General features: G+C 73.5%; 51 protein-coding genes (2 of these 51 running past the window's edge). 20 read left to right on the forward strand and 31 right to left on the reverse strand.

Annotated features, from left to right (window positions below; genetic code table 11):
* From sufD to OG989_RS28750, 3 genes are all read right to left on the reverse strand, one after another.
* Positions 1-265, reverse strand: the start of a protein-coding gene (gene sufD / locus OG989_RS28740) for a Fe-S cluster assembly protein SufD (protein ID WP_151453358.1). The gene continues 878 nt to the left of window position 1, outside the view; the window shows 265 of its 1143 coding nt (coding positions 1-265); it begins with the start codon at positions 263-265; its stop codon lies off the left edge, out of view.
* A 142-nt stretch (positions 266-407) separates the two neighbouring features.
* Positions 408-1838 (reverse strand): Fe-S cluster assembly protein SufB, encoded by a 1431-nt coding sequence (gene sufB / locus OG989_RS28745; RefSeq protein WP_151453357.1) that lies wholly within the window; start codon positions 1836-1838, stop codon positions 408-410.
* Entirely contained in the window at positions 1835-2593 is a 759-nt protein-coding gene (locus OG989_RS28750; RefSeq protein ID WP_327029051.1) for a helix-turn-helix transcriptional regulator, read from the reverse strand. Before OG989_RS28750 ends, sufB begins: the two co-directional genes overlap by 4 nt.
* 98 nt (positions 2594-2691) lie before the next feature.
* Here OG989_RS28750 and OG989_RS28755 point away from each other — a divergent pair, with 98 nt between their 5' ends.
* Positions 2692-3654, forward strand: a complete 963-nt coding sequence (locus OG989_RS28755; protein WP_327029052.1) for a COX15/CtaA family protein — start codon at positions 2692-2694, stop codon at positions 3652-3654.
* 55 nt (positions 3655-3709) lie between these two features.
* Here the strand turns inward: OG989_RS28755 and OG989_RS28760 are convergent, their stop codons facing one another.
* The 3 genes from OG989_RS28760 to OG989_RS28770 form a co-directional block, all read right to left on the reverse strand.
* On the reverse strand, positions 3710-4633 hold the full coding sequence (locus OG989_RS28760; RefSeq protein WP_151453354.1) for an ATP-grasp domain-containing protein: 924 nt from the start codon (positions 4631-4633) through the stop codon (positions 3710-3712).
* 10 nt (positions 4634-4643) lie between these two features.
* A complete protein-coding gene (locus OG989_RS28765) occupies positions 4644-4976 on the reverse strand; it encodes a hypothetical protein (RefSeq protein ID WP_132240329.1) in 333 nt (110 codons plus the stop codon).
* Positions 4977-5314: 338 nt separating this feature from the next.
* Positions 5315-6274, reverse strand: coding sequence for a heme o synthase (locus OG989_RS28770; RefSeq protein ID WP_151453353.1), 960 nt, complete (start codon positions 6272-6274; stop codon positions 5315-5317).
* 265 nt (positions 6275-6539) lie between these two features.
* Here OG989_RS28770 and tkt point away from each other — a divergent pair, with 265 nt between their 5' ends.
* The 6 genes from tkt to pgl all read left to right on the forward strand — a co-directional run bounded on the left by tkt (position 6540) and on the right by pgl (position 15098).
* Complete coding sequence (gene tkt, locus OG989_RS28775; protein WP_327029053.1) at positions 6540-8678, forward strand: transketolase; 2139 nt, start codon at positions 6540-6542, stop codon at positions 8676-8678.
* A gap of 16 nt (positions 8679-8694) precedes the next feature.
* The gene (gene tal / locus OG989_RS28780) at positions 8695-9873 is read left to right on the forward strand and encodes a transaldolase (protein WP_327029054.1); all 1179 of its coding nucleotides are present in this window, start codon (positions 8695-8697) and stop codon (positions 9871-9873) included.
* A gap of 76 nt (positions 9874-9949) precedes the next feature.
* Entirely contained in the window at positions 9950-11599 is a 1650-nt protein-coding gene (locus OG989_RS28785; protein WP_151453350.1) for a glucose-6-phosphate isomerase, read from the forward strand.
* 2 nt (positions 11600-11601) lie between these two features.
* The gene (gene zwf, locus OG989_RS28790) at positions 11602-13152 is read left to right on the forward strand and encodes a glucose-6-phosphate dehydrogenase (RefSeq protein WP_151453349.1); all 1551 of its coding nucleotides are present in this window, start codon (positions 11602-11604) and stop codon (positions 13150-13152) included.
* Positions 13153-13243: 91 nt separating this feature from the next.
* Positions 13244-14260 carry a glucose-6-phosphate dehydrogenase assembly protein OpcA gene (locus OG989_RS28795; RefSeq protein ID WP_151453348.1) on the forward strand — a complete coding sequence of 339 codons (1017 nt, stop codon included), beginning with the start codon at positions 13244-13246 and terminating at the stop codon, positions 14258-14260.
* Positions 14261-14327: 67 nt separating this feature from the next.
* Positions 14328-15098 (forward strand): 6-phosphogluconolactonase, encoded by a 771-nt coding sequence (gene pgl, locus OG989_RS28800; protein WP_151453347.1) that lies wholly within the window; start codon positions 14328-14330, stop codon positions 15096-15098.
* A gap of 75 nt (positions 15099-15173) precedes the next feature.
* Here pgl and OG989_RS28805 read toward each other — a convergent pair whose 3' ends face one another.
* The 8 genes from OG989_RS28805 to rapZ all read right to left on the reverse strand — a co-directional run bounded on the left by OG989_RS28805 (position 15174) and on the right by rapZ (position 22326).
* Positions 15174-15512: an RNA polymerase-binding protein RbpA gene (locus OG989_RS28805; RefSeq protein WP_151453346.1), complete on the reverse strand. Its 339-nt coding sequence runs from the start codon at positions 15510-15512 to the stop codon at positions 15174-15176.
* A gap of 131 nt (positions 15513-15643) precedes the next feature.
* Positions 15644-15907: a preprotein translocase subunit SecG gene (secG, locus tag OG989_RS28810; RefSeq protein WP_088999360.1), complete on the reverse strand. Its 264-nt coding sequence runs from the start codon at positions 15905-15907 to the stop codon at positions 15644-15646.
* 95 nt (positions 15908-16002) lie between these two features.
* Positions 16003-16794, reverse strand: a complete 792-nt coding sequence (tpiA, locus tag OG989_RS28815; protein WP_151453345.1) for a triose-phosphate isomerase — start codon at positions 16792-16794, stop codon at positions 16003-16005.
* On the reverse strand, positions 16794-17993 hold the full coding sequence (locus OG989_RS28820; RefSeq protein ID WP_151453344.1) for a phosphoglycerate kinase: 1200 nt from the start codon (positions 17991-17993) through the stop codon (positions 16794-16796). Before OG989_RS28820 ends, tpiA begins: the two co-directional genes overlap by 1 nt.
* A gap of 35 nt (positions 17994-18028) precedes the next feature.
* Positions 18029-19033 (reverse strand): type I glyceraldehyde-3-phosphate dehydrogenase, encoded by a 1005-nt coding sequence (gap, locus tag OG989_RS28825; RefSeq protein WP_151453343.1) that lies wholly within the window; start codon positions 19031-19033, stop codon positions 18029-18031.
* 264 nt (positions 19034-19297) lie between these two features.
* Positions 19298-20278, reverse strand: a complete 981-nt coding sequence (gene whiA, locus OG989_RS28830; RefSeq protein WP_088999356.1) for a DNA-binding protein WhiA — start codon at positions 20276-20278, stop codon at positions 19298-19300.
* A gap of 54 nt (positions 20279-20332) precedes the next feature.
* Entirely contained in the window at positions 20333-21442 is a 1110-nt protein-coding gene (locus tag OG989_RS28835) for a gluconeogenesis factor YvcK family protein (protein WP_327029055.1), read from the reverse strand.
* Complete coding sequence (gene rapZ, locus OG989_RS28840) at positions 21439-22326, reverse strand: RNase adapter RapZ (RefSeq protein WP_151453375.1); 888 nt, start codon at positions 22324-22326, stop codon at positions 21439-21441. Before rapZ ends, OG989_RS28835 begins: the two co-directional genes overlap by 4 nt.
* A 292-nt stretch (positions 22327-22618) precedes the next feature.
* On the opposite strand from rapZ, the gene OG989_RS28845 reads away from it, so the two are divergent.
* Both OG989_RS28845 and recQ read left to right on the forward strand, forming a co-directional pair.
* Positions 22619-22963, forward strand: coding sequence for a hypothetical protein (locus OG989_RS28845; protein WP_151453341.1), 345 nt, complete (start codon positions 22619-22621; stop codon positions 22961-22963).
* Positions 22964-23074: 111 nt separating this feature from the next.
* A complete protein-coding gene (gene recQ, locus OG989_RS28850) occupies positions 23075-24913 on the forward strand; it encodes a DNA helicase RecQ (RefSeq protein WP_327029056.1) in 1839 nt (612 codons plus the stop codon).
* A gap of 39 nt (positions 24914-24952) precedes the next feature.
* Here recQ and uvrC read toward each other — a convergent pair whose 3' ends face one another.
* Positions 24953-27031, reverse strand: coding sequence for an excinuclease ABC subunit UvrC (uvrC, locus tag OG989_RS28855; RefSeq protein ID WP_327029057.1), 2079 nt, complete (start codon positions 27029-27031; stop codon positions 24953-24955).
* Positions 27032-27238: 207 nt separating this feature from the next.
* Here uvrC and OG989_RS28860 point away from each other — a divergent pair, with 207 nt between their 5' ends.
* Positions 27239-28555 (forward strand): MFS transporter, encoded by a 1317-nt coding sequence (locus OG989_RS28860; protein ID WP_327029058.1) that lies wholly within the window; start codon positions 27239-27241, stop codon positions 28553-28555.
* Positions 28556-28600: 45 nt separating this feature from the next.
* On the opposite strand, the gene OG989_RS28865 is transcribed toward OG989_RS28860, so the two are convergent.
* The 3 genes from OG989_RS28865 to rsgA form a co-directional block, all read right to left on the reverse strand.
* Positions 28601-29083, reverse strand: coding sequence for a Rieske (2Fe-2S) protein (locus OG989_RS28865; protein ID WP_327029059.1), 483 nt, complete (start codon positions 29081-29083; stop codon positions 28601-28603).
* A 270-nt stretch (positions 29084-29353) separates the two neighbouring features.
* A complete protein-coding gene (uvrA, locus tag OG989_RS28870) occupies positions 29354-32296 on the reverse strand; it encodes an excinuclease ABC subunit UvrA (RefSeq protein WP_327029060.1) in 2943 nt (980 codons plus the stop codon).
* Between the two features lie 335 nt (positions 32297-32631).
* Positions 32632-33684 (reverse strand): ribosome small subunit-dependent GTPase A, encoded by a 1053-nt coding sequence (gene rsgA / locus OG989_RS28875; RefSeq protein ID WP_327029061.1) that lies wholly within the window; start codon positions 33682-33684, stop codon positions 32632-32634.
* A gap of 169 nt (positions 33685-33853) precedes the next feature.
* Between rsgA and OG989_RS28880 the strand changes: the two genes are divergently transcribed.
* Together OG989_RS28880 and OG989_RS28885 are read left to right on the forward strand one after the other, a co-directional pair.
* A complete protein-coding gene (locus OG989_RS28880) occupies positions 33854-34570 on the forward strand; it encodes a maleylpyruvate isomerase family mycothiol-dependent enzyme (RefSeq protein WP_327029062.1) in 717 nt (238 codons plus the stop codon).
* Between the two features lie 8 nt (positions 34571-34578).
* Complete coding sequence (locus tag OG989_RS28885; protein WP_327029063.1) at positions 34579-35232, forward strand: MBL fold metallo-hydrolase; 654 nt, start codon at positions 34579-34581, stop codon at positions 35230-35232.
* 107 nt (positions 35233-35339) lie between these two features.
* Here the strand turns inward: OG989_RS28885 and OG989_RS28890 are convergent, their stop codons facing one another.
* A complete protein-coding gene (locus tag OG989_RS28890; RefSeq protein WP_151457700.1) occupies positions 35340-35951 on the reverse strand; it encodes a DedA family protein in 612 nt (203 codons plus the stop codon).
* Positions 35952-36048: 97 nt separating this feature from the next.
* Positions 36049-36732: a class I SAM-dependent methyltransferase gene (locus OG989_RS28895; RefSeq protein ID WP_370519022.1), complete on the reverse strand. Its 684-nt coding sequence runs from the start codon at positions 36730-36732 to the stop codon at positions 36049-36051.
* A gap of 163 nt (positions 36733-36895) precedes the next feature.
* On the opposite strand from OG989_RS28895, the gene OG989_RS28900 reads away from it, so the two are divergent.
* A complete protein-coding gene (locus OG989_RS28900) occupies positions 36896-37099 on the forward strand; it encodes a cold-shock protein (protein WP_088961229.1) in 204 nt (67 codons plus the stop codon).
* Between the two features lie 51 nt (positions 37100-37150).
* Here the strand turns inward: OG989_RS28900 and OG989_RS28905 are convergent, their stop codons facing one another.
* From OG989_RS28905 to OG989_RS28925, 5 genes are all read right to left on the reverse strand, one after another.
* Positions 37151-38527 carry an MFS transporter gene (locus tag OG989_RS28905; RefSeq protein ID WP_327029064.1) on the reverse strand — a complete coding sequence of 459 codons (1377 nt, stop codon included), beginning with the start codon at positions 38525-38527 and terminating at the stop codon, positions 37151-37153.
* Complete coding sequence (locus OG989_RS28910; protein WP_151455658.1) at positions 38524-39096, reverse strand: ArsR/SmtB family transcription factor; 573 nt, start codon at positions 39094-39096, stop codon at positions 38524-38526. Before OG989_RS28910 ends, OG989_RS28905 begins: the two co-directional genes overlap by 4 nt.
* 145 nt (positions 39097-39241) lie before the next feature.
* Positions 39242-40150: a hypothetical protein gene (locus OG989_RS28915; RefSeq protein ID WP_151455657.1), complete on the reverse strand. Its 909-nt coding sequence runs from the start codon at positions 40148-40150 to the stop codon at positions 39242-39244.
* 157 nt (positions 40151-40307) lie between these two features.
* Positions 40308-41981 (reverse strand): CocE/NonD family hydrolase, encoded by a 1674-nt coding sequence (locus tag OG989_RS28920; protein ID WP_327029065.1) that lies wholly within the window; start codon positions 41979-41981, stop codon positions 40308-40310.
* Positions 41982-41985: 4 nt separating this feature from the next.
* A complete protein-coding gene (locus OG989_RS28925) occupies positions 41986-42501 on the reverse strand; it encodes a MarR family winged helix-turn-helix transcriptional regulator (protein WP_151455655.1) in 516 nt (171 codons plus the stop codon).
* A 170-nt stretch (positions 42502-42671) separates the two neighbouring features.
* On the opposite strand from OG989_RS28925, the gene OG989_RS28930 reads away from it, so the two are divergent.
* Positions 42672-44807 (forward strand): MMPL family transporter, encoded by a 2136-nt coding sequence (locus OG989_RS28930; protein WP_151455654.1) that lies wholly within the window; start codon positions 42672-42674, stop codon positions 44805-44807.
* Positions 44808-44935: 128 nt separating this feature from the next.
* Here OG989_RS28930 and OG989_RS28935 read toward each other — a convergent pair whose 3' ends face one another.
* On the reverse strand, positions 44936-46333 hold the full coding sequence (locus OG989_RS28935) for a DedA family protein (RefSeq protein ID WP_327029066.1): 1398 nt from the start codon (positions 46331-46333) through the stop codon (positions 44936-44938).
* A gap of 137 nt (positions 46334-46470) precedes the next feature.
* Between OG989_RS28935 and typA the strand changes: the two genes are divergently transcribed.
* Positions 46471-48339, forward strand: a complete 1869-nt coding sequence (gene typA / locus OG989_RS28940) for a translational GTPase TypA (protein ID WP_151455652.1) — start codon at positions 46471-46473, stop codon at positions 48337-48339.
* A gap of 272 nt (positions 48340-48611) precedes the next feature.
* Here the strand turns inward: typA and OG989_RS28945 are convergent, their stop codons facing one another.
* Entirely contained in the window at positions 48612-49277 is a 666-nt protein-coding gene (locus OG989_RS28945) for a class I SAM-dependent methyltransferase (protein ID WP_151455651.1), read from the reverse strand.
* 65 nt (positions 49278-49342) lie between these two features.
* Here OG989_RS28945 and OG989_RS28950 point away from each other — a divergent pair, with 65 nt between their 5' ends.
* A complete protein-coding gene (locus OG989_RS28950) occupies positions 49343-50203 on the forward strand; it encodes a serine hydrolase (protein WP_151455650.1) in 861 nt (286 codons plus the stop codon).
* A 4-nt stretch (positions 50204-50207) separates the two neighbouring features.
* On the opposite strand, the gene OG989_RS28955 is transcribed toward OG989_RS28950, so the two are convergent.
* Complete coding sequence (locus OG989_RS28955) at positions 50208-51005, reverse strand: tyrosine-protein phosphatase (protein ID WP_327029067.1); 798 nt, start codon at positions 51003-51005, stop codon at positions 50208-50210.
* Positions 51006-51130: 125 nt separating this feature from the next.
* Here OG989_RS28955 and OG989_RS28960 point away from each other — a divergent pair, with 125 nt between their 5' ends.
* Positions 51131-52228 carry a mandelate racemase/muconate lactonizing enzyme family protein gene (locus OG989_RS28960; RefSeq protein WP_327029068.1) on the forward strand — a complete coding sequence of 366 codons (1098 nt, stop codon included), beginning with the start codon at positions 51131-51133 and terminating at the stop codon, positions 52226-52228.
* 58 nt (positions 52229-52286) lie between these two features.
* On the forward strand, positions 52287-53204 hold the full coding sequence (locus tag OG989_RS28965; protein ID WP_151455647.1) for a C40 family peptidase: 918 nt from the start codon (positions 52287-52289) through the stop codon (positions 53202-53204).
* Between the two features lie 62 nt (positions 53205-53266).
* On the opposite strand, the gene OG989_RS28970 is transcribed toward OG989_RS28965, so the two are convergent.
* From OG989_RS28970 to pnuC, 3 genes are all read right to left on the reverse strand, one after another.
* Positions 53267-54268: a TerC family protein gene (locus tag OG989_RS28970; protein WP_151455646.1), complete on the reverse strand. Its 1002-nt coding sequence runs from the start codon at positions 54266-54268 to the stop codon at positions 53267-53269.
* Between the two features lie 343 nt (positions 54269-54611).
* A complete protein-coding gene (locus tag OG989_RS28975; RefSeq protein ID WP_327029069.1) occupies positions 54612-55709 on the reverse strand; it encodes an AAA family ATPase in 1098 nt (365 codons plus the stop codon).
* Positions 55710-55732: 23 nt separating this feature from the next.
* A complete protein-coding gene (gene pnuC, locus OG989_RS28980; RefSeq protein ID WP_327029070.1) occupies positions 55733-56386 on the reverse strand; it encodes a nicotinamide riboside transporter PnuC in 654 nt (217 codons plus the stop codon).
* A 100-nt stretch (positions 56387-56486) separates the two neighbouring features.
* Here pnuC and OG989_RS28985 point away from each other — a divergent pair, with 100 nt between their 5' ends.
* Together OG989_RS28985 and OG989_RS28990 are read left to right on the forward strand one after the other, a co-directional pair.
* On the forward strand, positions 56487-56780 hold the full coding sequence (locus tag OG989_RS28985; RefSeq protein ID WP_151457366.1) for an antibiotic biosynthesis monooxygenase family protein: 294 nt from the start codon (positions 56487-56489) through the stop codon (positions 56778-56780).
* Positions 56781-56916: 136 nt separating this feature from the next.
* Positions 56917-57671 carry the 5' portion of an SDR family oxidoreductase gene (locus OG989_RS28990; RefSeq protein WP_327029071.1) on the forward strand. It continues 4 nt past the right edge of the window, so 755 of the gene's 759 nt are visible here — the first part of the coding sequence; its start codon is at positions 56917-56919; the stop codon falls past the right edge of the window.

Raw genomic sequence — 57671 nt, forward strand, 5'->3', positions numbered from 1 at the left:
CCCGGTCGACCGGGGTGAGCACGCTGCCCACCCGCGGGTCGTCGGAGCCGATCCGCCCGACGGTGACACCCTCGGGCAGGTCGCCGTGCTCGTGGCGGACCGCGCCGGTGGCGGCCGGCGACGCGCCGACCAGCCCGCGCAGCCGCTTGAGCGGGGTGAAGCGCCACTCCTCCTCCAGGCCGGTCAGGGCCGGGAAGTCGGCGACGTCGTACGAGCGGAGCGCCTGCGACTTGGTGCTGGGCGGCGCGGAAGCCTGGGTAGTCATCTCTTCCTTGGTCTGTTCTACGACGACGGTGTCATTGGTCGGAGGTCGGCCGGTGTTCGCGCGGCCCGGTCGGACGGGTCGGCGTCCACCGGCCCCCGCAGCGGGCCGGCGTTCGCGCGGCCCGCAGCGGGTCGGGGCGGCGTCAGCCGACCGCGCCCTCCATCTGGAGCTCGATCAGGCGGTTGAGTTCCAGGGCGTACTCCATCGGGAGCTCCTTGGCGATCGGCTCGATGAACCCACGAACGATCATCGCCATCGCCTCGTCCTCGCTCAGGCCCCGGCTCATCAGGTAGAAGAGCTGGTCGTCGCTGATCTTGGAGACGGTCGCCTCGTGCCCCATCGACACGTCGTCCTCGCGGATGTCGACGTACGGGTAGGTGTCCGAGCGGGAGATGGTGTCGACCAGCAGCGCGTCGCACTTGACCGTGCTCCGGCTGCTGTGCGAGCCCTCCAGCACCTGGACCAGGCCCCGGTAGGACGTCCGGCCGCCGCCCCGGGCGATCGACTTGGAGACGATCGTGGAGGAGGTGTGCGGCGCGGCGTGCACCATCTTGGCGCCCGCGTCCTGGTGCTGCCCCTCGCCGGCCATGGCCACCGAGAGCACCTCGCCCTTGGCGTGCTCGCCGGTCATGTAGACCGCCGGGTACTTCATGGTGACCTTGGAGCCGATGTTGCCGTCGACCCACTCCATGGTCGCGCCCTCGTGGCAGACGGCACGCTTGGTGACCAGGTTGTAGACGTTGTTCGACCAGTTCTGGATGGTCGTGTAGCGGCACCGGGCGTTCTTCTTGACGATGATCTCCACGACCGCACTGTGCAGCGAGTCGGAGGAGTAGAGCGGCGCGGTGCAGCCCTCGACGTAGTGCACGTACGCGCCCTCGTCGACGATGATCAGCGTCCGCTCGAACTGGCCCATGTTCTCCGTGTTGATCCGGAAGTAGGCCTGCAGCGGGATCTCCACGTGCACGCCCTTCGGCACGTAGATGAACGAGCCGCCGGACCACACGGAGGTGTTCAGTGCGGCGAACTTGTTGTCGCCGACCGGGATCACCGTGCCGAAGTACTCCTTGAAGACGTCCTCGTGCTCGCGCAGGGCGGTGTCGGTGTCCAGGAAGACGACACCCTGCTCCTCGAGGTCCTCGCGGATCTTGTGGTAGACGACCTCGGACTCGTACTGCGCCGCGACGCCGGCGACCAGCCGCTGCTTCTCCGCCTCGGGGATGCCCAGCCGGTCGTAGGTGTTCTTGATGTCCTCGGGCAGGTCCTCCCAGCTGGTGGCCTGCTTCTCCGTGGACCGCACGAAGTACTTGATGTTGTCGAAGTCGATCCCGGTGAGGTCGGCGCCCCAGGCCGGCATCGGCTTGCGGCCAAACAGCCGCAGGCCCTTGAGCCGCAGGTCGAGCATCCAGGCCGGCTCGTTCTTCTTGGCCGAGATGTCCCGCACCACCGCCTCGTTGAGGCCGCGCTGGGCGACCGCCCCGGCGACGTCGGGGTCGGCCCAGCCGTACTCGTAGCGCCCCAGGGCGGCGAGCTGCTCTTCCTGCGTCAATGGCTGGACGATCTGCTCGGTCATCTATCTGTCCTCACAGTGGTGACGGTCTTACCGGAACGGGCACGCCCCGGCTGGGCGGGAATGTGCGTGGTGCACACTCCGTCGCCGTGCGCGATGGTGGCCAGGCGCTGCACGTGGGTGCCGACCAGGCGGGAGATCACCGCGGTCTCGGCCTCGCACAGCTGGGGAAACTCGGCGGCCACGTGCGCCACCGGGCAGTGGTGCTGACAGAGCTGGCCGCCGGTGGCGATCGTGGACGCGTTCGCAGCGTAACCCTCGGCGGTCAACGCTCCGGCGAGTGCCTCGGCCCGCGCGAGCGGGTCGTCGCCGGCGTCCTCCATGGCGGCCCGGCAGCGGGTCTCCAGCGCGGCGACCTGGTCGGTCGCGAACGCCTCGACCGCCGCGGCGCCGCCGTTGCGGGCGATCCAGCGCAGCGCGGCGGTGGCCATGTTGTCGTAGTGGTGGGTGCCGCAGCGGACCCGGGCCGCGTCGGTCAGCACGAACACCTTCGCCGGCCGGCCCCGGCCGCGGTGGCCCCGGACGGTCTGCTCGCGGGCGAGCACGTCGCCGTCGGCGAGCATCGCGTCGAGGTGCCGGCGGATCGCGGCCGGGCTGAGCCCGAGCGCCGAGCCGAGCTGCGCGGCGGTGGTCGCGCCCCGCTCCAGCAGCAGCTGGGTGACCCGGTCACGGGTGGAGAGATCCGCGACGGACGCGGACTGACCGGCGGCCGGGGCGGCCGCCGGCTGGTGCCCGGAGAGCGCCGCCGCGTTTTTCACAACGCCAACGTTACGTAATTCGTCCGGGGCCTGCAAACCCGGGTCCCGGTGATCCGAACCACCGCACGGACGGAGTCACCCGATCGGGCTCCACTACGGTGCGTAGGATTTGCGCCGTGAAGCAATCCGTCCGGTTCCCGGTCTCCACCGCCCTGCTGCGCCGTCTCGCGCTCGCCTCGATCATCGCGAACGTGGGCATCGTCGTCACCGGCGGGGCCGTCCGGCTCACCGGGTCCGGCCTCGGCTGCCCCACCTGGCCCCGGTGCACCGACGAGTCGTACGTGACGACACCGGAGATGGGCATCTACGGAGTGATCGAGTTCGGCAACCGCCTGCTCACCTTCGCCGTCGGCTTCATCGCGCTGGCGGTCCTGCTGGCCGTGCTGCTGCACCTCCCCCGGCGCCGGGACCTGGTCCCGCTCGCGGTCGCCGTGCTCCTCGGCATCCCCGCACAGGCGGTCATCGGCGGGATCACCGTGCTCACCGACCTCAACCCGTGGGTGGTCGGCCTGCACTTCCTCGCCTCGATGCTGGTGATCGCGGCCGCGTACGCGCTGTGGCGGCGGATCAAGGACCCGGTGGGCCCGGCGGAGGCCGTCGTGCCCGCCCCGCTGCGGACCCTCACCGCGATCACCACCGTGGTCAGCGCGGCGGTGCTGGTGATCGGCACCTGGGTGACCGGCAGCGGCCCGCACGCGGGCGACCACGGCGCCGCCCGCAACGGGCTCGACCCGGAGACGATCTCCCAGGTGCACGCCGACAGCGTCTTCCTGCTGATCGGCCTGTCCGTGGCGCTGGTCTTCGCCTTCCGCGCGGTCGGCGCGCAGCGGGCCGCGCGGGCCGCGCTGGTGCTCGTCGCAGTCGAGCTGGGCCAGGGCCTCATCGGGTTCGTGCAGTACTTCACCAACCTGCCGGCGCTGCTGGTGGGCGCGCACATGCTGGGTTCCTGCCTGGTGCTGCTGGCCACCCTCTCGGTGCAGTGGTCCACCCGCGAGCGCCGCCCGGTCGGGCCGGCCCCGGCCCCGGACGACGCCGACTGGGCCGTCCCCGTCGCCGCCTGACCGCGCCCGGCCCAGCCGGCTGTGCACCTGAGCGCTCCCCCACCCGCCCCGACGGTCAGCCGGCGGCGCGGCCCAGGTGGGTGAGGATCGCGTCGGCCAGGCGGTCGGCGGCGCCGTCGGCGTGGCCGAGGAACAGCGACGGCTCGGTGAGTTCCAGCTCCACCAGGACCGGCACGCCGTCCGGGCCCGGGATGAGGTCCACCCGGGCGTAGAGCAGCCGTCCCGGCCCGCCGGGCACCGCCGCGAGGGCCCGCTCCGCCACCGCCGACTGCTCCGGGGTGGCGGTGCGGGCGGTGATCTCCTCGGGCCGGTACAGCGCGTCGGCGCCGAGGTCCGGGCCGGTCAGCATCGGGCCCTTGCGGATGGCGTGGCTGAACGTCGGGCCGTCCGGCCCGGCCAGGAAGAGCAGCGCCGTCTCGCCGGCCGTGTCGACCGCGTCGAGGTACGGCTGCACCATGGTCAGCCGCCCGGCGTCCGACAGCCGCCGCACGTGCGCCACGGCCAGTTCCCGGTGGTGCGGATCGGCCAGGTCGTAGCGGCCGGTGTCCTGGCTGCCCGCGCTGACGGCCGGCTTGACGACGTACTCGCCGTGGGCGGCGGGTGGTCGCCAGTCCTCCCCCGGCGCGACCCAGGACGTCGGCACGGTGCGCACCCCGGCCGCCGACAGCTCGGCCAGGTACCGCTTGTCGGTGTTCCATCGCACCACGTCGGCCGGGTTGGCCAGGGCGGGCACCCGCGACGCCCAGGCGACGAACTCGTCGCGGCGCAGCGCGTAGTCCCACGGCGACCGGAGCACCGCCAGGTCGTACGCGGTCCAGTCGGCGGCCGGTTCGGCCCAGTCCACCGCCTCGGCGGTCACGCCGCGGCGCGCCAGCGGGTCTAGCAGCAGCCGGTCGTCGGGGTCGAGGTCGGGCAGGTCGGCACAGGTGACGAGAGCGACCCGGGGTTTCCCCCGGGTCGGCTGGTGTTGATCGGTCAAGTTGTTTATGTCAACGGGCCATCGTGCGCCGGGCCATCGACCGCCAGAGGTCGTTGCTCGGACGCATCTGGTCCATCAGTTCACGCTCCCAGGCGTTCTCGACGGTGACTCCCGCCTTCGCGCAGGCCTGCCGCGCCACGACGGTGTCGTCGGCGAACTGGTCGCCCCACACCCCGTCCTCGCCCACGAGGACGATGCGCGCGCCACGCTTGCCGACGTACTCGATGACCGCCTTCGCCCCGCCGTGACCGGCGGCGAACGACTTGATGCCCGCGACCAGGCCCTGCGGGGCCTGCCCGGGGGTCTGCTCGGCCGTCAGCGTCGTATCGGAACCATCTGCCATGTCGGGAAGCGTAAGCAGACTTGCACCCGGGCGGGCGAGAACCATGAACCTTTTGTGATGCCAATTACCCGCAGGTTTAAGGAGAACCACAGGCGGAATGCCCGGTCTTGTCCGGACTTATCCCGCCAAAAGGGCGGCCCGAACCGGGCCGGCCCAGGGCATCCGAGCGGTTCTGGAACCATACCGACGGCGTCACCGATGTGACAAGAAACCCGGACAAGCCATGCACGATGATGATTTGCCGGTACGGCCTCCGGCCGCCGGGGACCGAGCCGCACGACCCCCGGCCGGGACCCGGTTCGGCGCGGCGACCCGCCGGAGCGGCGGGCGCAGCCGGGTCAGATCAGCGCGTCGAGCGCGACGGCGGCGAAGAGGATGGTCAGGTATGTCGTCGACCAGTGGAACAGCCGCATCGGCTTGACGGCCTGCCCCCGCGCCACCCGGCGGGCGAGCTTGTGCGCCTCCACCACGAAGATGGCGCCGACCACCACGGCGGGCACGCCGTAGATGAGGCTCATCCCCAGCGGCCACACGGCCAGCGAGGACGCCACGGTCAGCCAGGCGAAGCCGATGATCTCGGCGTTGACCCGCCGCGTGGAGGCCACCACCGGCAGCATCGGGATGCCGGCCCGGGCGTAGTCGTCCTTGTACTTCATCGCCAGCGGGTAGAAGTGCGGCATCTGCCAGAAGAAGACCACCGCGAAGAGCGCCCACGCGGCCGGGGAGAGCGTCCCGGTGACCGCCGCCCAGCCGATCAGCACCGGCGCCGCCCCGCAGGCCCCGCCCCAGAACGTGTTCGCCGTCGTGGTGCGCTTGAGCCAGAGGGTGTAGACGACGTCGTAGTAGACGATCGCGGCGAGCGTGAGCCCGGCGGCCAGCAGGTTGGTGAACGCCGCCATCATCGCGACCGACACCGCCGCCAGCACCAGCCCGAAGATCAACGCGTTGCGCGGTGTCACGGTGTGCGTCGGCAGCGGGCGGCGCTTGGTGCGCCGCATCAACTGGTCGATGTCCCGGTCGATGTAGCAGTTGATGACGCTGGCCGCGCCCGCGGCGAGCGAGCCGCCGACCAGCACCACGGCCACCAGCCAGAGCGACGGCATCCCGCCGTCCGCGAGCATCATCGCCGGCACCGTGGTGACGAGGAGCAGCTCGACGATCCGCGGCTTGGTCAGCGTCACGTAGGCCGCGACCACCGCGCGGACGTCCCGGCGGGCCACCGCCGACGCCTCCGCCGCAGTCCGCACCGGCGGCTGCCCGGCAGAGTTGCTGACGGGGCGCTCGGTGATCATGCTCACGGATTGCCACCTTCCGGCGTCGGCAGGGGAGGTCGGATCGGCCGGACCCGACTGGGGCCACACGCCGGACCACAGACTACGCGTCGTCGTTTTGGCTGCCCGGGCGACCCGACAACGGTGCGGGCCGTCACACCGTCGGGGCACCACCGCGCACCGGCGCGGACCAGTACAGACCGGCATGCAGAGATCCCTGGGCGGACGTTTAGGACCGCTCGATAGGGTCATCACTGAGGGTTCCGCCCATCTGCCGAGGAGCACAACCATCGTGGCTGCCAACCGACCCGAGCACCCCGCACTCAACTGGTCCGACCTCGACCGCCGGGCCGTCGACACCGTCCGCGTGCTGGCCATGGACGCCGTGGAGAAATCCGGCAACGGCCACCCGGGCACCGCGATGAGCCTCGCGCCCGCGGCGTACCTGCTCTTCAACCGGGTCATGCGGCACAACCCGGCCGACCCGAACTGGCCCGGCCGGGACCGCTTCGTGCTCTCCGCGGGTCACTCCAGCCTCACCCTCTACATCCAGCTCTTCCTCTCCGGCTACCCGCTGGCCCTGGAGGACCTCAAGTCGCTGCGGCAGTGGGGCTCGCTGACCCCGGGCCACCCGGAGCACGGGCACACCCCAGGCGTGGAGACCACCACCGGGCCGCTCGGGCAGGGCCTCGGCAACGCGGTCGGCATGGCGATGGCGGCCCGCCGTGAGCGCGGCCTGTTCGACCCGGAGGCGGAGCCGGGCCGGTCGGTCTTCGACCACGACATCTGGTGCATCGTTTCGGACGGTGACATCGAGGAGGGCATCAGCCACGAGGCCAGCGCGCTCGCCGGGCACCAGCAGCTCGGCAACCTCACGGTGATCTACGACGACAACGAGATCTCGATCGAGGACGACACCCGCATCGCCAAGAGCGAGGACGTCGCGGCCCGCTACGAGGCGTACGGCTGGCACGTGCAGACCGTCGACTGGCGTGCCGGCGACGCCGACCAGGGCGACTACCACGAGGACGTGGAGGCCCTGCACCGGGCGCTGCTGGCGGCAAAGGCCGAGACCAGCCGTCCCTCGTTCATCGCGCTGCGCACCATCATCGGCTGGCCCGCGCCCAACAAGAAGAACACCGGCAAGATCCACGGTTCGGCGCTGGGCGCCGACGAGGTGGCGGCCACCAAGCAGCTGCTCGGCTTCGACCCGGCCCGCACCTTCGAGGTCGACGAGGAGGTGCTCGGGCACGCCCGCACGGTGATGGAGCGCGGCGCCCGGGCCCAGCAGGAGTGGACCACGGCGTTCGACGGCTGGGCCAAGGCCAACGCGGAGCGCCGCGCACTCTACGACCGGATGGCCGGGCGGGTCCTGCCGACCGGCTGGACCGAGTCGCTGCCGGAGTTCCCGGCCGACGCCAAGGGCGTCGCCACCCGGGCCGCCTCCGGCAAGGTCCTGGAGGCGCTCGCCGGAGTGCTGCCGGAGCTGTGGGGCGGCTCGGCCGACCTGGCGGAGAGCAACAACACCACCATGAAGGGCGAACCGTCCTTCGTCCCCGCCGTCCACGCCACCAAGGACTTCCCCGGCCACGAGTACGGCCGCACGCTGCACTTCGGCATCCGCGAACACGCCATGGGCGCCATCCTCAACGGCATCGCCCTGCACGGCGGCACCCGCCCGTACGGCGGCACCTTCCTGGTCTTCAGCGACTACATGCGCCCGGCGGTACGGCTCGCCGCGCTGATGAAGCTGCCGGTGGTCTACGTCTGGACGCACGACTCGATCGGCCTCGGCGAGGACGGCCCGACGCACCAGCCGGTGGAACACCTGACCGCGCTGCGCGCCATCCCCGGCCTGGACGTGGTCCGGCCGGCCGACGCCAACGAGACCGTGTGGGCCTGGCGGCAGGCCCTGGAGCACACCGACCGGCCGACCGCGCTGGCGCTGAGCCGGCAGCCGCTGCCGACGCTGGACCGGTCGACCCTGGCCGGCGCCGAGGGCGTGGCCAGGGGCGGTTACGTGCTGGCCGAGGCGTCCAACGGCAAGCCGCAGGTCATCCTCGTCGGCACCGGCTCCGAGGTGCAGCTCTGCCTGACCGCCCGCGAGCGGCTGGAGGCCGACGGCACCCCGACCCGGGTCGTCTCGATGCCCTGCCAGGAGTGGTTCTTCGAGCAGGACGAGGCGTACCGGGAGTCGGTGCTGCCGCGCGGGGTAAAGGCACGGGTGAGCGTGGAGGCGGGCATCGGCATGTCGTGGCGCGGCATCGTGGGTGACTGCGGCGAGAGCGTGAGCCTGGAGCACTACGGCGCGAGTGCCCCGCACTCCGTGCTCTTCGAGCAGTTCGGATTCACCCCCGACCGGATCGTGGCCGCCGCGCACGCGGCACTGACCCGGATGGGCGACATCACCGGTTTCACCACCGGCAACTGAGGGGAGCGTGGACGGCATGACGGACAGGCTGAGTGAACTCACCGCCGCAGGCGTGGCGGTCTGGCTCGACGACCTTTCCCGGGTACGGCTGTCCTCCGGCGGGCTGGACCAGCTCCGCCGGGAGAAGCACGTGGCCGGGGTGACCACCAACCCGACGATCTTCGCCAAGGCGCTGAGCGACGCCGACGAGTACGACTGGCAGCTGCGCGACCTCGCCTCCCGTGGGGTGGAGGTCGAGGAGGCCGTACGGATGCTCACCACGTACGACGTGCGGTGGGCGTGCGACGTGATGCGCCCGTCGTACGAGGGCAGCGGCGGGGTCGACGGCCGGGTCTCCATCGAGGTGGACCCGCGGCTGGCCCACGAGACCGACAGGACCGTCGCCGAGGCCAAGGCGCTGTGGTGGCTGGTCGACCGGCCGAACCTCTTCATCAAGATCCCGGCCACCGAGGCCGGCCTGCCGGCGATCACCGCCACCCTGGCGGAGGGGATCAGCGTCAACGTCACGCTGATCTTCGGGCTGGACCGCTACTCGCAGGTGATGGAGGCCTTCCTGGCCGGCCTGGAGCAGGCGAAGGCGAACGGGCACGACCTGTCGAAGATCGGGTCGGTCGCGTCGTTCTTCGTCTCCCGCGTCGACAGCGAGGTCGACAAGCGGCTGGAGAAGCTCGGCTCCGACGAGGCCAAGGCGCTGCGCGGCAAGGCCGCCGTCGCCAACGCCAAGCTCGCGTACGAGCGCTATGGCGAGGTGTTCTCCTCCGACCGGTGGCAGGCGCTCGCCGACGCCGGCGCCCACCCGCAGCGGCCGCTGTGGGCCTCCACCTCGACCAAGAACCCGGACTACCGGGACGTCATCTACGTCGAGGAGCTGATCGCCCCCGGCACGGTCAACACCATGCCGGAGCCGGTCGTGCACGCGTACGCCGACCACGGCGAGACCCGCGGCGACACCATCACCGGTTCGTACGACGAGGCCCGCAAGGCCTTCGCGGACCTGGAGTCGGTCGGGATCGACATGGCCGACGTCATCGAGACCCTGGAGCGCGAGGGCGTGGAGAAGTTCGAGGCGAGCTGGCAGGAACTGCTCGACGGCGTCCGCAAGTCGCTGGCGGCCGCGGGCCGCGGCGCCGGCAACCCGAGCGACGCCGCGAAGGACAACGCGCAGGCCGCGCAGCAGTCGGGAGGAAACGCGTGAGCGAGCGTAGCGAGCGAACCATCAGGCTCAGCAGTGCGGCGCCTCGCGCCGCCGCCGAGCGGAGCGAGGTGGCGGCGTGAGTGATCTGCTCAACGGCGCGGTCGAGGCCGCCGCCGGGCTCTCCGTGCACGGGGCCGACGCCGTCGACAAGTCGGCCCCCGCCTCCACCCGGGACGCGCTGGTGAACGCCGGCACGCCGGGCAAGCTGGCCGCGAAGGACCCGACCCTGTGGGGTCCGGACGCCGAGGCGGAGGCGAAGATCCGCCTCGGCTGGGTGGACACCCACCTGCGCAGCCGGGAACTGCTGCCCCAGCTCGCCGAGCTGAAGGCGGAGCTGGCCGACCTGGACCACGTGGTGCTCGCCGGGATGGGCGGCTCGTCGCTGGCCCCCGAGGTCATCGCCCGCACCCTGGGCAAGCAGCTGACGGTGCTCGACACCACCGACCCGGGGCAGATCCGGGCGGCGCTGGCCGATCGGCTGGAGCGCACCGTGGTCGTGGTGGCCAGCAAGTCCGGTTCGACGGTCGAGACCGACAGCCACCGCCGGGCGTACTGGCAGGCGTTCCTCGACGCGGGGATGACCGAGGCGGAGGCCGGCCGGCACTTCGTCGTCGTCACCGACCCCGGCTCGCCGCTGGAGGCCACCGCCGCCGAGATGGGTGCCTTCACCGTACTCGCCGACCCGAACGTGGGCGGCCGGTATGCGGCGCTGACCGCGTTCGGGCTGGTCCCGTCGGCGCTGGCCGGCGTCGAGGTGGCCGAGCTGCTCGACGAGGCCGACGCGCTGGCGCGGTCGCTGGGCGGGGACCGCGACAACCCGGCCCTGGCGCTCGGCGCGGCCCTCGGGGCGGCGGCCACCATGGGCCGGGACAAGGTCGCCCTGATCTCCGACGGCACCGGCATCGAGGGCCTCGGCGACTGGGCCGAGCAGCTGATCGCCGAGTCCACCGGCAAGGCCGGGGTCGGCATCCTGCCGGTCGTCGTGGAGTCGCCGCAGAGTCCCGGCGCCGCCGGCGACGACGTGCTCACCGTGACCTACGGCGGCGCGCTGCCCGCCGGCGCCGTCCCCGGCGGGGGCGCCGACGCCGACGTGGCCGTCAACGGCCCGCTCGGCGCGCACTTCCTCGCCTGGGAGTACGCCACCGCGATCGCCGGCGTGGTGCTCGGCATCGACCCGTTCAACCAGCCCAACGTCACCGAGTCCAAGGAGAACACGAACCGGATCCTCGACTCCGGTCCGCCGGCCGAGACGCCGTCGTTCACCGAGGGCGCGATCGAGGTGTACGCGCCGCAGGGCGCCCCCGGCGACCTGGCCGGCGTGCTCCGCCAGCTCGTCGACGCGACGGGCGACGACGGCTACCTCGCGGTGATGGCGTACCTCGACCGGTTCGCCGACGCCGACGCGGCCCGGCTGCGGCCGCTGCTGGCCGGTGCCGCCGGCCGGCCGGTCACCTTCGGGTGGGGCCCGCGCTTCCTGCACTCCACCGGCCAGTACCACAAGGGCGGTCCGCAGGTCGGCAGCTACCTCCAGCTCACCGGCGCGGTCGTCGACGACCTGCCGGTGCCGGGCAGGCCCTACACCTTCGGGCAGTTGCAGGCGGCGCAGGCCACCGGCGACCGGCAGGCCCTGGCCGAGCGGAAGCGCCCGGTGGTCCGGCTGCACCTGACCGACCGGTCGGCGGGCGTGGCCCAGCTGCTCGATGCCGTCGGGGCGTTGCGGGCGTGACGATGAGGACCGTGGATGACGCGGAGCGAGGAGGCGGCGTGAACCCGCTGCGCGACCCGCAGGACCGCCGGCTGCCGAGGATCCCGGAGCCGTGCGCTCTGGTGATCTTCGGCGTCACCGGTGACCTGGCCCGCAAGAAGCTCCTGCCGGCCGTGTACGACCTGGCGAACCGAGGGCTGCTGCCCCCGGGCTTCGCCGTGCTCGGCTTCGCCCGCCGGGACTGGGGCGACGGGGACTTCGAGTCGCTCGCCCACGAGGCCGCCAAGAAGCACGCCCGCACCCCCTGGCGGGAGGAGGTGTGGGCGCGGCTGGTGGGCAACATCAAGTTCGTCGGCGGCTCGTTCGACGACGACGCCGCGTTCGACCACCTCTCCGAGATGCTGGACGAGCTGCGCCAGACGCACGGGATCCCGGGCAACGCCGCCTTCTACTTCTCCATCCCCCCGGCGGCGTTCCCCGTGGTCCTCAAGCAGCTGGCCCGCACCGGGATGGCTGACAACGCCAAGTCCGGCGGCTGGCGCCGGGTGGTGGTGGAGAAGCCGTTCGGGCACGACCTGCCCTCGGCGAAGGCGCTCAACGACCTGGTCGACGACGTCTTCACCCGCGAGGACGTCTTCCGCATCGACCACTACCTGGGCAAGGAGACCGTCCAGAACATCCTCGCCCTGCGGTTCGCCAACAACCTGTTCGAGCCGCTGTGGAACTCCAAGTACGTCGACTCCGTGCAGATCACCATGGCCGAGGACGTCGGCATCGGCACCCGCGCCGGCTTCTACGACTCGGCCGGCGCGGCCCGCGACGTGTTCCAGAACCACCTGCTCCAACTGCTGGCGCTGGTGGCGATGGAGGAGCCGACGAGCTTCGACGCCGACGAGATCCGCACGGAGAAGCTCAAGGTGCTCCGGGCGATCACCCTGCCGAAGGACGTCGCCGAGGGCACCGTGCGCGGCCAGTACCTGCCCGGCTGGGTGGGGGGCGAGCGTGCCGTCGGGTACCTGGAGGAGGAGGGCGTCCCGGAGGACTCGACCACGGAGACCTACGTGGCCGTCCGGCTCGGCATCCAGAACCGCCGCTGGGCGGAGGTGCCCTTCTACATCCGGGCCGGCAAGCGGCTGCCGCGCCGCGTCACCGAGGTCGCCATCATGTTCAAGAGGGCGCCGCACCTGCCGTTCAACGAAGCCGACATGGAGTCGCTCGGCAACAACCAGCTCGTGATCCGGGTGCAGCCGGACGAGGGCGTCGTGCTCAAGTTCGGTTCCAAGGTGCCCGGCACGACGATGGAGGTCCGCGACATCGCGATGGACTTCCAGTACGGCGAGGCGTTCACCGAGGCCAGCCCCGAGGCGTACGAGCGGCTCGTGCTGGACGTGCTGATCGGCGACCGTACCCTCTTCCCGGACGCCGCCGAGGTCGAGCAGAGCTGGCAGGTGGTGGACCCGCTGGAGCACGCGTGGGCGGGCACGAAGCCGGAGCCGTACCGGGCCGGCGAGTGGGGTCCCCGGGCCGCCGACGAGATGCTGGCCCGCGAGGGCCGGGCGTGGCGGCGGGCGTGAGCGCGAGGAGTGAGCCGGTTCTGCGAGCCCCGCAGTCGCGAACGAAGGCACGTGCCGTGAGCAGCCGCAGCGAGCAGACCAGGAGGCTCCATTGATCGGCCTGTGGGACACCACCGGGAACGAGGTGGTCAAGGCGCTGGCCGCCGAGCGGCGCAGCGCGGGCGGGGTGGCCAGCGGCATGGCGCTCACCCTGATCGTGGTGGTGGACGAGAAGCGGGTCCGCGAGGCGGAGGCGGCGGCGACGATAGCGGCCGCCGCCCACCCCTGCCGGCTGCTGGTGGTGGTCCGCACCGACGTGGAGCGCGAGCGCAACCGGCTGGACGCGGAGATCGTCGTCGGCGGCCGGCTCGGTCCGTGCGAGGCGGTGGTCACCCGGATGTACGGGCGGCTCGCCCTGCACGCGGAGTCGGTGGTGATGCCGCTGCTGGTGCCGGACGTGCCGGTGGTGACGTGGTGGCACGGCGAGCCGCCGGCCGAGATCGCCACGGACTTCCTCGGCGTGGTGGCCGACCGGCGGATCACCGACTGCGCGCAGGCCGCCGACCCGATCGAGGCGATGCGCCAGCGGGCCCGGGACTACGCGCCCGGCGACACCGACCTGGCGTGGACCCGGATCACCCCGTGGCGCACGCTCGTGGCGGGCGCGTTCGACACCACCCAGGCCAGGGTGACCGAGGCGACCGTGGTGGCCCCGCCCACCGACCCGACCGCCGCGCTGATGCAGGGCTGGCTGGCCGCGCGGCTCGGCATCGAGCCGGTGTGGGAGCACACCGACGCGTCGCCGCGGATGCGGGAGGTGCAGCTGCGCTGCGCCAACGGCGACACGCTGACGCTGAGCCGCGACGACAGCGTGGCGACGTTCCGGCGTACCGGCCAGGAGGACCGGCAGCTGCCGCTCGTCCGCCGACCCCTCGGCGACGAGCTGGCCGAGGAACTGCGCCGGCTCGACGCCGACCAGGTGTACGCGGAGGCGCTGGGCACGGCGGCCGGGCTGGCCGACCTCGACCAGCGCCCGCCGCAGCGGGTGCACGTCTGGAAGGACCCGGCCACGGCCCAGCGGGCCGAGGCGGGGGTCACCGCGCACGTGGGAACGAGCGCCGAGCACTGAGCGCCCGACTGCTCGGGGCACCACGAATGACCGGCCGCGCGGCGGCCGGAGAAACGAAGGCACACAGATGAGTGAGGCGAGTGTCGCCGTCCACGCCGACGCAGACCTGCTGGCCCAGGCGGTGGCCGCCCGGTTGGTGGTCAAGCTGCTCGACGCGCAGGCCGAGCGGGGCCAGGCGTCGGTGGTGCTGACCGGCGGGCGGATAGCCGCGGCGGTGCACCGGGCGGTGGCGGCGCTGCCGGCCCGCGACGCCGTGGACTGGTCCCGGGTGGACGTCTGGTGGGGCGACGAGCGGTTCCTGCCCGCCGGCGACCCCGAGCGCAACGAGACCCAGGCCCGCGCCACGCTGCTGGACGCGGTGCCGCTGGACCCGGCCCGGGTCCACGCGATGCCGGCCTCCGACGGTCCGGCCGGGCCCGACCCGGAGGAGGCGGCGGCCCGCTACGCCGAGGAACTGGCCCGCGCGGCGCGGCCGGGACACGCCGAGCTCCCCCACTTCGACGTGCTGATGCTGGGCGTCGGTGAGGACGGGCACGTCGCCTCGGTCTTCCCCGAGCATCCGGTGCACCACGACAGCCGGCCGGTCAGCGCGGTACGGGGCAGCCCGAAGCCCCCGCCGGTGCGGACCACGCTGACCCTTCCGGCGATCAACACGGCCGAGGAGGTCTGGCTGGTGGCCAGCGGGGCCGACAAGGCACGGGCGGTCGGCATGGCACTGGCCGGGGCGGGGCCGGTGCAACTGCCGGCGGCCGGCGTGCAGGGCACGGGCCGGACCCTCTGGCTGCTGGACCGGGCGGCGGCGGCCGACGTCCCGGCCCGCTTCCGCAGCTTGCGCTGAGGTGTGAGGAAGGGCCCCCTGTTGACGCACAGCGTCAGCAGGGGGCCCTTCCTCACACCGGAGTGGGGTCGCCGCCTAGCCGGCGGGACGGCCCCGCCGGCGGCGCAGGGCGGCGAGGGCCTCGGCCAGGATGGCCTCGCCCTCCTCGGCGGTGCGCCGCTCCTTCACGTACGCCAGGTGGGTCTTGTAGGGCTCGGGCCGGACGCGGCCCGGCGGGTTCTGCGCGTCCTGGCCGGCGGGGAGGCCGCAACGCGGGCAGTCCCACACCTCCGGCACCTCGACCTCGGCGGCGAGCCGGATCGCGGTGTGGTGGTCGTTGCGGCACCAGTAGGTCACCGTCCGGCACGGGGCCGGCTGGTGGCGTTCGGGCGCGGATCCGACCCGGGTGCCCGGGATGACGTTGCCGATGGGCACGGCTGCTCGCTCCTGTCGTCGGAGGGGAACCGCCGCGGAGAGGGCGGCGGGCGACGCGGTGCAGCGGGTGGAACGGACTGCGCGCGGCCCGTCGTCGACGGACCGCGCGCAGATTGTACGACTTGGCGGGCTCAGACCGTGCCGCTGGCCATCTGGAGGCGGAGCCAGAGCCCCAGCCCGACGATGCAGGCGAACCAGACGATGCCCACCAGGACGGTGTAGCGGTCGAGGTTCTTCTCCGCCACCGAGGAACCGGCGAGGCTGGAGCTGACGCCACCGCCGAACATGCTCGACAACCCGCCGCCCTTACCGCGGTGCAGCAGGATCAGCATGGTCAACAGAACGCTCGTGATGACCAGCAACACGATCAACGTGTATGCGAACCAGATCGGCATGGCTGGGGTCAGTCCTCTCGTTACGATCCTCGCCCGGGCAGATCGGGCACGGTGGCACCGACCGACGGACGGGCGGAGTCAAGGATAGCGAGCGATCAGCGGGAGATGTGCTCCGGGAACCGGCAGATCTTCGCGAACTCCTCGGCGTCCAGGCTCGCGCCGCCCACGAGCGCCCCGTCGACGTCCGGCTGAGCCATGATCGCCGCGACGTTCGACGACTTGACCGACCCGCCGTAGAGGACCCGGACCTTGTCGGCGGTGTCCTGGCCGAAGGACTCCGCCAGGCGCTGACGCACCGCGCCGCACACCTCCTGGGCGTCCTCCGGGGTGGCCGTCTTGCCCGTGCCGATCGCCCAGACCGGCTCGTACGCCACCACGACCTTCTCCACCTGCTCGGCGGTGAGCCCCTTCAGGGCGCCGTCGAGCTGCTCGCTGCAGTGCGCCACGTGGGTGCCCTGCTCGCGGACGTCCAGCCCCTCCCCCACGCAGAGGATCGGGGTGAGCCCGTGGGTCAGCGCCGCCTGCACCTTGGCGTTGACGAGCGCGTCGTCCTCGTGGTGGTAGGCCCGCCGCTCCGAGTGCCCGATCGCCACGTAGGTGCAGCCCAGCTTCGCCAGCATCGGGCCGGAGATCTCCCCGGTGTAGGCCCCCGACGCGTACGGCGAGAGGTCCTGCGCGCCGTAGCCGATGAGCAGCTTGTCGCCGTCGACGGCGGTCTGCACCGTACGCAGGTCGGTGAACGGCGGCAGGACCACCGTCTCGACGTCGGTGAGCTGCTTCTCGGTGAGGCTGGCCGCCAGCTTCTGCACCAGCAGGTTGGCCTCGAGGTGGTTGCAGTTCATCTTCCAGTTGCCGGCCATCAGGGGCCGGCGGGTGACGCTCGCCATCAGTTCTCCAGGGCCGCGATGCCGGGGAGGGTCTTGCCCTCCAGGTATTCCAGGGAGGCGCCACCGCCGGTGGAGATGTGCCCGAAGGACGACTCGTCCAGCCCGAGCGCCCGCACCGCGGCGGCGGAGTCACCGCCACCGACGACGGTGAACGCCTCGCTCTTGGCGATGGTCTCGGCGATCCCGCGGGTGCCGTGGGCGAACGCCGGCATCTCGAACACGCCCATGGGGCCGTTCCAGAAGATCGTCCGCGCGCCCTTGAGGGCGGCGGCGAAGCCGGCGACCGTCTCCGGCCCGATGTCGAGCCCGACCCGCTTGCTGGGGATACCGTCGGCCGGCACGGTGTCGTGCGCGGCGTCCGGGGCGAACGCGTCCGCGGCCACCACGTCGACCGGGAGCATGATCTTGCCCTCGGAGCGCTCCAGCAGGCTGCGGCAGGTCTCGACCATCTCCTCCTCCAGCAGCGAGGAGCCCACCTCGTGACCCTGCGCCTTGAGGAAGGTGAAGCACATCCCGCCGCCGATGAGCAGCCGGTCGACCGACGGCAGCAGCGCCTCGATCACCGCCAGCTTGTCGGAGACCTTCGAACCGCCGAGCACCACGACGTACGGGCGCTCCGGCTCACCGGTCAGCCGGGACAGGACCTCCACCTCGCGCAGCACCAGCCGGCCCGCGACGTGCGGCAGCCGGGCCGGCACGTCGTGGACGCTGGCGTGCTTGCGGTGCACCGCGCCGAACGCGTCGTCGACGTACGCGTCGCCGAAGGCGGCGAGCTCGTCGGCGAAGGCGCCCCGCTCGGTGTCGTCCTTGCTGGTCTCACCCTTGTTGAAACGCAGGTTCTCCAGCAGCGCGACCTCGCCGTCGGCGAGCGCGTCCACGGTGGAGCGGGCGGACTCGCCGACGGTGTCGGTGGCGAAGTGCACCCGCGCGCCGAGCAGCTCCCCGAGCCGCCCGGCGACGGGGCGCAGGCTGAACTGCGGGTCCGGCGCGCCCTTCGGGCGGCCCAGGTGCGAGCAGACGACCACCTTGGCGCCGGCGCCGGTGAGGGCGCTCAGCGTCGGCAGCACGGCGCGGATCCGGCCGTCGTCGGTGATGTCACCGGTCTGCTTGTCGAGCGGGACGTTCAGGTCGGCGCGCACCAGCACGCGCCGACCCGACACCCCCTCGGCGAGCAGGTCGTCGAGGGTACGGATGCTCACTTAGGCCAGGCCTCCGTTCGTGACCGTCGGCTTCGTCACAGGGACTGGCCGACCAGCTTGACCAGGTCGACCAGGCGGTTCGAGTAGCCCCACTCGTTGTCGTACCAGCCGACGACCTTGACCTGGTTGCCGACGACCTTGGTCAGCGGCGCGTCGAAGATGCACGACGCCGGGTCGGTGACGATGTCCGAGGAGACGATCGGGTCCTCGTTGTAGACCAGGATGCCCTTGAGCGGGCCCTCGGCGGCGGCCTTCAGCGCGGCGTTGACCTCGTCCACCGTGGTCTCCCGGGCGACGTCGACGGTGAGGTCGGTGGCCGAGCCGGTCGGGATCGGCACGCGCAGCGCGTAGCCGTCCAGCTTGCCCTTCAGCTCCGGCAGCACCAGGCCGATCGCCTTCGCCGCGCCGGTCGAGGTCGGCACGATGTTCAGGGCGGCGGCGCGGGCCCGACGCAGGTCGGAGTGCGGCGCGTCCTGGAGGTTCTGGTCCTGGGTGTACGCGTGGATCGTCGTCATCAGGCCGTGCTGGATGCCGAACGTGTCGTGCAGGACCTTCGCCATCGGCGCCAGGCAGTTGGTGGTGCAGGAGGCGTTCGAGATGATGGTGTGCTTGGCCGGGTCGTACTGGTCGTGGTTGACGCCCATGACGACCGTGACGTCCTCGTTCTTCGCCGGGGCGGAGATGATGACCTTCTTGGCCCCGCCGTCGACGTGCGCCTTCGCCTTGGTGGCGTCGGTGAAGAAGCCGGTGGACTCGATGACCACGTCCACGCCGGCGTCGCCCCACGGCAGCTTCGACGGGTCCTTCTCGGCGTACGCCTTGATGGTCTTGCCGCCCACGGTGATCTCGTCGGCGGTGGCCTTCACCTCGTGCGGCAGGCGACCCAGGATGCTGTCGTACTTGAGCAGGTGGGCGAGCGTCGCGTTGTCGGTCAGGTCGTTGACCGCCACGACCTCGATGTCAGCGCCGGACGCCAGCACTGCCCGGAAGAAGTTGCGGCCGATCCGGCCGAAGCCGTTGATGCCAACCCGGATGGTCACAGGTCCCATCTCCTTGCGTTCTGGTCCGCCGGCGTAAGACCCGGGCCGGCGGAGGTGTGTGCGCCGACCGTTCGAGCCGGCCGTTGACGGTTCATCTCGGCCACCCCGCCGCGGTCTCGAAGGACCTGACCGCCGGAGGCGGTGTGCACGGCGAGGAGTGCCTGTGCCGGCCCCCTTGCCGTACGCAGCGACCTTATCCGAGCGTGCGGCGCAGTGCAGCGCCGGGTGGTGACCCCACCGGCGCCGCCGACCCGCACTGTCCTATCAGACCACGAGCATGTCGGGTGTGACTGCCGCTTCCGTATCCGGGATGCCCAGGTCCCGGGCCCGCTTGTCGGCCAGCGCCAACAGCCGGCGGATCCGGCCGGCGATCGCGTCCTTGGTCAGCGGCGGATCGGCCAGCGCGCCCAGCTCCTCCAACGAGGCCTGCCGGTGCTCCAGGCGCAGCCGGCCGGCGGAGGTGAGGTGGTTGGGCGCGTCCTCGGCGAGGATCTCCAGCGCCCGGGTCACCCGGGCGGCGGCGGCGACCGCGGCCCGCGCCGAGCGGCGCAGGTTGGCGTCGTCGAAGTTGGCCAGCCGGTTGGCGGTGGCCCGCACCTCGCGGCGCACCCGGCGCTCCTCCCAGGCCAGCACGCTGGAGTGGGCACCGATGCGGGTGAGCAGCGCGGCGATCGCGTCACCGTCCTTGACCACCACCCGGTCCACGCCGCGCACCTCGCGGTTCTTGGCGGTGATGCCGATCCGCCGGGCCGCGCCCACCAGGGCCAGCGCGGACTCCGGGCCTGGGCAGGTGATCTCCAGCGCGCTGGAGCGGCCCGGCTCGGTCAGCGAGCCGTGCGCCATGAACGCGCCGCGCCAGGCCGACACCGCGCAGCAGACGTTCGCGGCGACGACGTGCGGCGGCAGCCCCCGCACGGGACGTCCGCGCACGTCGAGCAGCCCGGTCTGCCGCGCGAGGGCCTCACCGTCCTTGACCACCCGCACGATGAAGTGGCTGCCCTTGCGCAGGCCACCGGACGCGAGCACGTGGATCTCACTCGGATAGCCGTAGACCTCCGCGATCTCCCGTCGCAGCCGCCGGGCCACCGCCCCCGTGTCGAGTTCGGCCTCCACCACGACCCGACCGGAGACGATGTGCAGCCCGCCGGCGAAGCGCAGCAGCGCCGCCATCTCCGCCCGCCGGCAGCAGGGCTTGGGCACGTCGACCCGACTCAGCTCGTCCTTGACCGCAGCCGTCATCGCCATTGTGCGTCCCCTCACGGACCTGTTCCGGCGTGTCGCCGGAGATTACGTACGTGTCTAACGATCGGCGCCCAGGACAGGCACCAGTGCGGCGCCCAGGGCGGCCGGATCATGACGGGGAGTGCCGTCGGTGACCGCGACGGGAGCGAGGACCAGGCGGGCACCCAGCGATTCTGCCGCACGTTCGACCGGTTCGGGGTCACCCGCCGCCTTGGAATCGGCGACCACACGGTCGACCCTCAGCTCCGGCAGGTACGAGCGCAGCGCGGCCAGATGGTCAGCCTGGGAGAGCCCGGAGGTCTCCTTCTCGGCGGCGAGGTTCAGCGTGACGAGCCGCCGCGCCGGGCTGGCGACGATCGCGGCGGCGAGCTGCGGCACCAGCAGGTGCGGCAGCACGCTCGTGTACCAGCTGCCCGGCCCGAAGATCAGCCAGTCGGCCGTGCCGATCGCGGCGACCGCCTGCGGGCAGGCCTCCGGCGCGGCCGGGGTGAGCCGCAACGACTCCACCCGGCCGGTGGTCACCGCGACCTGGTGCTGGCCCGTGATCGTGCGCACCTCGTCCGGCCGGCTCGGGTCGGCGCCGCGTACCCGCGCCTCGATCCCCACCGGCTCGCACGACATCGGCAGCACCCGGCCGACCGCGCCGAGCATCGCGCCGGCGTGCTCCAGGGCGGCCACCGGGTCGCCGAGCAGCTCCATCAGCCCGCAGAGCACCAGGTTGCCCACCGCGTGCCCGGCCAGCCCGCCAGCCTCGGGGCCCGCCCGCCCGGCCGCACCGGCACCCGCGCGTCCTCCGGCGACCCCGGCCGGCTCCGGGCCGGAAGGGGCCCGCCCGGTACCGGAGACCCGGGGGCGCCCCGCCGGTCCGCCCCCGGCGGGAGCCGGGCCGCCGGGGGGCGGCACCTCAGCGTAGCGGTGTTGGAAGAGCTTGGCGCTGCGCCGGGTGGCCGGATGGTCGCCGGCCAACGCGACCAGCGCCTGCCGCAGGTCGCCCGGGGGCAGGCCGCCCCGCTCGGCCCGCAGCCGGCCGCTCGAGCCACCGTCGTCGCCGACGGTGACCACCGCCGTGATGTCGAGGTCCAGCTCGGGGGCGCAGCGGCGCAGGGCGCGTAGCGAGGCGGACAGGCCGTGCCCGCCGCCGAAGGCGACCACACGCGTCGCCGTCACTCGCGCCCCAGGTCGCGGTGCTGCGCGTTCGCGGCCAGACCGGAGTGGCGCAGCCGGGCGGCCAACTCCTCGGCGATGGCCACGCTGCGGTGCTTGCCGCCGGTGCAGCCGACCGCCACCGTCAGGTAGCGCTTGCCCTCCCGCTCGAAGCCGACGGTGGTCGCGTTGACCAGGTCGGCGTACGACCCGACGAAGGCGTCCGCGCCCTCCTGCCCCAGCACGTACGAGCTGACCGCCTCCTCCCGGCCGGTGTGCTCGCGCAGTTCCGGCACCCAGTACGGGTTCGGCAGGAAGCGGGCGTCGAGCACGAAGTCGGCGTCCGGCGGCAGGCCGTACTTGAAGCCGAAGGAGAGCACGGTGACCCGCAGCCGGCGGGCGTCCTCGCCGCCGAAGAGCTCCTCGACGCGGCGACGCAGCTGGTTGACGTTCAGGTGGCTGGTGTCGATGATCACGTCGGCCTGGTCGCGGGCCTCCTCCAGCAGGCCGCGCTCGACCGCGATGCCGTCGGCGAGCCGCCCGTCGCCCTGCAACGGGTGCGAACGCCGGACGCTCTCGAACCGCCGGATCAGCACCTCGTCGTCGGCGTCGACGAAGACCACCCGGGGCGAGAAGCCGCGCTCCTTCAGCTCCCGGATCGCCCCCGCCAGGTCGGTGGAGAAGGCGCGCGAGCGCACGTCCAGCACCATCGCCGTACGCCGGGCCGCCCCGCCCGCCTTGAACGCCAGCTCGGCCATGTCGAGCATGAGTGCCTGCGGCAGGTTGTCCACCACGTAGAACCCGACGTTCTCCAACGCCCTCGCCACCGTGCTGCGGCCGCCGCCGGAGAGCCCGGTGACCACCACCAGGGTGGTGTCCGACTCCGCCGGTGTCTGCTGCCCGGTCACCGTCTCGCCCCGTTCCTCGGCCGTACGCGCCTCGCTCACCCACTACCCCCAAGCCGTGGCGCCGCGGCCGGCACCCCCGGCCGCGCGTGGTCAATCAGCGACTCTATCCCGCACCACTCGCGCGTTGCCGGCACGTCCCTGGCCGCCGCCGTGGTGGCGTCCGCCCCGGCGGAGGGTCGGACCCGGGCGCGAGGGTCGTGCTCCCGACAGGCGGACCCCTTGATGACGATCAGTCAACGTCCATACGCTGCACGTGATCGCCGCAGGTGGCGACTGGTTTCTGGGAGGCGGGATGCACGATCTGGCGGAGAAGAACAAATACGTCGGCTTCCTGTTCATGAGGATCAACCCGGAGTACTTCGCCCTGGGCCGGGAGGGCATCCACGAGGTCTCCGCCGAGCACGCCCGCGACCTGGGCCGCTTCGCCAAGCAGCTCACCCACGTGGTCTGCACCGGGGTCAACGGTCGCTACGACCAGGTGACCATGGTCGAGGCGGACACCCTGGAGGAGATCAACGCGGCGGCCACGGCGTTCCGGATGGGCAACAAGGCCCGCTACATCGAGATCGTCGACATCGTGGTCGGGATGAAGGCCCCGCCGCGCGGGCTGGCCAAGCGTTCCGCCCAGCCCGACTGAGCGACCCGGAGGACCGCCGGGCCGCGACGCTCCGGTCCGGCGGTCCGCCCTGATCCGCGACCCGCCCGCTCGGGTCCGCCGGCTGTCGGGGGAGGTTCGTAGAATCCCCGGATGGCTTCCCCCACCGACCTGCGCTCCGCCGACGCCCTGGAGGTGTTGCGCCGGGTCTTCGGCTACGACGCCTTCCGCGGCTTCCAGCAGGAGGTGATCGACCACGTGGTGGCCGGCGGCGACGCGCTGGTGCTGATGCCCACCGGCGGCGGCAAGTCGCTGTGCTACCAGATCCCCGCGCTGGTCCGCGACGGCGTGGCGGTGGTGGTCTCCCCGCTGATCGCGCTCATGCAGGACCAGGTCGACGCGCTGACGGCGGTCGGCGTCCGGGCCGGCTTCCTCAACTCGACCCAGGATCTCGACGCCCGCCGGGTGGTGGAACGGGCCTTCGTCGGCGGCGAGCTGGACCTGCTCTACCTCGCCCCGGAGGCGTTGGGCACCCGAGGGGTGCAGCAGCTGCTCGACCGGGGCAGGATCGCCCTGTTCGCCATCGACGAGGCGCACTGCGTGTCGCAGTGGGGGCACGACTTCCGCCCCGACTACCTCGCCCTGTCGATGCTGCACGAGCGCTGGCCCGACGTGCCCCGCATCGCGCTCACCGCCACCGCGACCAGCGCGACCCGCGACGAGATCGCGACCCGGCTCAAGCTCACCGACGCCCGGCACTTCGTGGCCAGCTTCGACCGGCCCAACATCCAGTACCGGATCGTGCCCAAGCGCGAGCCGCGCAAGCAGCTGCTGAGCCTGCTGCGCGACGAGCACCCCGGCGACGCGGGCATCGTCTACTGCCTGTCGCGCGCCTCGGTGGACAAGACGGCGGAGTTCCTCACCGCCAACGGCGTCGCCGCGCTGCCCTACCACGCCGGCCTGGACGCGGCGACCCGCGCGCGCAACCAGCAGCGCTTCCTGCGCGAGGACGGCCTGGTGATGGTGGCGACCATCGCGTTCGGCATGGGCATCGACAAGCCCGACGTCCGGTTCGTCGCCCACCTCGACCTGCCGAAGTCGGTCGAGGGCTACTACCAGGAGACCGGTCGCGCCGGGCGCGACGGGCTGCCGTCGACCGCCTGGCTGGCGTACGGGCTCCAGGACGTGGTGCAGCAGCGCAAGATGATCGAGACCTCCGACGGGGACCTCGCCCACCGGCGCAACCTCGCCGCCCACCTCGACGCGATGCTCGCCCTCTGCGAGACGGTCCGCTGCCGGCGCGGCCAACTGCTCGACTACTTCGGCGAGAAGGCGACCGCCGCCTGCGGCAACTGCGACACCTGCCTCAGCCCGCCGGAGTCCTGGGACGGCACCGTCGCGGCCCAGAAGCTGCTCTCCACCATCTTCCGGCTCGACCGGGAACGCAACCAGCGCTTCGGTGCGGGGCACTGCGTCGACATCCTGCTCGGCCGCACCACCGACAAGGTCACCCAGTACGGCCACGACTCCCTGACCGTCTTCGGCATCGGCGGCGAGCTGCGCGAGGCCGAGTGGCGCGGCGTGGTGCGGCAGCTGCTGGCCGAGGGACTGCTGGCCGTCGAGGGCGACTACGGCACGCTGGCCCTCACGGAGGCCAGCGCGGAGGTGCTGGGCCGCCGCCGCACGGTGATGATGCGCCGCGAGCCGGAGAAGGTCACCTCGTCCCGGTCGGCGAAGCCACGCGGGGCGGCCACCGTCGTCGCCGAGTTGTCCCCGACCGCCGCCGGGGTCTTCGAGCGGCTGCGCGCCTGGCGGGGGGCCACCGCCAAGGAGCAGGGCGTCCCGGCGTACGTGATCTTCCACGACGCCACGCTGCGGCAGATCGCCACCGACGCGCCCACGTCGCTGGCCGAGCTGTCCGCGGTCAGCGGCGTCGGCGAGAACAAGCTCGCGAAGTACGGCGAGCAGATCCTGGCCGTCCTGGCCGAGTAGCCGTCGGCCTGCCGGACGCGCACCGCCCGGCCGACGCGGTCAGTCCGCCGCCGGGGCCTTCGCCTCGCCGCCCAGCGCGGCGAGGATCGCCTCGGCGGTGCGCCGGCCCACGCCGGGCACCTCGGTGATCTCCTCCACGGTGGCGGCGGAGAGCCGCTTGAGCGAGCCGAAGTGCCGCAGCAGCGCCTTGCGCCGCACCTCCCCCAGGCCGGGCACCCGGTCGAGCGCCGACTCGGTCATCCGCTTGGAGCGCCGCTGGCGGTGGAAGGTGATGGCGAAGCGGTGCGCCTCGTCGCGCACCCGTTGCAGCAGGTAGAGCCCCTCCGAGGTGCGCGGCAGGATCACCGGGAACTCGTCGTCGGGCAGCCAGACCTCCTCCAGCCGCTTGGCCAGGCCGCACAGCGCCACGTCGTCGACGCCCAGCTCCGCGAGCGCCTGGGCCGCCGCCGCGACCTGCGGCGCGCCGCCGTCGACCACCACCAGCTGCGGCGGGTACGCGAACCGGCGGGGGCGTCCGGTGGTCGGGTCGATCAGGACGCCGACGGTGCGCTCGTCGGACCCGCCGGACTCGTCGGACCCGCCGGGCTCGCGGGGCCCACCGGACCCGCCGGGCTCGTGGGGCCCGCCGGACCCGCCGGGTTCGTGGGGATCGCCGGGCGCGGGCTGCCCGGCCGGGGCGACGGGGTCGTCGGCCGGCTCGACGCCCGCCTCGCCGGTCTCGGCGCGGGCGTCGAGGTAGCGCGCGAAGCGGCGGCGCAGCACCTCGGACATGGCGGAGAGGTCGTCGGTGGCGCCCCGGATGATGAAGCGCCGGTATTCGCTCTTGCGGGGCAGCCCGTCCTCGAAGACGACCATGCTCGCCACCACGTCGGTGCCCTGCATCTGGGAGATGTCGAAACACTCGATGCGCAACGGCGAGGTGCGCATGTCGAGCGCCTCGGTGATCTCGTCGAGCGCCTTGCTGCGGGTGGTCAGGTCGCCGGCCCGGCGCAGCTTGTGCCGGGCCAGGGCGTCCTTGGCGTTGCGCTCGACCGTCTCCAGCAGCGACCGCTTGTCGCCGCGCTGCGGCACCCGCAGGCTCACCCGGCTGCCCCGGTGACCGGAGAGCCAGTCGGCCAGCGCGTCGGCGTCGGCGGGCAGCGCCGGCACGAGCAGCTCGCGCGGCACGTCGGCCTCGCCCTGCTCACCGCCGTAGACCTGGGTGCAGAAGTGGTGCACCAGGTCGCCCGTGCTGAGCTCCTCGGTCTTCTCCACCACCCAGCCGCGCTGGCCACGGACCCGGCCGTCGCGCACGTGGAAGACCTGGACGGCCGCTTCGAGGGGGTCGTCGGCGAACGCGACCACGTCGGCGTCGGTGCCGTCGCCGAGCACGACGGTCTGCTTCTCCATCGCCCGGCGCAGCGCGGCCACGTCGTCGCGCAACCGGGCCGCCCGCTCGAACTCCAACTGCTCGCTGGCCTCGGTCATCTCCCGTTCGAGCCGGCGCACCATCGTGTCGGTGCGGCCGCCCATGAAGTCGCAGAAACCGTCGACGATCTCCCGGTGCCGCTCGGGGGTGACGCTGCCGACGCAGGGGGCCGAGCACTTGCCGATGTAACCCAGCAGGCAGGGGCGGCCCACCTGGCTGGCGCGCTTGAACACCCCCGCCGAGCAGGTGCGCGCCGGGAAGACCCGCAGCAGCAGGTCGAGCGTCTCGCGGATCGCCCAGGCGTGCGAGTAGGGCCCGAAGTAGCGCACCCCCTTGCGCTTGGCGCCCCGCATCACCTGCAACCGGGGGAACTCCTCGTCGAGGGTGACCGCGAGGTAGGGGTAGGACTTGTCGTCGCGGTAGCGGACGTTGAAACGCGGGTCGTACTGCTTGATCCAGGTGTATTCGAGCTGGAGCGCCTCGACCTCGGTGCCGACGGTGACCCAGTCCACCGACTCCGCGGTGGTGACCATCTGCTGGGTGCGCTGGTGCAGGCCCCACAGGTCGGCGAAGTAGGAGTTGAGCCGGCTGCGCAGGTTCTTCGCCTTGCCGACGTAGATCACCCGGCCGGTGCCGTCGCGGAACCGGTAGACCCCCGGTGACTCCGGGATGGTGCCGGGCGCGGGACGGTAGGTCGAGGGGTCAGCCACGGCAGCAAGCCTAGTCCGCGCCCCCGACAGCTCCCCGGACGCCGCGTCCCCGCCCCGCCCCGCCCGCCGGCCGTGCCACGCCCCGGTCGTGCCGGCCGTCCCAGGCCGGGGGCGAGCCCCCGACGGCGGTGAAATTGCGGTGCCGCCGGAAACGCTCCCCGCTAACATCCGCCCCTGGCGGAGGCGACGCGAGGGGAGCACGGGGACATGGGCGCGAACCCCGCGGGACGCAGCCGAGGGGGTGCCGTCCTCGTGGCGGCGCTCACCGTCGACTCGGTCGGCAACGGGCTCTTCCTGCCCCTGTCGCTGGTGTACTTCCTGCGGCTCACCGACGTGCCCCTGGCGCTGCTCGGGGTGCTGCTCAGCGCGGCGACCGTGCTCACCCTGCCGGTGCCGCTGTGGGCGGGATCGCTGGCGGACCGGATCGGGGCGCTGCCCGTGGTCGTCGCCTCCCAACTGCTCCAGGCCGCCGGCTACCTGGCGTACGCCTGGGTGGGCGGGCCCGTCGGCGTCTTCGTGGCGGCGGCGCTGGTCGCCGTCGGCGTGCGGTTCTTCTGGTCCGCCGTCTTCACGGCGGTCGCCGACTACGCCGACGGCAGCCCGGGCGGCTGGGCCCGGGACACCTGGTACGCGATCAGCAACGGCGCCCGTACCGCCGGCCTGGCGGTGGGGGGCCTGACCACGGGCGTGGTGGTGGCCGACGGGCGGGCCGGCACCTACCGCGCGGTGGCCTACGCGGCGGCGGCCTGCTTCGCCCTCGCCGCGGTGCTCATCGCCGCCCGGGTGCGGATCCCGCCGGCCACCGACCGCCCGGCGGGATCCGGGCGGGGCGGGTACGCCACGCTGCTGCGGGACCGCCCGTTCCTCGCCCTCATCGGCCTGAACACCGTCTTCGCGCTGAGCACCATGATGCTCGGCCTGGCCCTGCCCACGATGATGCTCACGGACCTGCGGGGCCCCGCGTGGCTGACCTCCGCCGTCCTGGCCGGCAACGCGTTCCTCGTCGCCGTGCTGTCGGCGCCCGTCGGCGCCCGCCTGCCGCAGCACCGCCGCACCCGTGCGGTCGCGCTGGCCGCCGCCCTCTGGACGCTCTGGGGCCTCGCCATGGCGACCCTCGGCCCGGGGCGCCTCGGCGTGGTGGCCGCGCTGCTGGTCGCGGCGACGCTGCTGTTCACCGTCGCGGAACTGGTGCACGCGCCGGCGTCCGCCGCGCTGGCCGCGGCCGCCGCCCCGATCGCCGCCCGGGGCCGCTACCTGGCGGCCTTCCAGTATTCCTTCGCCCTCGCCTCGATGGTCGCGCCGGCCTTCTTCGGCACCCTGTACGAGGTCGACACCGCCGCGCCCTGGCTGGTGCTGGCGCTGCTCAACGCCGTCGGCGTCGCCGGCATCCTGCTGCTGGAGCGGAGCCTGCCGCCGGCCGCCCTGCGCGAGCCGCCGCCGACGGGCGAGCGGCCGCCGACGGGCGAGCGGCGGGCAGCGGGCGAGCGGACGTCGGTGGTCGACGCGGGCGCCGCCGCGGACTGAGCGGGGCCGGCGGCCCGGTTCGGGTCGCCGGCCGCACCCGACGGGTCAGGCCAGCGAGATCTGGTCGCCGGTGACCTTGACGTTCTTCGGCGGCAGCGGCTTGGTGGCCGGGCCGCCCTTCACCGAGCCGTCCTCGATCGAGAACTTGCTGAAGTGGCAGGTGCAGTTGATGGTGCCGCCGTCGACGTTCGTCACCGGGCAGCCCTGGTGGGTGCAGATCGAGTCGAACCCCTTGAACTCGCCCTCGCGCGGCTGGGTGATCACCACACCCTGGGCGGGATAGACCGTGCCGCCGCCGACCGGGATGTCGGCCGTACGGGCCAGCGACTGCGCGCCCTGGCGGTCGCCGCCGCCGGCGTCACCGGTGCTGGGCACCGGCGGGCCGCCGCTGGTCGGGGCCGCCCCGTCGCCGGAGTCGTCGCTGCCGCAGGCGGCCAGGACCACCGCCGCGCCGACCGCGCCCGCGCCCGTGAGGAGGGCGCGGCGCGTCCGCGTCGCCGGCCCGGTCAGCCCCTGATCGTCACTCATGCCTCGCCCTTCTCTCGGCTGCCGCCGCCTGGTCATGATCCGCGGCCACACTCGGGTACACGGATCACTCTGCCCGACGGTTCACCGGATCGGCGACCGAGGGGCCACCCGGGGTGGGCCGTGGGCCCGCCCCGGATGGCCCCGTCGGCGATCAGTCCCCTGCCGGCGGCCGAACGGCGTGACCGGGCGACTGCCCGGGCTGGTGTCGATCGCGCCGTCCCTGGTCGTCGCCTTGGTCGACCGCACCCACACGACCTGGGGAGCGTGCCGTCAGCGCGCCTCGGCCCGCGCCTTGCGGGGGCGCGTGGCCTTGGTGCCGTTGGCCTTCGCCGCCCGGGAGGTGGCCGCCGCCGCACCCTTCGCGTCGCCGTCGAGCTTGAGCACCTGGCGCAGGAAGTGGCCGGTGTGGCTGCCGGGCACCTCGGCGACCTCCTCGGGGGTGCCGGTGGCGAGCACCGTGCCGCCCCGGTGACCGCCCTCGGGGCCCATGTCGATCAGCCAGTCGGCCGTCTTGATCACGTCGAGGTTGTGCTCGATGGTGATCACCGTGTTGCCCTTGTCGACCAGCCCCTCGAGCACCATCAGCAGCTTGCGGATGTCCTCGAAGTGCAGGCCGGTGGTGGGCTCGTCGAGGACGTAGACCGTCCGCCCGGTCGAGCGCTTCTGCAACTCGGAGGCGAGCTTGACCCGCTGCGCCTCACCGCCGGAGAGCGTGGGCGCGGGCTGGCCGAGCCGGACGTAGCCGAGGCCGACGTCGACAAGCGTCTTGAGGTGCCGATGGATGGCCGGGATGGCGGAGAAGAACTCGGCCGCCTCCTCGATCGGCATCTCCAGCACGTCGGAGACGGTCTTGCCCTTGTAGTGCACCTCCAGGGTCTCCCGGTTGTAGCGGGCGCCCTTGCAGACCTCACACGGGACGTACACGTCGGGCAGGAAGTTCATCTCGATCTTGATCGTGCCGTCGCCGGAGCACGCCTCGCAGCGGCCGCCCTTGACGTTGAACGAGAACCGGCCGGGGCCGTAGCCCCGGACCTTGGCCTCGGTGGTCTCGGCGAAGAGCTTGCGGACGTGGTCCCAGACCCCGGTGTAGGTGGCCGGGTTGGAGCGCGGGGTGCGGCCGATCGGCGACTGGTCGACGCCGACCACCTTGTCGACGTGCTCCAGCCCCGAGACCCGGGTGTGCCGGCCGGGCACCAGTCGGGCCCCGTTGATCTGGTTGGCCAGCACCGCGTAGAGGATGTCGTTGACCAGCGTCGACTTGCCGGAGCCGCTGACCCCGGTGACGGCGATGAGCTGGCCCAGCGGGAACGACACGGTCAGGTTGCGCAGGTTGTGCTCGCGCGCGCCGTGCACCACCAGCTCCCGGTCCGGGGTCTGCGCGCGGCGCCCCTGCGGCGTCGGGATCGAGCGGCGGCCCGACAGGTAGGCCCCGGTCACCGACTCCGGGTTCTCCAGCAGCGCCGGCACGGAGCCGCTGTGCACGATCTTGCCGCCGTGCTCGCCCGCGCCCGGGCCGATGTCGACGATCCAGTCGGCGGTGCGGATCGTGTCCTCGTCGTGCTCGACGACGATCAGCGTGTTGCCCAGGCCGCGCAGCCGGACCAGGGTCTCGATCAGCCGGTGGTTGTCGCGCTGGTGCAGCCCGATCGACGGCTCGTCGAGGACGTAGAGCACCCCGACCAGGCCGGAGCCGATCTGGGTGGCCAGCCGGATGCGCTGCGCCTCGCCGCCGGAGAGGGTGCCGGCCGGGCGGTCCAGGGAGAGGTAGTCGAGGCCGACGTCGAGCAGGAACTTCAGCCGGGCGTTGATCTCCTTGAGCACCCGCTCGGCGATCATCTTCTGCCGGTCGGTCAGCTCGATGCCGGCGAGCAGGTCGGCGGCCTCGCCGACGGAGAGGTTGCAGACCTCGGCGATGCTCCTGCCGGCCAGGGTGACCGCGAGCACCTCGGGCTTGAGCCGAGCGCCACCGCAGGCCGCGCAGGGCACGTCGCGCATGTAGCCCTCGTACTTCTCCCGCGACCACTCCGACTCGGTGTCGGTGTGCCGGCGCTCGATCCACTGCACCACGCCCTCGAAGCCGGTGTAGTAGGAGCGCTCGCGGCCGAACTTGTTGCGGTAGCGCACGTGCACCTGGTCGTCGGAGCCGTGCAGGATCGTCTTCTGCGCCCGCGACGGCAGGGCCCGCCAGGGCGTGTCGACGTCGAAGTGCTCGGCCGCGCCGAGGGCCTCCAGCAGGCGCAGGAAGTATTCCAGGTTGTGCCCGGTCGACCAGGGCTGGATCGCGCCCTCGCGCAGGGTGCGCTCCGGGTCGGGGACGAGCAGCTCGGGGTCGACCTCCTTCTTGGTGCCGAGGCCGGTGCACTCGGGGCACGCGCCGTAGGGCGCGTTGAAGGAGAAGACCCGGGGCTCCAGGTCCTCGATCGCGAGCGGGTGGTCGTTGGGGCAGGCCAGGTGCTCGGAGTAGCGCCGCTCGCGGTCCGGATCGTCCTCGGGCAGGTCGACGAAGTCGAGCAGGACGAGGCCGTTGGACAGGCCCAGGGCGGCCTCGACCGAGTCGGTCAGCCGCTGCTTGGCGCTCGGCTTGACGGTGAGGCGGTCGATCACCACCTCGATGGTGTGCTTCTCCTGCTTCTTCAGCTTCGGCGGCTCGGTCAGCGGGTGCACCACGCCGTCGACGCGGGCCCGCGCGTAGCCCTTGGCCTGGAGCTCGGCGAAGAGGTCGACGTACTCGCCCTTGCGGCCGCGCACCACGGGCGAGAGCACCATGAACTTGGTGCCCTCGGTCATTGCGAGGACCCGGTCGACGATCTGCTGCGGCGTCTGCCGGGAGATCCGCTCGCCGCAGACCGGGCAGTGCGGCTCGCCGATGCGGGCGAAGAGCAGCCGGAGGTAGTCGTAGACCTCGGTGATGGTGCCCACCGTCGAGCGCGGGTTGCGCGAGGTGGACTTCTGGTCGATGGAGACCGCCGGGCTCAGGCCCTCGATGAAGTCGACGTCCGGCTTGTCCATCTGGCCGAGGAACTGCCGCGCGTACGACGACAGCGACTCGACGTAGCGGCGCTGCCCCTCGGCGAAGATCGTGTCGAAGGCCAGGCTCGACTTGCCCGACCCGGAGAGCCCCGTGAACACGATCAGGGCGTCCCGGGGCAGGTCGAGACTGACGTCACGCAGGTTGTGCTCGCGCGCGCCACGGATGATCAGTCGGTCGGCCACTGTCCGTGTACTCCCGGGTGAAGAAGATGAGGAGAAATTGTCCGCTCCAAGGCTGGTCTGAGCGGTTGTCTGAGTGGTTGTGGGCGCGCAGAAAGGCGCCTCGGCAACTCTAGCCCCGAGGTACGACAACTTCCCTCGTCGGCACATTCCCCCAGCTCAGCCCGGTCCGCCGCGCCCGAGGAAGCCGGTCCGCCGCGCCCGATGAAGCCGGTCCTCAGCGCCCGAGGAAGCGGGTCGCCGCGCCCGAGGAAGCCGGCCCGCAGCGGGCGGAGAAGCCGGCCCTGAAGAAACGGGCGGGACCGGTCGTCGACCGGTCCCGCCCGTGCGTACCTGCGTCAGGGGCGGGCCGCCCGCCGCCGGCCCGCGCGCCAGCCGCCGCGCCGCTGCGCGGCCAGCCGGACCTCCCGCCGCCGGCTCTCGAAGGCCAACTCACGCTGGAGCTTGCGCCAGCTCTCCCAGCGCCGCGCCGGCAGCTCGCCGGTCTCCAGCGCCTCGCGCACCGCGCAGGCGGGCTCCCCGTCGTGCCCGCAGTCGGCGTACCGGCAGCCGGTGGCCAGCTCTGCGATGTCCGCGAACGCCCGGTCCAGCCCCGCCGAGCCGTCGAGCAGGCCGACCGCCCGTACCCCCGGGGTGTCCAGCACGGCGCCACCGCCGGGCACCGGGAGCAGCGCCCGCCAGGTGGTGGTGTGCCGGCCCTTGCCGTCGACGCGCCGGATCGCCTGCGTCGGCATCAGCGCCGCCCCGGCCAGCGCGTTGACCAGGCTCGACTTGCCCGCGCCGGACGGGCCGAGCAGGCCGAGCGTGCGGCCGGGCGCCACCTCGGCGCGCAGCGGGTCGAGCCCGGTGCCGTGCTCGGCGCTGACGGCCAGCACCGGCACCCCGGGGGCGATCCCGGTGAGCTGGCGCGCGACGGCCTCCGGGTCGGCCGCCAGGTCGGCCTTGGTGAGCACGACCAGCGGCCGGGCGCCGGACTCGTGCGCCAGGGAGAGCAGCCGTTCGATCCGGCCGACGTCCGGCTCGGGGTGCACGGGCTCCACCACGGCGGCGGCGTCGAGGTTGGCGGCCAGCACCTGGCCGCTGGCGTCCTTGCCGGCGGTCCGTCGGACGAGGGCGGTGCGCCTCGGCAGCACCGCCTCCACGGTGACGTTGCGGTCGGGCCAGGTGCCCAGCAGCACCCAGTCCCCCGCGCAGGGCAGGTGGGTCAGGTCGCGGGCGGCGGCGGCCAGGACCGCCCCGCCCAGGGTGGCGCGGACCGGGCCGTCCGCGCAGAGCACGGTGCAGACGCCGCGGTCCACCCGGGCCACCCGGCCCGGTCGGTGCCCGCCGCGTCGCGGTACGTGTGCCGCCCGCTCGGCATCCCAGCCGAGGGCGGTCAGGTCGATGGTCATGGCATCCTCATCGGTGTCGGAGCGGTTGACGCACGCGTGCTGCTGCCGGCATGGTCATCACCTCCCCGCCGCCCGGTGCCGCGTTCCACGCCGACGGTAGGACGCGCCGCGACGCGCCGAAAGCGATTTCCCCGGCGACGCGAAGTCCCCCGGCGGATAGGGTCGGTGGGTGACCACGGATCCGCTTCTGCTGACGGGCGAGGTGGACGCGGCCACGGACCGTCTGCTGCGGACCGCGGCCGCCCTCGACGACACCGGCCTCGCCGCCGCCTCGCTGCTGCCGGCGTGGAGCCGGGGGCACGTCCTGGCCCACCTGGCCCGCAACGCCGACGGCTTCGTCAACCTGCTCGTCGCGGCCCGCACCGGCGAGCCGATCCCGATGTACGCCTCCGCGGCGGCCCGGGACGCCGACATCGAGGCCGGGGCGGCCCGCCCGCCCGCCGCCCACCTGGACGACCTGCGCCGATCGGCCGTCCGGTTCGCCGAGGCGGTCGCCGCGATGCCGGTCGAGGCGTGGGCGGCCACCGTCCAGACGCGGCGCGGCCCCTGGCCGGCGGCCATGCTGGTCTGGGGCCGGCTGCGCGAGATCGAGGTGCACCACGTGGACCTCGACACCGGCTACCGGCCGTCCGACTGGCCCGAGGCGTTCGGCCACCGGCTGCTGCACGAGGTGGTCGCCGACCTCGCCGGCCGCGCCGACGTGCCGCCGATGGTGCTGCGCTTCGACGGCAGCCGGCACGAACTGGTCGTCGGCGACCGGGCCGCCGCGCCCACGGTCACCGGTGCCGCCCCCGAACTCGCCGCCTGGCTGATCGGCCGCAGCCCGGGCACCGTGCTGACCGTCACCCCCGACGGCCCCCTGCCGCAACCACCGGAATGGATATAGACGACCTCATGACCTACAGCGGAGACGTCACGCCCGGCGGCGCGCCGGCCGTACGCGAGCTCGACCGGCTCACCATCACGAAGGTGTCGGTGGGCCCGATGGACAACAACGCCTACCTGCTGCGCTGCCGGGCCACCGGCGAGCAGGTGCTGATCGACGCCGCCAACGAGGCGCCCCGGCTGCTCGAACTGGTCGGCGACGCGGGGCTGGCCACGGTGGTCACCACCCACCAGCACATGGACCACTGGGTGGCGCTGGAGGAGGTGGTCGCCAAGACCGGCGCCCGCCCCCTGGTGCACGCCGACGACGCCGCCGGGCTGCCGATCGAGGCCGGGACGCTCGCCGACGGCGACAGCGTGCCCGTGGGCGAGTGTGCGCTGGAGGTCATCCACGTCAAGGGGCACACCCCCGGCTCGATCGCGCTGCTCTACCGCGACCCGGCGGGGTCGCCGCACCTGTTCACCGGCGACAGCCTCTTCCCGGGCGGGGTCGGCAACACCGACAAGGATCCGGAGCGGTTCTCCGCGCTCATCGACGACGTCGAGCACAAGCTCTTCGACCGGCTGCCCGACGAGACCTGGTTCTACCCGGGCCACGGCAAGGACAGCACGCTCGGCGCGGAACGCCCCGCGCTGCCCCAGTGGCGCGCCCGGGGCTGGTGAACCTCAGCGGGGCCGGGCGCGATCCGCGCCCGGCCCCGCTCCCCCCGTCGGTCCCCCCGCTCCCCCCGTCGGGTTCCTCGGCTTTCCGCAGCCCCGTCGGGCGCCGGTCAGGCCCCGGTGACCGCGCGCACTCGACGCCGCGTGCCCATCAGCACCACGCCCGCCAGCAGCAGGCCGACCGCCATGGTGACCAGCATCGGGCTGGACTCGCCCGGCAGCAGCCCGGCGAGCGACCGCGAGGCGGTGCCCAGCACCAGGTAGAGCCCGGCCCAGGCCGCCGCGCCGAGCGTCGCGCAGCCGAGAAAGCGCGGGTACGACATCCGCAGCCCGCCCGCCGCCAGCGGCAGCAGCGCGTTGAACACCGGCAGGAAGGGCGCGACCAGCACCATCCGGCCGCCCCCGCGCTGGAGCATCCCCTCCGCCGCCGCCCAGCGTGCCTCGCCGATCCAGTCGCCGAGGCGGCTGTGCCGCAGGCGATCGCCGTACCGGCGACCGGCGAGGAAGCTCAGCGACCAGCCGGCGAGGCAGCCGGCCACCACCACGGCGAAGGTGGCGGCCCCGGTGGTCGGGCCGCCGACGCCCATCGCGGCCAGGATCGCCACGTCGCCGGGGACCAGCACCCCGAGCAGCGGTACGGCGTCGAAGAGCATCACCACCCCGAGCACCCCCATGAGCAGGGTGGTGGGGAGCTCTCCGATCTGGGTCAGCCAATCCGCCATGCCCGTACGCTATGGCCGCCCGGCCACCCGGGGCATCGGGTCCGGTCCCCCACCGCCCCCTGGTATCGGGCTCGGGGTCGACCCTGAGAGCCCGGGGTCACCGGGGGCGCAGCACCTGCACCCGGCGCACGGTCGAGTCCACGGATGGCTCGGTGGTCGGCACGGGGTAGCTCGCCACCGTAGCCAGCACGCCCGGCGGCAGGTGGCCCCGCCCGGGATCGCCCACCAGCACCTCGGCGCCGCCCGCGGCCGCCCGTCGCAGGAAGGGCAGCACCCGCGCCGCCATCGTCGCGTCGTAGAGCACGTCCCCGGCCAGCAGCAGGTCCACCCCGTCGAGATCGCTGTCGAGCAGGTCGCCGCCGGTGGTCGCGACCGTCACGTCGTTGGCCCGGGCGTTGACGGTGACCGCCGCGACCGCGTACGGGTCGATGTCGTTGGCGACCACCCGCTCGGCGCCGGCCAGCGCGGCCGCGATCGCCACCAGGCCGGACCCGGCGGCGAGGTCGAGCACCCGGCGGCCGGCCGCGAGGTCGGGGTGGTCGAGCAGGTGGCGCGCGAGGGCCTGGCCACCGGCCCAGACCGAGGCCCAGTACGGCGCGGGCAGGGCGTGCCCGGCCTGCGCCTCCATCCGGGCCCACCAGACGATGGCGTCCTCGGCCAGGTGCAGCCGGACCTCGGGGACGAACGGGATCCGCACCAGCCGGAGCCGGTCCAGCCCGCCCCCGGGAGCGTCGATCTCCCGCTCGATCTCGGTCAGCGCGTCGGCTGTGGCACCCTTCATCGGGGCAAGCATGCCCCAGCCGACCTCGCTCCGCCCGGCTTTCGCGTCGCCGCGCCGAGAGTTCGGCCAGCGAATCGGGGTTCGGCCGGTTACTCTCGGGGTGGCACCGGGCGATCATCGGTCGACGACCGAGGTTCACCCGCTTTGGAACAGGGAGAGATGCATGGCAACCGGCACGGTTAAGTGGTTCAACTCGGAAAAGGGCTTCGGCTTCATCGAGCAGGATGGCGGAGGGCCGGACGTGTTCGTCCACTACTCGGCCATCGCGTCGAGCGGTTACCGGGAGCTGAACGAGGGCCAGAAGGTTGAGTTCGAGGTGACCCAGGGTCAGAAGGGTCCGCAGGCGGACAACGTCCGTCCGCTGTAGATCCCGTGCCGGTGGCGGCGGCCGACTGACGGCCGCCGCCGCAGCGCGTATTCAGGGCCGCTTCGGCGCGACGGGCAGGTCCCGTCGCCGCCGTAGCGGCCCGATCAGCAGGATCGCCGGCGTGAGCGCGAGCCAGGCCGTCATCACCGCGATCGCGGTGCCGGCCCCGTAGGCCGCGCCGATCGTCCCGGCCAGCACGGCGGCCAGCGGGATCATGCCGTAGTTGAGCATCTGCATGCTCACCGTGACGCGGCCCAGCAGTTGGTGTGGCGTGTAGGTCTGGCGGAAGCTCCCCTTGAGCACGTTGCCCACCGCCACCCCGAGGCTGACCAGCATCCCGCCGATCGCCGGCAAAGCGAGTCGGCCGCCGGGTCCGGCGAGCGGGATCAGCAACGCCGGCGGCCCGGTGAACACCGCCGCCAGGAGCATGGCCCGGGCGGTGCCGAGCCGACGGCCGAGCAGGGTGGCCGACAGCGCGCCGACGATGCCGCCGAGACTCATCGCCGCGACCAGCGCGCCCACCGGGGCCGGCGCGAGTCGCGCCTCCCGGACCAGGAAGACCACCAGGACCGCCTGGTAGCCGACCAGGCCGACGTTGCTGGCGGCCCCGAAGGCCGTGAGCACCCGCAGGTACGGGTCCCGGGCGACGAACCGGATCCCCTCGCCGATCTCCCGCCGCAGCGACCGCGCGGGCCCGACGCGCTCGGGACGCCGCTCGACGGTGCGGATGCGCAGCAGGCAGGCGGCGGAGAACAGGAAGCTCAGCGCGTCGAGCAGCAGCGCGGTGACGGCGCCGGCGGCCTGTGCGACCACGCCGGCGAGACCGGGGCCGAGCACGTAGCTCGCGGTCTGGGTGGCCTGGAGCTTGGCGTTGCCCTCCGGCACCTGCTCGGGGCGCAGCAGCACGGGCAGGTAGACCTGGTCGGCTGTCTCGAAGAAGACCCGGGCCAGGCCGGCGCCCAGCGCCACCACCAGCAACTGCGTCACGGTCAGCACGCCGAGCACGGCGGCGGCGGGGACGCTGAGGAACAGCAGTGCGGAGACCAGGTCGCAAACGATCATCACCGGCCGGCGCGGCAACCGGTCCACCCAGGCCCCGGCCGGCAGGCCGACGAGCAGCCACGGCAGCCAGGCGGCGGCGGTGAGCACCGCGACGCCGAAGGTGCTGGCGTCGAGCACGGTCACCGCGACCAGGGGCAGCGCCACGGCGGTGACGTTGCTGCCGACGGCGCTGGCCGTCTGCGCGGCCCAGAGCAGCCGGAAGTCCCGGTGCCGCAGCAGCCCTCCCCGGGGCACCGCCGCTGCCGCCGGCCGACCGGCGGGCCGTACCGCCGGCCCGGTCGCGGGGTCGGCGCCCGGGCGGGGCGCGTCTGCCGGCGGGGCGGCGGCGGTACGGGTCGGCGGGGTGGTGCCGGCGGGCGGCGTCACGGCGTGGCCGGGATCCCGTAGGCGAACAGGAAGACCGGCTCGCGTTTCCGCCCGTCGTCGGGCACGTCCCGGTCGCCCCACCGGGCGAGCACCTCGTTCAGCTCGCCGGCCAGCTGGGCGAGTTCGGCATCGGTCAGGTGCAGCCAGCGGTCCGTGGAGAACGGTCCCTGCGACCAGGCGGCCCGGCTGTCCTCGTCGGTGGCGTGCCAGGCGCGGGCGAGGGCGACGTGCCGGTCCAGGTTGAGCGAGGTGGCGGCGTCGGCGACGGCCCGGGCGGCGGGGTCGTCGAAGTCCGACTGGGACCAGCGGACACCCCGGGTGACCAGGCGCCACCAGCGTTCGCGCCGGTCGCGGGCCAGCTCGGGCGCCTCCTCGACCAGTTCGGCGCCGGCCAGCACCTTGAGGTGGTGGCTGACGTTCGCCGGCGCCTGCGCGGTCCGCTCGGCGAGCAGGCCGACGGTGGACGGGCCGTGCACCTTGAGCACGTCCATCAGCCGGCGGCGCAGCGGATGGGACAGCGCGGCGAGCACCCGCGAGTCGGTCACGTGGCGTACGTCGGGGTTCGTCATGCCGCCAGCCTGACATCGGCAACGACAGTTGCGCAACATGTATTGCACAACTGCCGTTGCCGATTACCTCGTCACGCCCGGCCGCCCCGGCCTCGCGCGTCCGTCGGCCCGCCGGGCCTGAACGCGCCCGCCGGACGCGGCGGGGTCAGGCCGCCAGGCGGCGGGCCAGTTCGTCGGTGACCTGCTGGGCGATGGTGGGCGGGATCGCCTCCGCGATCTGCTCCGGCGAGAGGCCGGCGAGCACACCGGCGATGATCGCCTGCTCGTCGCTGAAGTCGCTCTCGGACAGAGCCTTGACCTGGGCGACCAGGGCCGGGTACGCCTGCGCCATCGCGAGCAGGAGCATCAACGGCGACTCCGCCAGCGGCGGCGTCAGCAGACCCGGCGTCCCGACGGGCGAGATCAGCCAGTTGCGCAGGTTCTCCAGGTCGGCGAGGACCTGGCCGACCGTACGGGTGGGCGACCCCGTGTTGTAGACGAGCTTGTCGGTCTGTTCCATGTCGGACTCCTCTGCTGGCGGTGCGATCAATCCGATGGTCGTCAGGTAGCGGCGGAACAGCGGGGTCTGGTCCCGGTTCGCCTTGATCGAGTCGCGGAAGAAGCTGAAGTGGGTGTGCCACAGGTGGGAGTTGTCCCCGCTCGTCCGCTTGCGCAGGCGGTCCCACCGCCGGACGACCTTGCCGTCCGGGGAGTAGATGATCTCGCGGAGGTCCCGGCTGTCCGGGGTGCCCGCGGTGCACTGCGCGACGCACCAGGTGGAGAAGCTGCGGAGGTCGTGCGCCCGTCCTGCGACGACGACCCGGAAGAGGCCGACGTCGAGCGCCGCCGCGTCGAGGGTCAGGCCGGAGGAGTCCCGGGGCGATTCGACGACGGAGTAGTCCCTGGGCACCACCCGGTCGGAGCCGCAGTGGTAGCCGCCCCGGTGGGCGGGGTCGCCGACGATGCCGACCTCGGCGGGTTCGAGGTCCTGTTCGCGGACGGTGTCGGGGTCGACGTTGAGGTGGTCGAGCAGCAGGCGGCGGACGGCCAACAGGTTTTGCGGTGCCCGCGTCATGGGTTCCCCCTCGGGGACGGGTTCGGGGCCGGGCACGACCGTGACACCGCGTAGGCGGTGCGGAAGCCTCACGCGCGGGCCCGACCGGCTGGTGCACGGCGTCGGGCAGTGGCCCAACCATAGCCCCGTCGATTGACGAATGCCCAGCTCAGGGCAGTCATTCTCCGCCGGCGGAAACCTGCGACCTCGACGGCATGATCGGTAGGACCACAGCAGACGGACACTGTGGATCGTGCAGGATCTCCCGCCATCCGGCACGCAGGGTGACCGCCGTGCCGAGGGGCTCGCCAGTGCCGGGGTTGCGCGCGTAGCGGGGATGGGCGCCGCCGGAGACCTGCACCCGCAGCCGGTGTCCCGGCGCGAACCGGTGCGCCGTGGGCCAGAGCTCCACCGGCACCCGCACCACGCCGGCCCCGTCGGCGGGGAACCGGTCGGGCGCGACCCGGACCAGGCCGTCGCAGACGTTCCAGGACCGGCCGCGCCGGTCCACGTCGCACAACCGCACGAAGACGTCCAGGTGGGACAGCTCGCTGCGCAGGTGGATCTCGGCGCGTACCGGACCGATCACCTCGACGGGCGCGTCGAGCGGGGCGCTGGTGAAGGTGAGCACGTCGGGCCGGGCCTCGACCGGGCGGTTGTCCACCGGCCCGGCCCGCTGGGCGACCAGCAGCGGCCCGCCGAGGGAGGGCGTCGGGTCGGCCGGGTCGTAGTGGAAGCCGTCCGGCGCCGACGGGACCGGCGCGGCCGTGCTCAGCCCGCCATCCGGGTGCAGGTGCCACGGGGTCGGCACCGCCGGCGGCGGCCAGTCGGGCAGGTCCCGCCAGCCGCCACCGGCACCGCCGACGTGCACCCGCACGGGGGCCGCCGCGCCGGCGCCGGTCGGCCGCCCGGCGAGGTGGGCGTCGAGGTGGTCCAGCCCGTCGCGCAGCGCGGCGAGGAAGAGCCCGGGGCTGCCGTGGGTCCACGGTCCGACGGTCAGCCGGGGCCGGGCGCCGGCCGCGCGCAGCGCCGCGAAGTCGCGCAGCTGGGCCGGCAGGAAGATGTCGTGCCAGCCGCTCACCATCGCCACCGGCGCGTGGACCTCGGCGATCCGGTCGCCGAAGACGCGCGTACGCCAGTAGCCGGCGTCCGGGGTGTGGTGGCGCAGCCACTCCTGGAAGAACGGCACGGTGACGCCGGTGGCCACCCGGTCCGCCTCGGCCAGCGGCAGGTGGGCCAGCGCCGCGACCAGCCGGGGCTGGCCCCGCTTGAGTTCCCACTGCCGGGCCAGCCACGGCACGGTCTGCGCCTGGAGCAGCTCGGCCCAGGTGAGCACGGTGTCGAGGGCGAAGGACTCCCCGGCGTACGTCGAGTCGCGGGTGCCGGAGGCGGTCACCACCGCGACCATCGCGCGCAGCTCCTCCCCGGCGTCAGCGGCCAGGGCCCACTGCACGAAGCCCTGGTAGCTGGCGCCGAACATGCCGAACGCGCCGGTCCACCAGGGCTGGCGGCGCAGCCAGTCGAGGGTGTCGAGGCCGTCCTCGCGCTCGTGCACCAGCGGGGCGAAGGTGCCGCCGGAGCCGAACGTGCCGCGGCAGGACTGGATCACCACGTGGAAGCCGCGTTCGGCGGCGAGCCGGCCGAGCAGCCGCATGGGTCCGCCCCGACCGTACGGGGTGCGGATCAGCACGGTCGGCGCGCCGGGCAGGGCCGGGGCGTAGTGGTCGGTGCGCAGCGGCACGCCGTCGCGTACCCGCACCGCGATGCCCCGGGTGAGGGTGACCCGACGGGTGCGCGCGGGCGGCAACCGCAGCGCGGCGGTGGCGAGGCGGGCTGCCAGCCGGTCGAGCACGACGTCAGCCGTTCGCGCGCCGGGCCGGCTCGTCGCGGGCGGCGCGCACCGCGTCCCGGTGCTCCCCCATCGAGGCGGTCATCGCGGTCATGAACCGGTGCACCACGTCCAGCTCGTCGTCGCTGAAGCCGGCCATCACGTCGTCGGTGCGCCGGCCTAGGGGCCGGAAGAACTCCATGGCCAGCGCGGCGCCCCGCTCGGCGTAGTGCAGGAAGACCTTGCGCCGGTCGGTGGTGTCGCGGTCGCGGCGGATGTGCCCGGCGCGTTCCAGCCGGTCGATCAGGGCGGTGACCGAGCCGGACGACAGGTTGAGCGCCTCGCCCAGGCGGCCGGGGGTGATCGGCCGGCCGACCAGCTCGGCGTCCATCACCGCGATCAGCGCCTGGAGGTCCGTGGCGTTGAGCCCGTGCAGGCCGGCGAATGCGTGCCCGATGTGTTGCGCGTCGACCGAGTAGCGCCGTAGTTCGGCCGAGATCTCGGCGACCAGTCGCTCGCGGCGCGAGTCGCGCCGCCGGTACATGCCGTGACCTGCCACGTCGGTCGCCGCCTCCCGCCCATCCGTTCCGGTTGCAGCATAACTCAGCAGTCGATAATCTCGTTTATCAAGATACTCGACGCCCGACCCTTTGCGTCGTTCGCGAGGTCTTGACCGTCGAAGGAAATCCGTCGAGAGACCGTGAGGGCATCCGAATGTCAGTGTTCACCCGCGTGGCGCGCGGGCGGCTCGCCGCGTGGCTCACCGTGGCCGCCGCGATCGTGTTCGGGGCGGCCGTCTTCGTGCTGCCCAAGCCCGACAACCCGGCGGCCGTCTCCGCCACCGGCCTGTCGGTGGAGTGGCAGTCGACCCAGGTGGAGCGCCTCCAGGACCAACTGCCCTCCCGCGACGTCCAGCCGGCGATCGTCGTGGTCAGCCGCGCCGACCGGGCCGCCCTCACCGAGGCCGACCGCGCGGCCCTGACGGGCCAGTCGGGTGACCTCAACCAGTTCGCCGTCGGCGGTCGCGTCAGCCCGCCGCAGGTCTCCCCCGACGGCACCGTCGCGCTCGTCGCCGTGCCGCTGTCCACCGCCGGCGGGCAGGAGGCGGTCGCGGAGCGGATCGACCAACTCCGCGCGTCCCTGGACGACGCGCCGGCGGGGTTGACCGTGGAGGTCACCGGCGGACCCGCGTTCGCCACCGACCTGACGAAGGTCTTCGCCGGCGCCGACACCACGCTGCTGGCCGTCACCGCCGGCGTCGTGGCGCTGCTGCTGCTCATCACCTACCGCAGCCCGTTCCTGTGGATCGTGCCGCTCGTCGTCGTCGCGGCGACGGAACAGCTCACGCTGCGTGCCCTCGACACGGTCGTCCCGGCCGTCGGCATCAACCTGCCCGGCGGCGCCGTCACCGGCATCGCCAGCGTCCTCGTCTTCGGCGCCGCCACCAACTACGCGCTGCTGCTCATCGCCCGCTACCGCGAGGAGCTACGCCGCGAGGAGGACCGCTTCGTGGCGATGCGCGCCGCGCAGCGGCGGGTCGCCGAGCCCATCCTCGCCAGCGGCTCCACCGTCGTCCTCGGCGTGCTCACCCTGCTGCTGTCGGAGCAGGAGCTCAACCGCGCCCTCGCCGTGGCCTGCGCGACGGGCGTCGTCCTCGCCATGCTCTCGGCGCTGTTCGTCCTCCCGGCGGTCCTGGTGATCTTCGGGCGCGGCCTGTTCTGGCCGTTCGTGCCCCGGGTCGGCGGGGAGATCCGCGAGGGCCGGCTGTGGGGCCGGCTCGGCGCCGCCGTCGAGCGTCGTCCCGTGCCGGTCGCGCTGCTCGCGACGCTGCTGCTCGCCGGGCTCGCCCTCGGCGGGCTGGGCATCCGCACCGGCCTGTCGGAGACCGAGCAGTTCCGGGTCAAGCCGGAGGCGGTCGCCGGCGCGGAGACCCTCGCGCGGTCCTTCCCCGCCGGCACGACCCAGCCGGTCGCCGTGCTCACCACCCCTTCGGCGGTGCGGGCCGTCACGGACACCGCCGCCGGGGTCCCCGGCGTCGCCTCCGCGCGTCCCGGTGAGGCCGGCGCCCAGGTCGCCCAGGTCGACGTCGTGCTCGAGGCCGAGCCCGGCACCGCGGCGGCGAGCCGGGCCGTCGAGGCCCTGCGGGACGCGGTCGCGGCGGTTCCCGGCTCCGCCCCGCCCCCGGTCGAGGGCGCGCCCGCGTTCGACGGCGCGGTGGTCGGCGGCAACGTCGCGGCCACCTACGACGAGAACGAGGCCAACGGCAAGGACCTGCGGCTGATCCTGCCGATCATCCTGCTGCTCGTCGGCGCGGTGCTGGTGCTGCTCCTGCGCGGCCTGGTCGCCCCGCTGCTGCTGGTGCTCACCGTGATCGCGTCGTTCTTCGCCAGCATCGGCGCGTCGTGGCTGCTCTTCGACCACGTGCTCGACATGCCGGCGCTCGACAGCGGCGTCCTGCTGCTGGCCTTCGTGTTCCTCGTGGCGCTCGGCGTGGACTACAACATCTTCCTCGTCACCCGGGCCCGCGAGGACGCCCGGCGCAGCGGCACCCGCGCCGGGATGCTCTCGGCCCTGCGGGTCACCGGCGGCGTCATCACCAGCGCCGGTGTCCTGCTCGCCGCGGTCTTCGCGGTCCTCGGCGTCCTGCCGCTGATCCTGCTGACCCAGATCGGGATCATCGTCTGCATCGGCGTCCTGCTGGACACCCTGCTCGTGCGGACGGTCCTGGTGCCGGCGCTGGCGTTCACGCTCGGCGACCGCTTCTGGTGGCCGGGGCGGGTCGCGCGCAAGCCCGCCGGGGACGGCGACGACGCGCCGACGGGACGCGAGCAGGTGACCACCCGGGACTGACCGGCCCGCCGGAAGGGGCCGTGGCGGCATCGCCACGGCCCCTTCGCGCGCCCCGGGCACGCCGTCCGCCGCGCTGTGAAGGCTGGTGGAGGCGGCCTCGTGCGCGGCTCGGCGATGGCGGAGGCGGCTCACGCGTCGGCGCGGGCCGCCACCGGTTCGGGCTCGGCCACGTCGCCGCCCGCGGCCCTGTCGCGGGTGGCCCAGGCGACCACGAACAACGCCGTCCAGGCCACCCCGAGCAGCACCGCCGTGGCGCTGCCGCTGGCGGTGCTCAGCCCCAGGTAGAGGCGGGCGCCGACGATGCCGACCACGCCGGCCGCCGCGGCCGTCCAGGCGGCCACCGCCACCGGCCAGCGCGCCCCCCGGGACAGCAGCCAGGCCAGGGTGCAGAGGCTGGCCGCCACCACGGCGTTCTGCGTCGGGAACAGGGCGGCGCCCCGGCCGTCCGGCCCGCCCGCCGTCGGCCCGGCCAGGTCGACCACCACGGCCAGCACCACCAGCGGCACGAACGCCCCGACCGTGCCGACCACGCTGAGCAGGTCCGCCCGCCAGGGCCGGTGCCGCCAGGCCAGCACCGCCGCGACGACGGCCACCAGCACGATCAGCGACGATCCGCGCAGCGCCGAGACCACCGCGAGCGTGACGTCGACCGCCCCGGGCGTACGCCGGTCGGCGAACCAGTCGGCGATAGCGCTGTCGAGCACCGCGAGGCCGCTGTGCCGGACCACCGCCCCGAGCACCCAGGCGATGGCGAGCCCGGCCAGGAAGAGCAGCAGCAGGCCCACGACCAGGTTGATCAGCAGCGTCCAGGCCGGCCCGACGTGCATGGCGAGCAGGAAGAACAGCACCCCGTACCGGCCGCTGAGCCAGCGCACCGGCCGCAGCCCCGCCGCCCGGGACGCCAGCGCCCGGGCCGGATCCGGGTTGCGGCCCAGCCACCGCCCCGCCAGCACCACCGCGACCAGCGCGGCCACCAGCACCAGCACCGCGCCGGTGGCCCGCCCGAGCAGCCGGGAGACCGTCTCGTACGACTCGCCGGCCAGGTTGCCGACGAGCACCGAGCCGCCCACCCAGGTCACCACCCCGGCCAGGTTCCACGGCGCGAACCGCCGGTACGGCATCCCGGCCGCCCCGGCCAGCCGGGGCACCAGGGTGCGGGCGAAGGCCACCCAGCGGGCGGTGAGCACCCCGCGCCCGCCCAGCCGGCCGAGCATCGCGTCCGCCCGGCTCCACCGCTCGTGACCCACCCGCGCGCCCAGCCGCCCGGCGCGCAGCCGGGGCCCGTGCCGCCGGCCCGCCCGGTACGCCAGTGTGTCGCCGATCACTGCTGCAAGGATCATCACCAACAGCGCCGGTACGAGCCTCAGCGTCCCCGCGTACGCTAGGAAGCCGACCAGCAACAGGGTCGCCTCGCCCGGCACCAGCAGACCGAAGATCACGGCGGTCTCCCCCGCGACGACAATCGCGGCGATCACATAGATCAGCAGGGGCGGCAGGCCCTGCAGCGAGGTCAGCAGGTCGTGCATCGGGCCCCCATTCCCACGGGGGTCAGCATGCCAGGCGCTGAAACGGTCGGAACATCAGTTTCGGCAGAGATCCGGGTCATCTGGGGGTAACACCCCCCGACGCGTGCCCGGCAACCGCAGACAGGAGTATGGAGGGTATGCAGCTTCGCACCGACCTCCGCAACGTCGCCATCATCGCCCACGTCGACCACGGCAAGACGACCCTGGTCGACGCCATGTTGCGGCAGGCCGGCGCCTACGGCGCCCGCGGCGAGGTAACCGAACGGGTCATGGACTCGATGGACCTCGAACGGGAAAAGGGCATCACCATCCTGGCCAAGAACACCGGCGTGCGGTACATGCCGGCCGACGGCTCCGACCCGGTGACCATCAACATCATCGACACCCCCGGCCACGCCGACTTCGGCGGCGAGGTCGAACGCGGCCTGACCATGGTCGACGGCGTGGTGCTGCTGGTGGACGCCAGTGAGGGCCCCCTGCCGCAGACCCGGTTCGTGCTCCGCAAGGCGCTCAAGGCGCGCATGCCGATCATCCTGGTGATCAACAAGGTGGACCGCCCCGACGCCCGGATCAAGGAGGTCGTGGACGACACCTACGAGCTCTTCCTCGACCTGGACGCCGACGAGGAGCAGATCGACTTCCCGATCGTCTACGCCTGTGCCCGCGACGGCATCGCCTCGCTGACCCAGCCCGCCGACGGCGCGGTCCCCGACGACAGCACCAGCCTGGAGCCCCTGTTCCGCACCCTGCTGGACACCATCCCGCCGCCCTCGTACGAGGAGGAGGCGCCGCTCCAGGCGCACGTCACCAACCTCGACGCCTCCCCGTTCCTCGGCCGGCTGGCGCTGTGCCGGGTGCGGCAGGGCACCATCAGCAAGGGCCAGACGGTCGCCTGGTGCCGCACCGACGGCAGCACCCAGCGGGTCCGCATCTCCGAGCTGCTGATGACCGAGGGCCTGGAGCGCAAGCCGGCCGACTCGGCGGGCCCCGGCGACATCATCGCCGTCGCCGGCATCCCCGAGATCATGATCGGTGAGACCCTGGCCGACGCGGAGGACCCGCGCCCGCTGCCGCTGATCACCGTCGACGAACCGGCCATCTCGATGACCATCGGCACCAACACCTCGCCGCTGGTCGGCCGGGTCAAGGGCGCCAAGGTCACCGCCCGGATGGTCAAGGACCGGCTCGACAAGGAGCTGGTCGGCAACGTGTCGCTGCGGGTGCTGCCCACCGAGCGCCCCGACGCGTGGGAGGTGCAGGGCCGCGGCGAGCTGGCGCTGGCCATCCTGGTCGAGCAGATGCGCCGCGAGTCGTTCGAGCTGACCGTCGGCAAGCCGCAGGTCGTCACCCGGGAGATCGACGGCAAGGTCTGCGAGCCGGTCGAGCGGCTCACCATCGACGCCCCGGAGGAGTACCTCGGCGCGATCACCCAGCTGCTGGCGACCCGCAAGGGCCGGATGGAGCAGCTGGTCAACCACGGCACGGGCTGGATCCGGATGGAGTGGCTGGTCCCGGCCCGGGGTTTGATCGGCTTCCGCACCGAGTTCCTCACCGACACCCGGGGCACCGGCATCCTGCACCACGTCTTCGAGTCGTACGAGCCGTGGTTCGGCGAGCTGCGCACCCGCAACAACGGCTCGCTGGTCGCCGACCGGTCCGGCGCCGTCACGTCGTTCGCCATGATCAACCTCCAGGAGCGCGGCCAGCTCTTCGTCGAGCCGACCACCGAGGTGTACGAGGGCATGATCGTCGGGGAGAACTCCCGCTCCGACGACATGGACGTCAACATCACCAAGGAGAAGAAGCTCACCAACATGCGCGCGTCGACCTCCGACGAGACCGAGAAGCTGATCCCGCCGCGCAAGCTGTCGCTGGAGCAGGCCCTCGAGTTCTGCCGCGAGGACGAGTGCGTCGAGGTGACCCCGGCCGCGGTCCGCATCCGCAAGGTGGTGCTCGACCAGCAGCTCCGCGGTCGGGCCGCCGCCCGCCGCAAGCACGCCGGCTGACGTACGACGGCAGTCTCCCCCGGAGCCCGGACCGCGCCACGCGGTCCGGGCTCCGCCCGTCACGGCCCCGCCACGCCGTCCGGTGGCGGCCGGCCCTGCGCGTCGACGTCCTCCCAGAGGTCTCCGCACGCGCGGCGTTGGGTGCCGCGCCGTCACCTCGCCGCCCCGGACCACGTCAGGCGGGGCGGCGCGGACGTCAGGCCTGGCAGGCGGCGCGGGCCATCAGCGGGGCAGGCGGCGCGGGCCGTCAGCGGGGCAGGCGGCGCGGGCCGTCAGGCCGGGCGGGTGGCGAGGAAGGCGAACAGGTCGGGCACCCGGCCGGACCCGGCCTCGGTGGTGCGCACCAGCGTCAGGCCGGCGTCGGTGACCGCGTTGAGCAGGCCGGCCATCGGGACGTGCCAGGCGCCGACGCGCACCCGCACCCCCTGCGGCGACCAGGCCCGGAAGCTGCGCTCCCGGTCGGCGTAACCGCCGTCGATCACTATCCGCGCCGGATCGGAGCGGTCGGCGAACGCCCCGACGAAACACGGGTGCACCCCCACGTGCACGAACCGCCCACCGGGCGCGAGCACCCGCGCCGCCTCGGCGATCACCGCCGCGTAGTCGGGCACGTCGGTGTGGGCCAGCACGCACGCCACCGCCGGCACCGAGGCGTCGGCCACCGGCAGCGCCGCCGCGTCGGCGCGGGCCACCGGCAGGCGCGGTCGGGCGTGCCGCAGCTGCCCGCCGGAGAGGTCGACCCCCACCGGCTGCCAGCCCAGCCGGCGCAGCTCCGCCGCCTGGAGCCCCGTGCCGCAGCACAGGTCGAGGCAGCGGCCGGGGCCAGCGCCGAGCAGGTCGCGGAGCTGGCCGCGAACCCGGGTCATGTAGTCGCTGGACGTGTCGGTGGCGAACGCCTCGTACCAGTCGGCGTGCGCGTCGTAGGCGGCAACCGTCATCCCCGCACCGTACGACCGAACGCCCCGACCCGCTGCCCCGTCGGCGATCCGTTACGGTCAGCCGCATGACCTGGGACGAGCTCGACGCCCATCTGGACGGGGTGCCCGGCACGGTGTCGGCGTACGTGGGGCGGGTCGGCGCGGCCCCCACCTGGACCCGGCACGCCGACGCGACCCACTACGCGGCCAGCACCATGAAGGCGGCGGTGCTCGTCGCGCTGCACCGCGCCGCCGAGGCCGGCGCCCTCGACCTGGACGCCCCGGTGCCGGTGCGCAACGAGTTCGACTCGGCGCTGCCCGGCGCGCCCCGGTTCTCCTGCGCCCGGCACTACGACAACGACGAGGCGGTCTGGGAGCGCGTCGGCGCCGAGGCGACACTGCGCTGGCTCGCCCACCGCATGATCGTCCGCTCCAGCAACCTCGCCACCAACCTGGTCATCGGCCACGTCGGACTGCCGGCGGTGGCACGGGTGTGGGATCTCGCCGGGGCCCGGCACAGCGTCACCGGCCGGGGCATCGAGGACTTCGCGGCCCGCGAGGCGGGCGTCACCAACCTCGTCACCGCCGCCGACCTCGCCGCGTTGCTCGGTGCGCTGGCGGCCGGCGCGGACACCCCGGGTCCGCTGGCCTCGCCGGCCGGCTGCGCCGCCATGCTGGACGTGCTGTTCGCTCAGGAGCACCGCGAGGACCTGGCCGCCGGGCTGCCCGAGGGCACCCGCATCGCGCACAAGAACGGCTGGGTGCGCGGCGTGCGGCACGGCGCCGGGGTGGTCTTCCCCGACGACGCGCCGCCGTACGCCGTCGTCGTCTGCACCACCACCGACCTCGCCGACGGCGGCCCCAGCGGCGAGGAGGACGACGACGCCTGCCGGCTGATCGCGCGGGTGTCCGCCGCCGCCTGGGCCGCCCGGCGCGACCTGACCTGAGGCCTCACTCCAGCAGGTGTGCCCGCAGCGCCGTCACCACGTCGTCGGTCACGCCGAGGCCGTCGCGCAGGTACGCCCCGAACGACCCGTGCACCCGGCGCACCTCCGCGTACGCGGCGTCCAGGTACTCCTCGCGCACCTCCAGCACCGGGCGCACCGCCTCGACGTTCAGTTCCGGCATCCGCCGCCGCATCGCCTCCAGCAGGACCTCCCGCAGGCTCTCGGTCAGCCGGTTGTTCGCCAGGTAGTCCGCCCGGATCGCCGCCTCGTCCACGCCGAGCGCGCTGAGCAGCAGCACCGTCAACCAGCCGGTGCGGTCCTTGCCCGCCGAGCAGTGGTAGACCAGCGGCAGGTTCTCCGCCTGGGCGGCCAACCGCACCGCCGTGCCGAAGTTCGCCCGCGCCGACTCCCCGCTGACGAACCAGCGGTAGATCGCCGCCATCGCCGCCGGCGTGCCCTGCTCCGCCAGGCCCGCGTACGCGCCCAGGTCGTGCCCGAGCAGCACCGCCGAGACGTACGTGAAGACGGGGTGCTCGGCGTCGTGCACCGGCAGGTGCACCACCCGCGGCTGGCCGGTCAGCCGGTCCGGCGGGGCGACCGCCGTCTCCGAGTGGTCCCGCAGGTCGACCACACAGGCCGGGCCGAGCTTGGCCAGCACCGGCAGGTCCTCATCGGTCAGCCGACCCAGCGCCGGCGTCCGGATCAGCGCCCCCGGGCGCACCCTCCGGCCGTCGGCGCCGACCAGGCCGCCGAGGTCCCGCGCGTTCGGCGCGCCCACCAGTTCCCATTCCCGCCCGCTCATGCCGGCGCTCCGCCGCGCCGCGTGCCGCCACGAGGCGCCACCGCCCCGCGCCCGTTGATCCGCTCACTCCGCTCGCTCATGCCGGCCTCCCCTTCGCCTGCCCGTGCCCGTATAGGGTGCCGCACATGACGATCGCCGCGGTACGCACCCACCGGCTCTCTGCGCCCCTGCACACGCCGTTCGTGACCGCGCTGCGCCGCACCACCACCGTGGAGACCCTGGTGGTGGAGGTGGTCGATGCCGACGGCCGGTCCGGCTTCGGCGAGGCGCCGCAGGTGTGGCAGGTCACCGGGGCGTCGGTCGCCGGTTCCGAGGCGTGCGTCCGCGAGCTGCTCGGCCCGGCGCTCACCGGCCGCGACGCCGACGACCTGGTGGCCCGCTGCACCGAGGTGCAGCGGGCGGTCGTCGGCAACGAGGCGGCCAAGGCGGCCGTCGACGTCGCGCTGCACGACCTGGCCGCGCGGCGGCTCGGCGTACCGCTGGTGCGGCTGCTCGGGGGCACCGCCCTGCGGGTGCCCACGGACGTCACGCTCGCCGCGGGCGACGCGTTGGACCTGGCGGCGGCGGCCCGGCAGCGGCGGGCGGAGGGCTTCGGCGTGCTGAAGCTGAAGGTGGGCACCGACGCGGCCGGCGACCTGGAGCGGGTCCGCGCGGTGCGTGCCGCCGTCGGCGACGGGGTCCGCATCCGGCTGGACGCCAACCAGGGCTGGACCCCGCGCGAGGCGGTCCGGGTGATCCGGGGCGTCGAGGACGCCGGGCTGGACGTGGAACTGGTCGAGCAGCCGGTCGCCCGCTGGGACCTGGACGGGCTGGCCTGGGTCAGCGACCGGGTGGACGTGCCGATCCTCGCCGACGAGTCGGTCTTCGGCGTCCGCGACCTGGTCGAGGTGATCCGCCGCCGGGCCGCCGACATGGTCAACGTCAAGCTCGCCAAGTGCGGTGGCCTGCATCCGGCCCGGACCCTGCTCGACCTCGCCGCCGCGCACGGCCTCGGCACCGTCGTCGGTTCGATGATGGAGAGCCAGGTGGGCATCGGCGCCGCTGCGAGCCTGGTGGGCGCCTACGGCACCACCGCGGTGGCCGACCTGGACGCCGCCTGGTGGCTGGCCTGGTCGCCGGTGCGCGGCGGCCTGCGGTACGACGGCGCGTCCGTCGTGCTGCCGGACGCGCCGGGGCTGGGCATCAGCTCCGTGACTGAAGTAAAGATGCAGACTGCTGGTTGATGCTCGTCGAAAACTTTCATATGGTCGCGGGGACATTGGGCGCGAGCTGGGGGTGGACGTGGAGCTGCAACCGGGCCGGGAGGCCGTGGTCCGGGTCGCGGTCGCGACCCTCTGGAGCTGCCCCGAGGCGGTACGCCCCGTCGACGGCCCCGCCCTGGCCGCGCGTACGGACATCGCCGCCTGGATCTCCGGCATGGACACCGACCAGCAGGTCGGCGACTGCGTACTGAGCCAACTGCTGCTCGGCGAGCGGGTGCTGGTCACCGAACTGCGCCCGGACGGCTGGGCCCACGTGGTGGCGGTCGAGCAGCCGGCCCCCCGGCTGCACCCGCGCGGCTACCCCGGCTGGCTGCCCACCGAGCAGCTCGCCCCCGTGGCCGGCGACCCCGAGGCGGACCCGCTCGTGGTCGACGCCACCGTCACCGCGCTGCGTGACGCGCCGGGGGGCGCCGAGTTGCTCTCCGGGGTGATCCTGGGCACCCGGCTGATCCCGGCCGGGCCGGCGGTCGACGGCTGGCAGCCGGTGCACGCGCCGGGCCACTCCGCGCCGCTCTGGCTGCCCGCCGGCGACGCGGTGCCGGTGCCCACCACGCCCCCGTCGGCCGAGGAGGTGCTGGCCGTCGCGCAGCGCCTGGTTGACGTCGTCTACATCTGGGGCGGGGTGTCGGCGTACGGCATCGACTGCTCCGGCCTGGTCCACCTGGCCTGGCGGCGGCTCGGCGTGCTGCTGCCGCGCGACGCCAGCGACCAGGCGACGGTGACCACGCCGGTGCCGCTGGGCGCGGAACGCCCCGGCGACCTCTACTTCTTCGCCCGACCCGGGCGGCGGATCCACCACATCGGGATCGTCACCGCCGACCCGCGTCCCGGCGACGACCGGCGGATGCTGCACGCCTGCTACCTGCAGCGCCGGGTGCTGGAGGAGCGGCTGCCCGACGAGCGCACCGCCACCCTGGTCGGCGTGCACCGCGTCTGACCCGCGTACGACACGAGAGGGGCGCCCCACCGGGGCGCCCCTCTCGTCGCGTCGCGTACGCCTCAGTGGCGGGCGTCGGTCAGCACCCGCCGCCGGTCGCGGGAGGACTTGACCAGGCTGGCCACGGTGGCCACCGCGAGGGTGCCGAGGATGATCGTCAGTGAGAGCCAGATCGGGATGTGCGGGGCCCAGGAGACGTGCTCGCCGCCGTTGATGAACGGCAGCTTGTTGTCCGCGAGGGCCTCCAGCACCAGCTTGACGCCGATGAAGCCGAGCACCACGGCCAGGCCGTAGCTGAGGTAGATCAGGCGGCTGAGCAGGCCACCGAGCAGGAAGTAGAGCTGCCGCAGGCCCATCAGCGCGAAGACGTTGGCGGTGAAGACCAGATACGGCTCCTGGGTGATGCCGAAGATCGCCGGAATCGAGTCGAGCGCGAAGATCAGGTCGGTGGTGCCGATGGCGATCATGACGATCAGCATCGGGGTGAAGATCCGCTTGCCCTTCGCCGTGTGGGTGGTCAATTTGGCGCCGTCGTAGTCCCGGGAGATCGGCAACGCCTTGCGGCTCCACCGGATCAGCAGGTTCTCGGAGAACTCGTCCTCGTCCGGCTCGCCCTGCCGGGCGAGGTTGATCGCGGTGTAGATCAGGAACGCGCCGAAGATGTAGAACACGAAGGAGAACTGGGAGATCAGCGCCGCGCCGGCCGCGATGAAGCCGCCCCGCATGACCAGCGCCAGCACGATGCCGATGAGCAGCACCTTCTGCTGGTACTGCCGGGGCACCCCGAACCGCGCCATGATGATCACGAAGACGAACAGGTTGTCGACCGAGAGGCTGTACTCGGTCAGCCAGCCGGTGTAGAACTGCCCGGCCGCGCTGGCCCCGGAGGCCAGCCAGACGCCACCGCCGAAGATCAGTGCCAGGGCGACGTAGAAGCCGACCCAGAGGCTCGACTCACGCACGCTGGGCTCGTGCGGCCGCCGACCGACGATCAGCAGATCCACGAGCAGGATCCCGGTCAGGGCGACGAGCGTCCCCGCCCAGACCAGTCCGGACACGTCCAAGGTTCATTCCTCCGGCAGACACGCAACGACGGGCACACCGTACGCCCTTCGTGGACGCGGTGTGCCGGCGACGCTGACTCTGGTGACTGTCGGAGGTCTCTTCCGTCGCCGTCCCCGAGGGGGCGGCGACCGACGGGCCGGGTCGTGCGTCCAGGGATCGGCGCTCGACCGTGCTGACGACTCCGTCGCGGGGGAATACTCCCCTCCTCGCCCGTCATTCTGGCCCACCGCCGCCAGTGGCCGCATCCCGGGTCGTGAGTGTCCTTTCCCACCCCGGCGCATCGATGCCGGTGGGCGGCGGGCATCGAGGCCGGCCGCACCACCCGTAGATCGTCCTAGGAGGCTAGTGCTCCGGATTGGGCGCGACCAGCGGATCGGCGAGCGACCAGCCCGCCGCCAGCACCGCGTCGCAGGCATCCACCGCCCGAGCCAGTCGCCGCCGGTGCGGCCCGGCCAGCTCGACCACCGGCACCCCGCAGCCGGCCAGTTCCGCCCGGAACCGCCCCGTCATCCACGCCCGCAGGTGCTCGCCGTCGCGCAGCCCGTCGTCGTCGAAGGGCACCCCGACGTGGTCGGTCAGCAGGTACAGCGCGGGACGCCGGGCCGCCGCGCGTACCCGCGCCGACGTCGACCCCAGGTACCGCTCCTCCCAGACTCCGGTGGCCCGCGCGTCCGTGTCGCAGAACAGCAGCGGGCCGCACGAGCGCGCCGCGGCGTCCTCCGCCGCCTGCTGCTCCCGGACCACCTCGGCGAAGTCGTCGCGGTCCCACGCCACGTCGAAGACCGTGGCCGCCGGATCCCGCCCGCGCAGCCGGGCCAGCTTCCGCGCGGTCAGCTCCCGGCCGTACTCCGGGACCCAGCGGGTGCCGTAGTGCGCGGCGAGGGCGGCGGCCATCGTGGTGGTGCCGGTCGACTCCGCGCCGACGACCACCACCCGCCGGACGAACCACGCCCGCACCGGCGCGCTGAGCCGGTCCCAGTGGCCCGCCGGGTCCGCGCGCACCGCCGTCCCCGACACGGGCACGCCGCGCCGCCCCGGATCCACGCAGACCGACACCGCGTCGAACCGCCGGGCCAGTTCCTCGCCGTACGCCTCGGAGGAGAAGACTGCGTCCACCGGCGCCCCGCCCAGCGCCTCGCGGAACACCGCGCAGTGCAGGTCCCAGACCGCCGGGTCGGCGTAGTCCACCGGATGGTCGTCGTACCGGCCCACGAAGCGGACCCACGGGGTGGCCGCGTGCACCTCGCGCAGCCAGTCCAGCCGCAGCGCGAGCGGGATCGACTCCCGGCGGGACGGTGCCACCACCACGGTGACGGCCGCGCAGCGGGCGGCGGCGGCCTCGATCAGCGCGTGGTGGCCCGCGTGCGGTGGATAGAACTTGCCCACCACCATCGCGTGCCGGAACTCCGGCGCCGCCGGCCCGGCGCCCGCCCCCGTCACGCCGTCTGCGGGGCCTATCCCGGTCACGCCGTCGCCGGGGCCGGGCCCGGGGGCACCGGGGTCGGGGCGGCGCCGCGCCGCAGGTCCGCCCGCCACTCGCGCAGCCCGAGCACGCAGAGCCCGAGGAAGATCACGTAGAGGGCCGCGGTGAGGTACAGGCCCTTGTAGGCGTAGAGCGGGATGTAGATCAGGTCGGCGGCGATCCACAGCCACCAGCTCTCCACCCGCTTGCGGGTCTGCCCGTACGTCGCCAGCAGCGACAGCGCGGTGGTCAGCGCGTCGGGCAGCGGCACGGTGGAGTCGGTGGCCCGGTCCAGCAGCGCCCAGAGCCCGCCGGTCAGCACCACGCCCGCCGCCGCCAGCGCCCACCACTCCCGGCGGCCCGTCCGGCCGACCGTCAGCCGGGTGCGCCGCTCGCCGCCGTACAGCCACGCCCACCAGCCGTACAGGCCCAGGCCGACGTAGACGACCTGGAGGCCGGCGTCGGCGTAGAGGCCCGCCGTCCAGAACAGCAGCATCAGCAGCAGCACGTTGGCGATGCCGACCGGCCAGTTGGCGATCCGCTGCCGGGCCACCAGCCAGACGTTGAGCACCCCGGTGGCGAAGCCCAGCAGCTCCGCCCAGGTGGTGCCGGTGCCGGCCACGGTGAACGCCGTGCCGGTCAGCCAGTCGATCATTCGCCTCCCCTTTCCGCGCGCCCACCCTAGATCCGCCCGGCCAGCGGGAACAGGCCCCCGCGGCGTCCGGCCCGCACGGCGGCGTGAAAGGCTCCCGGGCATGGTGCTTGAGGTCGCGCTCATCGACGTACTGCCGGGACACGAGGACGAGTTCGCCGCCGCGTACGCCAAGGGGCATCCGGTGCTCGCCGGCGCGCCCGGCTGCCGGTCGGTGCGGATGACCCGGGGCGTCGAGTCCCCGAGCCGGTTCGTGCTGCTGGTCGAGTGGGACTCCGTCGAGGCGCACAACGACAACTTCCGCGCCACCGAGCGCTTCGCGCAGTGGCGGGCGCTCATCGGCCCGTACTTCGCCAACCCGCCGCTGGTCGAGCACTTCGTGGACGTGCCGGCCTGAGCTGTCGTACCCCTGCCCTAGGGTGCGCCGTGCACGCGTCGGCCGCCGGTCCCGACGGGCTCGGGGGCGCCGGGCCCGGTTGCCGCGCGGAGATATCCGCTGGCGCCCGGTCGCCGATGCCGGTTGACTGCCCACCATGACGCAACGGGTGGCCCTCGTGACGGGCGTGAGTCGTCGGATCGGCATCGGCGCGGCGGTCGCCCGCACACTCGCCGCGGACGGCTGGCGGCTGCTGCTCACCGGCCTGCCGGAGTTCGACGACGCCCAGCCCTACGGCGGCGATCCCGAGGGCGTGCCGGCCCTGCTGGGCGAGCTGGGCGACGCCGGACACGTCCGAGCCGACCTGCTCGACCCGGCCGCGCCCGCCGGCCTGGTCGCCGAGGCGCTACGCCGGTACGGCCGGCTCGACGCGGTGGTCGCCGTCCACGCCTACTGCACCGACACGCCGTTCGGCGCGCTGGATCCGGCCGAGATCGACAGGCACCTGCTGGTCAACGTGCGGGCCACGCTGCTGCTCGCCGAAGCGTTCGCCGGAGCGTTCACCGCCGGATCGGGTGGCCGGCTGGTGCTCTTCTCCACCGGCCAGCGCCTCGGCCCGATGCCGCAGACCCTCGCCTACGCGGTCAGCAAGGCGGCGGTGGAGAACGCGACCTTCCAGCTCTCGCCGCTGCTGATGCCACGGGGCATCACCGTCAACTGCGTCCACCCGGGCCCGACCGACACCGGATACGCCTCGCCGGAGGCGCACGCCGAGGTCGCCAAGCTCTTTCCGAGCGGACGCTGGGGCACGCCGCAGGACGCCGCCCGGCTGGTGCGATTCCTCTGCTCGTCCGACGCCGACTGGATCACCGGCCAGGTGATCGACTCGGAGGGCGGCTTCCGCCGCCACCT

Origin of the sequence: Micromonospora sp. NBC_01740 (genome assembly GCF_035920365.1) — a bacterium.
GTDB lineage: Bacteria > Actinomycetota > Actinomycetes > Mycobacteriales > Micromonosporaceae > Micromonospora > Micromonospora reichwaldensis.

Bases quoted from the DNA above. Each gene is read 5' to 3' on its own strand.
- sufB (WP_151453357.1), bottom strand. From the start codon at position 1,838: ATGACCGAGCAGATCGTCCAGCCATTGACGCAGGAAGAGCAGCTCGCC.
- OG989_RS28765 (WP_132240329.1), bottom strand. From the start codon at position 4,976: ATGGCAGATGGTTCCGATACGACGCTGACGGCCGAGCAGACCCCCGGG.
- tal (WP_327029054.1), top strand. From the start codon at position 8,695: ATGACGGACAGGCTGAGTGAACTCACCGCCGCAGGCGTGGCGGTCTGG.
- zwf (WP_151453349.1), top strand. From the start codon at position 11,602: ATGAGGACCGTGGATGACGCGGAGCGAGGAGGCGGCGTGAACCCGCTG.
- pgl (WP_151453347.1), top strand. From the start codon at position 14,328: ATGAGTGAGGCGAGTGTCGCCGTCCACGCCGACGCAGACCTGCTGGCC.
- secG (WP_088999360.1), bottom strand. From the start codon at position 15,907: ATGCCGATCTGGTTCGCATACACGTTGATCGTGTTGCTGGTCATCACG.
- tpiA (WP_151453345.1), bottom strand. From the start codon at position 16,794: ATGGCGAGCGTCACCCGCCGGCCCCTGATGGCCGGCAACTGGAAGATG.
- whiA (WP_088999356.1), bottom strand. From the start codon at position 20,278: ATGGCGATGACGGCTGCGGTCAAGGACGAGCTGAGTCGGGTCGACGTG.
- OG989_RS28845 (WP_151453341.1), top strand. From the start codon at position 22,619: ATGCACGATCTGGCGGAGAAGAACAAATACGTCGGCTTCCTGTTCATG.
- recQ (WP_327029056.1), top strand. From the start codon at position 23,075: ATGGCTTCCCCCACCGACCTGCGCTCCGCCGACGCCCTGGAGGTGTTG.
- OG989_RS28860 (WP_327029058.1), top strand. From the start codon at position 27,239: ATGGGCGCGAACCCCGCGGGACGCAGCCGAGGGGGTGCCGTCCTCGTG.
- OG989_RS28865 (WP_327029059.1), bottom strand. From the start codon at position 29,083: ATGAGTGACGATCAGGGGCTGACCGGGCCGGCGACGCGGACGCGCCGC.
- rsgA (WP_327029061.1), bottom strand. From the start codon at position 33,684: ATGACCATCGACCTGACCGCCCTCGGCTGGGATGCCGAGCGGGCGGCA.
- OG989_RS28885 (WP_327029063.1), top strand. From the start codon at position 34,579: ATGACCTACAGCGGAGACGTCACGCCCGGCGGCGCGCCGGCCGTACGC.
- OG989_RS28890 (WP_151457700.1), bottom strand. From the start codon at position 35,951: ATGGCGGATTGGCTGACCCAGATCGGAGAGCTCCCCACCACCCTGCTC.
- OG989_RS28895 (WP_370519022.1), bottom strand. From the start codon at position 36,732: ATGAAGGGTGCCACAGCCGACGCGCTGACCGAGATCGAGCGGGAGATC.
- OG989_RS28900 (WP_088961229.1), top strand. From the start codon at position 36,896: ATGGCAACCGGCACGGTTAAGTGGTTCAACTCGGAAAAGGGCTTCGGC.
- OG989_RS28910 (WP_151455658.1), bottom strand. From the start codon at position 39,096: ATGACGAACCCCGACGTACGCCACGTGACCGACTCGCGGGTGCTCGCC.
- OG989_RS28915 (WP_151455657.1), bottom strand. From the start codon at position 40,150: ATGACGCGGGCACCGCAAAACCTGTTGGCCGTCCGCCGCCTGCTGCTC.
- OG989_RS28925 (WP_151455655.1), bottom strand. From the start codon at position 42,501: ATGTACCGGCGGCGCGACTCGCGCCGCGAGCGACTGGTCGCCGAGATC.
- OG989_RS28930 (WP_151455654.1), top strand. From the start codon at position 42,672: ATGTCAGTGTTCACCCGCGTGGCGCGCGGGCGGCTCGCCGCGTGGCTC.
- OG989_RS28935 (WP_327029066.1), bottom strand. From the start codon at position 46,333: ATGCACGACCTGCTGACCTCGCTGCAGGGCCTGCCGCCCCTGCTGATC.
- typA (WP_151455652.1), top strand. From the start codon at position 46,471: ATGCAGCTTCGCACCGACCTCCGCAACGTCGCCATCATCGCCCACGTC.
- OG989_RS28945 (WP_151455651.1), bottom strand. From the start codon at position 49,277: ATGACGGTTGCCGCCTACGACGCGCACGCCGACTGGTACGAGGCGTTC.
- OG989_RS28950 (WP_151455650.1), top strand. From the start codon at position 49,343: ATGACCTGGGACGAGCTCGACGCCCATCTGGACGGGGTGCCCGGCACG.
- OG989_RS28955 (WP_327029067.1), bottom strand. From the start codon at position 51,005: ATGAGCGGGCGGGAATGGGAACTGGTGGGCGCGCCGAACGCGCGGGAC.
- OG989_RS28960 (WP_327029068.1), top strand. From the start codon at position 51,131: ATGACGATCGCCGCGGTACGCACCCACCGGCTCTCTGCGCCCCTGCAC.
- pnuC (WP_327029070.1), bottom strand. From the start codon at position 56,386: ATGATCGACTGGCTGACCGGCACGGCGTTCACCGTGGCCGGCACCGGC.
- OG989_RS28985 (WP_151457366.1), top strand. From the start codon at position 56,487: ATGGTGCTTGAGGTCGCGCTCATCGACGTACTGCCGGGACACGAGGAC.